Below are 54,537 nucleotides of genomic sequence, written 5' to 3'. Positions count from 1 at the left end.
GTCGTGGCCGCGCAGCAGCACCGTGCTGAAGGCCACGAGGCCGAGCAGCATCGCGATCGTGGTCGAGAGGGTGTACCCGATCCCCGAGCCCACGACGCCCGCGACGCTGCTCTTCGCGTGGCGGTTCATATCTGCCGAGAGCACCGTCCAGGAGATCGCCGTCGCGATGACCATGTCGAGCGTGATGAACGACGTGCCCCCGAGCGAGTCGTCGACGGGGATCGCGGCGAACTCGGCGGGGCTGAACGCCCCGAAGGCCGCGGCGAAGACGAAGCCCATGACCACGAGGATGACGAGCGCGAGCCAGGGCTCGACCCGCGAGATGCCGGTGTGCCCGAAGATCGCCAGCACCACGACGATCGTCTGGCACAGCGCGGAGAAGAGCATCGGGTGGGAGAAGCCGGTCGCCTCGGCCACGAGGGCGTTCACGGTGACGCCGGCGAGCATCGCCTGCACCCAGCTCCACCCCATGAGGATGATGAGATTCGCCGCGGCCGGGAGGAGACTGCCGCGGATCCCGAACGAGCCGCGCGTGAGCGCCATCGTCGGGAGCCCGGTGCGCGTCCCCATGTTGCCGATGAGCACGAGGACGACGACGCCGAGGAGTGTGCCGATGACGATCATGAGCGCGGCGGTGCCGAAGGAGACCGCGGGGGTGAAGAGCGTGCCCGTGAGCAGCGTCGTCACGACGAGGTTCGCCGCGAGCCAGATCATCCCGATACGCAGCAGGGACTGGGTCCCGCGGACCGGGCCGGCGGAGTCGTCCTGCCCGTCGAGGTTGACGGCCATGGTCTCCGGGGTGGTCACGGCTCAGCCCTCCGCGCTCGCGGCCGGGGCCGCGGGGTCGGGGGTCGCGGGATCCGGGGTGGTCGACAGGTGCTCGTGGATCGCGAGGAGCGAGCCGTCCGCATCCGCGCGGAAGACGATGCTCTCGCGCTCGACGTAGGAGTCGGCTCCGCTCGTCGTCTCCACGCTCGTGGCGACCGTGTGGCTGAAGATCGCGCCGCCGGGGAAGCGCTGCACCAGGCGGTCGGACGAGTCGCACGAGACGACGCGCCAGCCGGCAGCGCGCCACTCGGCCCAGAGCGCCTCGTAGGCGGCGCGGGTGTCGAGGCGAGCCGGTTCGGGGTGGAAGACGAAGCTCGCGTCCTCCGCGAAGGCGGCGAAGTAGGCTTCGGTGTCGGTGGCCGCGAATGCGGTGACGATGGCGTCGGCGGCGGCGAGCACCTCCGGCTCGGTAGGGGTGTGCATGGCGGCGTCCTCGGGGTTCCTCGGTGGCGTTCTGTCGGGTTCGGGCGGACCGGCGCGGCCTGGACTCGCGGGATCGGGTCCGCCGGGGGCGGGCCGCGACGAGCGCGGCCCGGCCCGGATCAGTCGCGCGCGGCCATCGCGGTCACGAGCTCGTACACCACGTGGCTCGCGGCCACGGCGGTGATCTGCGCATGATCGTACGCGGGGGCGACCTCGACGACATCGGCGCCGACGATCTGCAGGTCGGCGAGCCCCCGGATGAGGCGCAGCATCTCGCGGCTGGTGAGTCCGCCGGCCTCGGGGGTGCCGGTGCCGGGAGCGTGAGCCGGGTCGAGCACGTCGATGTCGATGGAGATGTAGAGCGGCTTCTCGCCCACGCGTGCGCGGATCCGTTCCAGGGCCGCGGGGATGCCGTGCTCCTCGATGAACTCGCTCGTCACGATCTGGAAGCCGAGGCGCGCATCGTCCTCGAGATCCTCCTTGCCGTAGAGCGGGCCGCGGGTGCCGCCGTGCATCGAGGCGGTGAGGTCGATGAGCCCCTCCTCCGAGGCGCGGCGGAACGGGGTGCCGTGGGTCGTCGGCGCGCCGAAGTAGGTGTCCCAGGTATCGAGGTGGGCGTCGAAGTGGAGCACCGCGACGGGGCCGTGCTTCTTCGTGATCGCGCGCAGGAGCGGCAGCGCGATCGTGTGGTCGCCGCCGACCGTGACGATCTTGTCGACGCGCTCCCCGAGCTCGGTCGCGGCCGTCTCGATCTGCTCGACCGCCTCCGCGAGGCTGAAGGGGTTCGCGACGATGTCGCCGGCGTCGACGACCTGCTTGAGCGCGAACGGCGAGGCGTCCTGCGCGGGGTTGTACGGGCGGAGCAGTCGCGAGGCCTCGCGCACGTGCGACGGGCCGAAGCGGGCTCCCGGGCGGAAGCTCACCCCGGTGTCGAACGGGATGCCGACGACGGCGATGTCGGCCGCGGGCACGTCCTCGATCCGCGGCAGCTTCGCGAAGGTCGCGATGCCGGCGTATCTCGGCGTCAGGCTCGCGTCGACCGGCCCCTGGGGCTCGTGGGAAGTCACGTCGAGCTCCTTTCAAAGTTTCCTGTGAGTAAACAAGTGAGTTCCATCAGTGAACTCGCATTCACTATAGGCTGGATGCCGCGCGGAGGTCAACGCGGGCGCCGCGCCTGCGAGCCCGAGCTCCGGAATGAAAGGGCGGCACCCATGCGACCGATCCATCCGACCGCCGCCGCCGAGCCGATCCGGATCGGTGCGAAGCTGCGCTCGTCCCGGCTCGCCCAGGGCCTCACCCTCGAGCAGCTCGCCCGGGCCTCGGGCCTGACGAAGGGGTTCATCAGCAGGATCGAGCGGGACGACACCATGCCGAGCGTGCCGACGCTCGTGCAGCTCTGCCAGGCCCTCTCGCTGCCCGTCGGGAGCCTGTTCGAAGAGCCCGAGCTGCAGCTGATCCCGTTGGCGGAGGCGCCGGCCATCAACATGGGCGGCACGGGCGCCGACGAGCGCCTCGTGACGCCCCGCTCGGAGGACCGCGTCCAGGTGCTGCGCTCCTCGCTCGCACCGGGGGCGAGCGGCGGTGAGCAGCTCTACACCGTCAACTGCAATCTCGAGTCGCTGCACCTGGTCACCGGCACCCTCGAGATCGCCTTCGCGGACCGCCGAGTGCCGCTCGCGGCCGGCGACACCCTGACCTTCCCCGGCCGCACCCCGCACACCTGGCACGCGGGCCCCGACGGGGCCGAGGCGGTCTGGGTGCTGATCCCCGCGGCGTGGAGCGGATCCGCCTAGATCCCGTCCCCTCGAGCTCAGACGGCGTCGCGGAGCGCGAGCATGCCGTCCGTGTCGCGCGGCGCCCACGCCCGCAGACGCTCCTCGGCCTCGGCGAGCACGGCCGCGAAGCGGGCCCGCCCCTCGTCCGCGCTCGCCCCGCTCGGGTCGCCGAGGACCCCGTTCGACGAGACCGCGCGCACGCCGCGGGCGCGCAGTTCGGGGAGGAGCTCGCGCATCGGCCGCGCGTCCCCCGCCTCCGCGAGCCCCGCCGCGACGCGATCCGGGTGCAGATGGAGCATGAGGGAGGTCTCCGCGCGGCCCGCGTGCGCGTCGCCGGGGATCCTGGCGGAGCCGCAGGGCAGCCAGGCGACGTCGCGTCCCTCGCGGCGCAGCCGGGGCACGGCCGCGGCGAGCGCCTCGACGTTGCCGCCGTGCCCGTTGACGATGCACACGCGCTCGGCCCAGCGCAGCGCCGAGCGGCCGAGCTCAACGAGCAGCTCCGTGAGCACCGCGGTGCCGAGGCTCAGCGTGCCGGGGAAGTCCGCGTGCTCCCCGCTCGCGCCGTACGGGATCGCCGGCGCGAGCAGCCTCGCGGGCGCGGGCGCGGGGTCCTCTCCCGCGGCGAGTGCACGGGCGACGGCCTGCGCGACATCGGCGTCGGTCCCGAGCGGCAGGTGCGGCCCGTGCTGCTCGGTCGCGCCGAGGGGCAGGATGAGGGCGCCGCCGGAGATCGCGGGCCAGCGGCGCTCGGCGAGCGGCGCGCCCTGCCCGGCGCGATCCGCGTCGCCGACGGTCATCGCGGCCGCGGATCCCGCACCGCGTTCCCCGGATCCGGCGTCACCGGCCCGGGGCCGGGTGCCGGTTCCACCGGATCCGGCCGCCCCCGTCCCGGGCCGGGCCTCCCCGGACCGGGCCTCCCCGGCCCCGCCTCCCCCGGCGCGCCCCTCGCTCACTGCGCCGGCGGCTCCGCGCCCGAGGCGTCACGGGTGCGCCGTCGGCGCTCGGGTGCGTTGGGCGGCACGTATCCCGCGAGCGGGCTCTCCGCACAGGCGCTCACGGGCGGGGCCGCGATGTCCTTCCGCTTCGTGAGGGTGAGGCGCACGGGCCCCATTCCCGATCTCGCGGGTGCCCGCGTCGTGCGGTGGGAGTGATCCCCCGTCGGCTTCTGCGGCTTCAGCCGCTCCTTCTCGCGCAGCAGTTCCTCGCCGAAGCCCTGCACGCACTCGGGATCGGGGCCGTCGAGCGGCAGGCCCGTGAAGAACTTGGCGGCCATGCAGCCGCCCTTGCAGGTGTCGAAGAACTGGCAGGACGCGCAGGCCCCGCCCGACTGCGGCTGCCGGAGTCGGGTGAACAGTTCGGAGTCTCGCCAGACCCCCGCGAACCCGCCGGGGTCGCGCACGTTGCCCGCGAGGAACTCGTCGTGGATCGCGAAGGGGCAGGCGTACACCTCGCCGATGGGGTCGATGAGGCAGACGACGCGCCCCGCTCCGCAGAGGTTCAGGCCGGGCAGCGCCTGGCCGTAGGCGGAGAGGTGGAAGAAGGAGTCCCCCGTGAGCACCTGGTCGCCGTTCGCGATCAGCCACTCGTAGAGCTCCCGCTGCTGCTCGGCGGTGGGGTGCAGTTCGTCCCAGATATCCGCCGCACGGCCGGACGGGCGCAGCCGAGTGAGGCGCAGTTGCGCGCCGTAGCGGTCGGCGATCGCCTTGAACTCGTCGAGCTGCGGAATGTTGGTGCGCGTGCACACGACCGAGATCTTGAAGTTCTTCATGCCGGCATCTGCGAGATTCTGCATGGCCTGCAGCGCGATGTCGTAGGAGCGACCGCCGCGGATCGCGTCGTTCACCTCGGCGGTGGCGCCGTCGAGCGAGATCTGCACGTCGACGTAGTCGTTCGCGGCGAGCTGCCGTGCGCGCTCGGGGGTGATCTTCACGCCGTTCGTCGAGAACTTCACCCCGACGTGGTGCGCCGTCGCGTAGTCGAGGATCTCCCAGAAGTCCGCGCGCACCGTGGGTTCGCCACCGCCGATGTTCACGTAGAACACCTGCATGCGCTCGAGTTCATCGATGATCGCCTTGCACTCGGCCGTCGACAGCTCGCGCGGATCGCGCCGCCCCGATGCCGAGAGGCAGTGGATGCAGGAGAGGTTGCAGGCGTAGGTGAGCTCCCAGGTCAGGCAGATGGGCGCGTCCAGCCCGCTCTCGAAGTGGTCGACGAGCCGCTTCGGCTCGGGGTCGCGGACGGCCGACGGCCGCTCCATCGTGAGGGTCATGCGGTCTTCTCCTCGATCATCTGCGAGGCGGCGAGCGTGCCGAGCGCCTGCAGGTAGCGATCCATGCGGGGGCCGTCGACACCGGCGGACGCGCAGGCGGCGCGCACATCGGGGGCCGCGTCGAGCCCCCGGACGATGTCGAGCAGGGTCCGATCCTTCAGGAAGGACAGCTTGCGCGTGCCGAAGTGGTAGAGCAGCGCGCCGAACGGCTCGGGCCTGACGGAGACCTGCGGATGCAGCCGCCAGGCGCTGTCGGGCGTCATGGCCGGCCTAGTAGACGCCGCACATGCCGTCGATCGACACCTCTTCGACGAGGGCGTCGGCCGGGGACTGCGGCTGCGCTGCGGGGGCGGAGGTCTGGGTATCGCGAATATCCATGATGGATCTCCTTCGAGTGTCGTCTTCATCGACGGGGGTTCCCGTAGTCAGATCCTAGTGACACCCGGTGTCAAAACGGAAGGGCCGGGTGCGGTTTTCTCTCCGCACCCGGCCCGTCCGGTTCCGTGGTTGATGCCGATCCCGCTACTCCGCGACGACGACGCCCGCGAGCGTCTTCTTGCCGCGGCGCAGCACCGCGACCGCTCCGTGCAGCAGGTCGGTCGGCGCGAGCACGCGATCGTCCGCCTCGACGGCGACGTTGTTCACGTAGACGCCGCCCTGCGCGATGGCCCGGCGCGCCTCTCCGAGGCTCTTCACGAGCCCGGCGTCGACCATGAGCTGCGCGACGGGCGCCCCCGTCGCCCCGGGCGCCTGCGGCAGCTCCGCCACCGCACCGCGCAGCGAGGCCTCGTCGAGCGCCGTGAGGTCGCCGCGGCCGAAGAGCGCCTCGGAGGCGTCGATCGCGCCCTGCGTCGCGGCGGCGCCGTGGACGAGGGTCGTCACCTCGAGCGCGAGGCGCTTCTGCGCGGCGCGCTTGAACGGCTCCTCGGCGACCTGCGCGGCGTACGACTCGATCTCGGCCCGGGTGAGGAAGGTGAAGACCTTCAGCCGGTCGATCACATCCGCGTCGGCCTGATTCACCCAGAACTGGTAGAAGGCGTAGGGCGAGCACATCTCGGCGTTCAGCCAGATCGCGTTGCCCTCGCTCTTGCCGAACTTCGTGCCGTCGGCGTTCGTGATGAGCGGAGTGCCGATCGCGTGCGCGGACTTCCCCTCGACCTTGCGGATGAGATCGGTGCCGCTCGTGAGGTTGCCCCACTGATCGCTGCCCCCCGACTGCAGCACGCAGTCGTAGCTGCGGAACAGCTCGAGGAAGTCGTAGCCCTGCAGGATCTGGTAGCTGAACTCGGTGTAGCTGATGCCCTCGTCGGAGTTCAGGCGCGCCGCGACGGCGTCCTTCTTCAGCATCGTCCCCACGCGGAAGTGCTTGCCGATCTCGCGCAGGAAGTCGATGGCGGAGAGCGGGGCGGTCCAGTCGAGGTTGTTGACGAGGCGCACCGCGTTCTCGCCATCGCTCGAGAGGAAGCGGGAGACCTGATCCTGGAGGCGGGCGACCCACTCGGCGACCGTGTCGCGGCTGTTGAGCGTGCGCTCCGCGGTGGGGCGCGGATCCCCGATGAGCCCCGTCGAGCCGCCGACGAGTCCGAGCGGCTTGTGCCCCTTTAGCTGGATGCGGCGCAGCAGCAGCAGCTGCACGAGGTTGCCGAGGTGCAGGCTGGGGGCGGTCGGATCGAAGCCGCAGTAATACGTGAACGGCTCGCCCTCGAGGAGCGTCGACAGCGCCTCGGCGTCCGTCGACACGTGGACCAGCCCGCGCCACTGGAGCTCGTCCCACAGGGTGGGGAAGCTGTCGTCGTTGCGCTGGGCGGCCAGGATCTCGCTGCGATCGTTCAGTTCAGACACGCCTGCCATCGTACCCGGTCGCCCGCGCGCCCCGGTCCGCCTCGGTCCGCCTCGGTCCGCTGACGGGCCATCCGCAGCTCCAACGCCGGACGTCGCGTTCGCACGTCACTCGTTGCGGCTCGGAGGCCGCTCAAGCCGCAACGAGTGACGTGCGAACAGGCGCACGTCGGGACCGGGCTCCGGCTCGGGCGCCGACCCCGCACGCCGGGACCGGGGCACCGGCATCCGGATCGGGCGCCGACGCCGGACACCGGTGTCGGACGCCGCACCCGGCGAACTACCCTCGGAATTCGGCGATGCGATCCGCGAGGCGCGCCAGTTGCTCATCGACGCGCACGCGCGCCGTCCCACCCGCTCCGATGCGCGAGTTCACCGATCCCTCGATGGTGAGCACCTCGCGCACCGCGGGAGTGAGATGCGCGGAGACCTGCGCCAGCTCGGCGTCGGTGGGCTCGTGCAGTTCGATCCCGCGCTCCTCGCAGAAGCGCACGAGCTCGCCCGAGATCTCGTGGGCGTCGCGGAAGATCACGCCCTGCTTCACGAGCCACTCGGCCACGTCGGTCGCGAGCGAGAAGCCCTGCGGTGCGAGCTCCGCCATGCGCTCGGTGTTGAACGTCATCGTCGCGACCATGCCGGTGAACGCGGGCAGCAGCACCTCGAGCTGGGCGACGGAGTCGAAGACGGGCTCCTTGTCCTCCTGCAGATCGCGGTTGTACGCCAGCGGCAGCCCCTTGAGCGTCGCGAGCAGGCCGGTGAGGTTGCCGATGAGGCGCCCCGACTTGCCACGCGCGAGCTCGGCGATGTCCGGGTTCTTCTTCTGCGGCATGATCGACGATCCCGTCGAGTAGCCGTCGTGCAGGCGCACGAAGCCGAATTCCTTGGTGTTCCAGAGGATGATCTCCTCGGAGAGCCGGGAGAGATCGATCCCGATCTGCGCGCAGATGAAGGCGAACTCCGCGACCACGTCGCGCGCCGCGGTGCCGTCGATGGAGTTCTCGAGCGGCGCGCCGAGCCCGAGTTCGTTCGCGACGAGCTGCGGATCGAGCCCGAGCGAGGAGCCGGCGAGCGCTCCGCCGCCGTAGGGCGAGAAGCTCGCCCGCGCGGACCAGTCGCGCAGCCGTTCGAGGTCGCGCACCACGGGCCAGGCGTGCGCCGCGATCTGGTGGGCGAGCAGTACCGGCTGCGCGTGCTGCAGGTGGGTGCGGCCGGGCAGGATCGCCTCCGGGTGCCGGCCCGCCTGCTCGGCGAGCGCGTCGAGCAGCTCGAGCAGCATGTCACGGATGACGGCGGCGTGGTCGAGGAGGTAGAGGCGCACGAGCGTCGCGATCTGGTCGTTGCGGCTGCGGCCCGCGCGGAGCTTTCCGCCGAGCTGCACGCCCGTGATCTCGATGAGGAGGCGCTCGAGCGCCGAATGCACGTCCTCGTCGTCCTCGGCCGGCAGCGCCCGGCCGTCGGCGACGCGCGCTGCGAGCTCGTCGAGTCCGGCGTGCATGTCCCGCAGCTCATCGGCGCTGAGGTAGCCGGCCGCGGCGAGCGCGGTCGCGTGCGCCTTCGAGCCGCGGATATCGTAGGGCGCGAGCACCCAGTCGAACTGCGTCGACTTCGAGAGCGCGGCGAGCGCGGGCGACGGGCCGCTCGCGAAACGTCCGCCCCAGAGGGCTCCGGCCTCGGCCGCGCGGTTGGTGTTCTCGGTCATTCGCTCTCCTTCAGCAGCCAGGCCATCAGCGCCTTCTGCGCATGCACTCGGTTTTCGGCCTCGTCCCACACGGCGCTCTGCGGACCGTCGATCACCTCGGCGGCCACCTCGTACTCGCGGTAGGCCGGGAGGCAGTGGAGGAAGATCGCGTCATCCGCCCCCTGCGCCATGAGCTCGGGGGTCACCCGGTAGGCCCCGAAGGTCGCGATGCGCTCGGCCTTCTCGTCCTCCTGCCCCATCGACACCCAGGTGTCGGTGATCACGACGTCGGCCCCCGCCACCGCGGCGGCCGGGTCGGTGAGGATCGTCACGCTGCCGCCGGTCTCGGCTGCGATGCGCTCGGCATCGGCGACGATGTCGGGGCGGGGGTGGAAGCCCGCGGGACCGGCTACGCGGATATGCATGCCGGCGGTGGCGAAGCCGAGCAGGTACGAGTGCCCCATGTTGTTCGCGGCGTCGCCGAGGTAAGCGGCGGTGAGGCCGGCGAGCTCCCCCTTGCGCTCGCGGATCGTCTGCAGATCGGCGAGGATCTGGCACGGGTGGAAGTCGTCGGAGAGCGAGTTGACGACGGGCACCTCGGCGTGCGCGGCCATCTCCTCGAGTCCCGCATGCGCGAAGGTGCGCCAGACGATCATCGACACCATGCGGGAGAGCACGCGCGCCGTATCCGCGATCGACTCCTTGGCGCCGAGCTGCGCCTCCCCCGGGTTGACGATGATCGGGGATCCCCCGAGTTCGGCGACGCCCGCGGCGAAGCTGAAGCGGGTGCGGGTCGAGGTCTTGTCGAAGAACACGGCGACCGATCGCGGTCCTTCCAGCGGACGCTCCGAGAACGGCTCCCGCTTGAGTCGTGCGGCAAGATCGAGCACCTCGCGCTGCTCGGCCGGCGTCAGATCGTCATCGCGGAGGAAATGTCTGGTCACCGCACCAGTCTAGCCGCGGCCGCGGACGCGGGGATCGCGGCCGCCGCGGCTCGGGCGGCTCGGGCGGCGCTCCCGTCAGCGCGGCGGGGTGGGGATCCCGGCGGCGTCCGTGCCGAGGCGCACGGCGGGATCGGAGCCGCGCATGGCAGAGTAGGAGGCCACGGATCTCTCGGGGAGGCTCACATGCGGGTGGCGGCGGCGTTTCTGGCGGATGCGGCGAACGTGCGCGAGGGCACGCTCGGCGTCCTCTCGGGATTCATCAACACGATCAATCGCGACGAGTACCCGGCTCCGCTCGGGGCGACCCTCGTCGTGGTCGTCGAGTACGACGAGAACGAGGCGCGCCGGGGCGATCCCGAGCGGAGCTTCCGCGCCCGCTGCGAGCCGACGGTCGGCGGCGGGGAGGTGTTCGGCCTCGAGGGGAACTTCAGCCTCGGCGGGGGCAACGACAGCTTCGGCTACATCCCGATGGTGTTCCAGCTCTCCGAGGCCCAGATCCCCATGCCGGGCAGCTACCGCATCGTCTTCGAGGGCACCGGGCTCGAGCGCGTCGACGTGCGCTTCTACGCGAACGCCAACTCGCTGCCGAGCCTCGACGACGAGGAGTAGCGCGCCGCCCGCCGGGATGCCGAGCGCGCGGCGCCGCTGTGGAAGAATCGTCGGATGCCCCCGATCCCGCAGCTCGTCGCCTTCGATCTCGACGACACCCTCGCCCCCTCGAAGTCCCCGCTCGAACCGCGCATGCGCGCCGTCTTCGCGCGGCTGCTCGACCGCACCACGGTCGCGGTCATCTCGGGGGGCAACTTCGAGCAGTTCGAGTCGCAGCTGCTCCGCTCGCTCGGCCGGCTCCCCGAAGCGGCGCTCGAACGGCTGCACCTGCTGCCGACGTGCGGCACCCGCTACGAGCGGCGCTCGGGCGGCGCCTGGCGCACCGTGTACCGCGAGGAGCTCGCGCCGGAGGAGCGCGATGCGGCGCTCGCGGCGCTCCGCGAGGAGGCCCGGCGGCTCGGTCTCTGGGAGGCGGATCCCTGGGGCGAGATCCTCGAGGATCGCGGATCGCAGGTGACCTTCTCCGCGCTGGGCCAGCGCGCCCCGGTCGCCGTGAAGCAGGGCTGGGATCCTGACGGGGCGAAGAAGAACGCGCTGCGCGCCGCGGTGCAGGATCGGCTGCCCGCGCTCGAGGTCCGCAGCGGCGGATCGACGTCGGTCGACATCACGCGCCGCGGCATCGACAAGGCGTACGGCATGCGCAAGCTGGAGACACACACGGGGATCGCGCTGTCCGAGATGCTCTTCGTCGGGGATCGGCTCGATCCCGACGGCAACGACTATCCCGTGCGCGCGCTCGGGGTGCCGTGCCGAGCGGTCACGGGTTGGGAGGATACGGCCGACTTCCTCGAGGAGCTCCTCGCGCCGTAGGCCCGGAGCGCCCTCGAGCCCGTTCCCCGGGGCGTCCTCTCCCTACTTTGCCCACCCCGCCAGTACTCCCCGCCCGCTCTTCCCGCCCGCTCTCCCCGCGACCGCGATCGATCCGGGTCACTCCGGCAGGGTCGAACTCCTGAGCACCGTGCCTCAGCGACCCGGATCCGGGGTTCGGGAGGGGACGAGGCGCGGGAGAGGGCGGAGTGCGAGGAGCGCAGGCGAGGTGAGGCGCGGAGCAGCGCAGCGCAGCGCGGGGCGGCGCAGCGCAGCGCAGCGCAGCGCAGGGAAGGGAACACCGGGACGGTCGTTCCGCCCCCGAGCCCAGCTGCGGTGCCGAGCCCTCCCCCACCCTCTCCGGACGCAAATGGTCCGGGTCGCTCCGGCAGGGTGCGGGAGTCCCGCACCCTGCCGGAGCGACCCGGATCGAGGCGAAGTACGGGAAGTAGGCGAAGTACGGGAAGTACGCGACGTACGGAGGGGTGAGCGCGGCTCAGGCCTCGAGCGCTGCGGGCTCCTCGCTCGGGATCAGCCCGAGCACGCGAGAGGTCTCCGCGAGTGAGGCGGCGGCCGCCTCCGGATCTCCGTTCAGCCCGCCCGTCGCGAGCGCCGGGATCTGCGCGGTGAACGCCGACTCCCAGGACGACGCGAACTGCTCGGGGAAGCACTTGCGGAGCACGCCGAGCATCGCGTGCACGGCGGTCGACGCGCCCGGGGACGCGCCGAGCAGACCGGCGATGGAGCCGTCGGCGCCCGTGATGACCTCCGTGCCGAACTGCAGGATGCCGCCCTTCTCCGGGTCCTTCTTCATGACCTGGACGCGCTGGCCCGCGGTGATCATCTCCCAGTCCGAGGTGCGCGCCGTCGGCATGTACTCGCGCAGCGTCTGCATCTGCTGCTCGCGGCTCGCCATGAGCTCGCCGAGCAGGTACTTCTCAAGCGACCACTGCGTCAGACCGACCTTCAGCATGGGCCCGAGGTTGTGCAGCCGGATCGACCCGGGCAGGTCCCACCAGGAGCCCTTCTTCAGGAAGTTCGGGCTGAATCCCGCGTACGGGCCGAAGAGCAGGCTCTCCTGCCCGTCGACGATGCGGGTGTCGAGGTGCGGCACGGACATCGGCGGGGCGCCGACCGCGGCCTTCCCGTAGACCTTCGCGCGGTGCTGCGCGACGATCTCGGGATTCGAGGTCTTCAGGAACTTGCCGCTGATCGGGAACCCGCCGAAGCCCTTGATCTCGGGGATCTTCGAGGACTGCAGCAGCTGCAGGGCTCCGCCTCCGCCGCCGACGAACACGAACTTCGCGTTGACGGTGGACTTCCCGTAGCCCGCGCGGTTGCGCGTGACGACGTCCCAGGTGCCGTCCGCGCGTCGCTTGAGCTTCGTCACCTCGGTGCCGAGGTGCAGCGTCGCCCCGTGGTCGACGAGGTGGGAGATGAGCTGCCGGGTGACGGAGCCGAAGTCGACGTCCGTGCCGCTCTCGGAGCGGGTCGCCGCGAAGACCTCGTCCTTGGCACGGCGGTCGACGAGGAGCGGCGCCCACTCCGCGATCTGCTCGGGGTCGTCGCTGAACTCCATGTCGGAGAAGAGCGGCTCCTGCTTGAGGATCTCGTAGCGGCGGCGCAGATAGTCGACATTCGCCTCGCCGCGCACGAAGGTCATGTGCGGTGTCGGGTTGATGAAGGAGGACGGCTCGCCGAGGATCCCCTGCTGCACGAGCGCGGACCACCACTGCCGGGAGAGCTGGAACTGCTCGTTGATGTCGATCGCCTTCGCGGCGGAGAGGCTGCCGTCTTTGCCCTCGGGCATGTAGTTCAGCTCGCAGAGCGCGGCGTGGCCGGTCCCCGCGTTGTTCCAGGCGTTGCTGCTCTCGATCGCGACGCTCTCGCGCGCCTCGAAGATCTGCATCGTCCAGTCGGGCTGCACCTGCTTGATCAGGGTGCCCAGGGTGGCGCTCATCACGCCACCGCCGATGAGGACGACGTCTACCGTGTTCTTACTCACGGTCTCCGAGTCTACCCCGCCTGCCGGAGTGCTCGGTCCGCGGACGCCGGGGGCCGGGCAGCGCCGCGGGTGCCATGTCACATGGCTCGTCCCTCGCCCTGCTCAGCGCGCGAGTCCGGCGTCGATGCGCGCCTGCTCCAGCGTCGCGGACGACGACCCCAGCAGCCGCGTGTAGCCGAGTCTCGATGCCTCGCCGCTGCGCTGCGCACCGCCGGCCACGGGGCGGACCTCCCCGGCGAGGCTGATCTCCCCGAATGCCGCGAGCCTGAGGGGCAGCGGTCGGTCCATGCTCGCCGAGATCACGGCGAGCGCGATCGCGAGATCGGCGGCCGGCTCGGTGAGCTTGACGCCGCCGACCGTCGAGACGTAGACGTCCTGATCGTGCAGCGTGACCTTCAGCCGACGCTCGATCACCGCGAGGATCATGGCGACGCGCGAGGGATCGACCCCGCTCGTGACGCGCCGCGGGTTCGGGGTGGAGCTCTTGGCGACGAGCGCCTGCACCTCCACGGGGAGGGCGCGTCGCCCCTCGAGGGCGACCGTGGCGCAGGTGCCGCTGACGGGCGACTCGGATCGGCTGAGGAACAGGCCGCTCGGATCGGGCACCTCGCGGATGCCGCCGTCGCCCATCTCGAAGCAGCCGACCTCATCGGTCGGCCCGTAGCGGTTCTTCAGGGTGCGCAGGAAGCGGAGGGAGGTCTGCCGGTCGCCCTCGAAGTGGCAGACGACGTCGACGAGGTGCTCGAGGAGGCGCGGCCCGGCGACCGAGCCGTCCTTCGTCACGTGCCCCACGAGGATCACGGGCGTACCCCGTTCCTTCGCGACGCGGATGAGCGCCGCGGCGACCTCGCGCACCTGCGCGGGTCCGCCGGTGCCGCCGTCGATCTGATCGCTCGCGAGGGTCTGTACGGAGTCGACGACCACGAGGGCGGGATCGACCTGCTCGATGTGCCCGAGCACCGTCGCGAGATCCGTCTCGCTCGCGAGGTAGAGCGTCTCGTGCAGCGCGCCGGTGCGCTCCGCGCGCATCCGGATCTGGCCCGTCGACTCCTCGCCGCTCGCGTAGAGCACCCGCGCGCCCGCGGCGGCGGCGCGAGCGGCCGCGTCGAGGAGCAGCGTCGACTTGCCGACGCCCGGTTCGCCCGAGAACAGGATCGCGGCTCCGGGCACGACGCCGCCGCCGAGCACGCGGTCGAGCTCGCCGATGCCCGTCGGACGGTGGGCCACCGCGTCGCCGCTCAGCTCGGTGATCGGGCGCGCCGCCCGACCGACGACGGCGGCCACCGTCGTGCGCGCGAGCGACGCCCCCGCACGGGCGCGCTCCTCGACCGTGCCCCACTGCTGGCACTCGCCGCAGCGGCCGACCCACTTCGAGGTCTGCCACCCGCACTCGGTGCACGCATACGCGCTCAAGGTCTTCGCCATGCAGGCGAGCCTACTGGCGACCTCCGACACGGCGCCGCAGCACCCGCGGCTGCACCGCATCGGCGACGACGGCGGCGTCATCGACAGCGACGGTGTCGACAGCGTCGACGGCGGCGGTGTCGACAGCGGCGGCGGTGTCGGCGGCGCGCAGTAGCGTGGTGCCATGAGCTCCGCGTCGTCCGATCCCGCCGTGCGCTGGCGCGTCGTCGGCGACGCCCCGGCTCCCGGGACCGCCGCGGGCCCGCCGAGCGCGGACCGGCTCGTGATCGTCGAGCTCGGGGCCGACGGCGCCATCCTCGCGCGCCGCGAGCTCCCCGCCTCCGAACTGCCGGCGTTCGTCGCCACGCAGGAGGCTGATCGCGCCGGGGACGGGACTCCCGGAAGCGCCGCCCCGGCTCGCTGGGTGTGGCACGACACGGCGAGCCGCGCCCCCGCGCTCCTCGCAGCCGGTGTCAGGGTCGCGCGCTGCCACGACCTCCGACTGTGCCGGGCGATCCTGCGGCACTCCGCCCTCGTGACCGATCGGGCGGTCTTCGCCGCCGCTCCCGAATGGGACGCCCTCGCGCCCGAACCGCCCGCTCCCGCACCCGCCGCTCCCCCGGTCCCGTCCGAGCCGACCCTCTTCGACGACTTCCTGGGCGCCGCGGCGTTCGGCGGCACCGCATCCGGCGAGACCGCATCCGCCGGCACTGCATCCGCCGGCACTGCATCCGGCGTCCCGGTACCCGGCGCCGCCGCGCCGGGCGACCCGGGGGCCGGCGTTCGCGCGGCGCCCGGAACGGCCGAGGGGGCCGAACCGGCCACGGAGCCGGAAGCGCCCTCGGCGTCCGCGGCCCCCGGAGCGCCGGGAGCCCCCGCAGCGCCGGGAGCTCCCGCAGCGCACCGCGCACTCCCGGCTTCCGAGGCGGGCGAAACCGCAGGCGTCACCGGTATCGCGGCCGCCCTCGACGAGTTCGCGCGGCAGCGCGCCGTGCTCGCCGCGGCGAGCGATCCCGCGCGGCTGTCCTTGCTCCTCGCCGCGGAGTCGGCCGGAGCGCTCATCGCCGCCGAGCTGACGGCGGCCGGGGTGCCGTGGGACGCCGCCGAGCACGACCGGATCCTCGAGGCGGCGCTCGGCCCGCGCCCGGCTCCGGGCGAACGACCGGCGAAGCTCGTGGAGCTCGCCACGACTGTCCGCCGCGAACTCGGCGACCCCGCCGCGAGCCTCGACTCCCCGCCGAAGCTGCTGCGCGCCCTCCGCGCCGCGGGTATCGAGGCCGCCTCGACCTCGCGCTGGGAGCTCGAGGAGGTCGAGCATCCCGCGATCGGTCCGCTGCTGCACTACAAGAAGCTCATGCGGCTGCTCACCGCCAACGGCTGGAGCTGGCTGGACGACTGGGTGCACGAGGGGCGCTATCGTCCCGTCTATCTCCCCGGCGGGGTCGTGACCGGCCGCTGGGCGTCGAGCGGGGGCGGGGCGCTGCAGATCCCCCGCACCCTCCGCCCCGCGCTCCGGGCCGACCCCGGCTGGCTGCTCGTCTCGGCCGACGTGGCGCAGTTGGAGCCGCGCGTTCTCGCCGCCATGGCCGGGGACCGCGCGATGGCGGCCGCGGGCACCGGACGGGATCTCTACGCGGGCATCGTGGAGAGCGGGGCCGTGGCCACCCGGCAGGAGGCGAAGATCGCGGTGCTCGGGGCGATGTACGGCGCCACGACCGGGGACAGCGGCCGTCTCGTGCCCCGGCTGCGCCGCGCCTTCCCCGCCGCGATGCGCCTCGTCGACGAGGCCGCGGAGACCGGCGAGCGCGGCGGCGTGGTCTCCACGCTGCTCGGGCGCAGCTCGCCGCCGCCGGACGAGGCCTGGCGGGCGGTGCAGGCGGCGGCCAGCCTCCCCGGGGCGAGTCGGCGCGACGAGGAGCGCGCGCGGCGCGCGGCCAGGGATCGCGGACGGTTCACGCGCAACTTCGTGGTCCAGGGCACCGCCGCCGAGTGGGCGCTCGCCTGGCTCGCCGAGCTCCGGCTGCGGCTCTCGGGCTTCGCACCGGTCACCGGGGATCGCTCCGCCCCGGCCTCAGGCCCGGTGTTCGCGCATGCCCCGCACCTCGCGTTCTTCCTCCACGACGAAGTCATCGTGCACGCCCCGGCCGCGGACGCGGAGGCGGTCGCCGGGGTGGTCCGAGCGTCCGCTGCTGCTGCGGGGCGTCTCCTCTTCGGAGACGCCCCGGTCGAGTTCCCCCTCGACATCGCGATCTCGGAGCGCGCCGAGAAGCACTGAGCGACCGCGCTCGGCCGCGCGGAGCGGCGCACGGCCAGCGCCGCGCGCCGCCCGGCCGGGGGCCGGTACTAGGGTTCGCGGACCGGCTCGGCGCCCCGAGCATCGGTGCCCCGAGCTTCGGTGCCCCCTGCGTCGGCGCCCCGCACTCCGGTGCCCCGCTGCGCGGCCTCGAGGCGCTCGGCCTCCTCCCCGGAGATCGCCTCGCCGCGCGCCACGAGGCCGGCCTGGTCGGAGAGCGGGATCTGCTTGAGGAAGAGCGAGAGGAGCAGGGCGACCGCGATGAACGGGATGAGATACCAGAACACGGGGGCGAGCGCATCGGCGTACGCGGTGACGATCCCCTCCCGGAGCTCGTCGGGCAGCGCGTTGAGCGTCGCCGGGTCGATCGTCGCGGTCGAGGCTGCGGCGTCCTCCGCGCTCGCCCCCGCGCCGGTGAACACGCCCATGAGGTTCTCGGAGAGCCGAGTCGTGAAGATGGTGCCGAACACCGCCGTGCCGAGCGATGCGCCCACTTCGCGGAAGTAGTTGTTCGTGCTGGTCGCGGTGCCGAGCTGTGCCGCGGGCACCGCGTTCTGCACGACGAGCACGACGACCTGCATGATGAGGCCGAGGCCGGCCCCGAAGACGAACAGGTAGACGCAGATGAGCCAGATCGGCGTCGACGCGGCGAGGGTCGTCATCGCGGTCATCGCGATCCCGGTGACGATGGTGCCGAGGATCGGGTAGATCTTGTACTTGCCCGTCTTCGAGATCGCGATCCCGGAGCCGATCGAGGTCCCCATGAGGCCGACCATCATCGGGATCATGAGGAGGCCCGAGGCCGCCGCCGAGGTACCGGAGGACATCTGGAGGAACGTCGGCACGAAGCCGATCGCGGCGAACATGCCGATGCCGAGCACGAGGCCGATCGCGGTGGCATTGATGAAGATCGGGTTGCGGAAGAGTCCGAGCGGGATGATCGGATCCTTCGCCCGAGCCTCGGTGATGACGAAGGCGGTGGCCGCGACGATGAGGCCGGCGCCCCAGGCCCAGGTCGCGCCCGAGCTCCAGCCGAACTCCGTGTCTCCCCCGAAGTCGGTGAAGAAGATGAGGCAGGTCGTGGCGAGCGAGAGGAAGAGCACGCCGAGCACGTCGATCGGCTGGCTGGCCTTCTTCTTGGGGAGCTTGAGCGCGACGAGGCCGATGATGAAGGCGGCGATGCCGACGGGGATGTTGATGTAGAAGGCCCACTGCCAGGTGAGGTGGTCGACGAAGTAGCCGCCGAGGAGCGGTCCGGCCACCGCCGAGAGCCCGAAGACGGCGCCGAGCGGACCCATGTACTTGCCGCGCTCGTTGGCCGGCACGATGTCGGCGATGATCGCCTGCGAGAGGATCATGAGGCCGCCGCCGCCGAGCCCCTGCAGGGCGCGGAAGACCACGAACGTCCAGAAGTCGCCCGCGAAGGCGCAGCCGACGGAGGCGAGCGTGAAGAGCGCGATCGCGATGAGGAAGAGCCCGCGGCGCCCGAGCACGTCCCCGAACTTGCCGTAGATCGGCATCACGATGGTCGTCGCGAGCAGATAGGCCGTCGTGATCCAGACCTGATGCTCGACGCCGCCGAGCTCGCCGACGATCGTCGGCATCGCGGTGGAGACGATCGTCTGGTCGAGGCTCGAGAGCAGCATCCCGGCGATGAGCGCGCCGAAGATGATCCAGATCCTGCGCTTCGTGAGCAGGAAGGGCGTGTCGGTGGAGGTCATGGTTCCGTTTCTGGGAGGGGTCGGGATCGGATGCCGCGGCGCGATCGGCGCAGGCGCCGCGGTGGGGTCGGGCGACTGCGATTCAGCGCAGGAGCGAGCGAGCGATCTCGATGCGCTCGCGGAGGAGCTCCGTGTAGGTGTCGACGCCGACCGGGCCGTGCTCGTGGGCGACGAAATACTCCTCGGCGACGATCCGGTTCATCGCGCCCACGAGATGCACGAGGGTGGAGGCGCGGCGATCGCCCGGCGGGAGGCCCTCGCGCCGCTCGACGAGGGCGATGTCGGCGAGCTCGCTCTCCCGCAGGTGCTCGAGCACGCGACGGTGGAGTCGCGGCTCCCGATCGAGGGCCGCGAAGAGCGCCCGGGCGTCCTCGAGCGTGAAGCCCATGGACCTCCACCGCCCTTCGAACAGCGCCACGAGGTCGTCCACGAGCGAATCGGTGAGGCCTCCGTCGCCCCGCCCGCTGCCCGCTGCACCGTCGAGGAAGCGCTCGACGAAGTGGGCGTCGTCACGCTCCGCGGGCACGCCGAGCACGGCGTCCTCCTTGGAGGCGAAGTAGTTGAAGAAGGTGCGCCGAGACACGCCGGCGTCCTCGCACAGCTCCTCGACGGTGTACGCCGTGATCCCGCGCTCGGCCGTGCGTCGGCGCGCGAGGTCCGTGATCCGCCGCGCCGTCTCGGCGCGGCGCTGGGCGCGCACTCCCGTTGCACTTTCACTCATAGAGTGCATTTTTGCACTTTAGCGCTGTGAGTGCACTGAATGCGCCGACCCCGGTCCGGAGAACCCGATCCCGGTCCGGAGAGCCCGATCCCGGGCCGGCGAGCCCGAGGATGGGACGACGAAGGCCCCGCGCTCCTCGCTCATGCGAGAGGCGCGGGGCCCGCGATTACTGGCGGTGACGGTGGGATTTGAACCCACGGTAGGGGGTTACCCTACACAACTTTTCGAGAGTTGCACCTTCGGCCGCTCGGACACGTCACCGCGGACCAGTGTAGGGGAACGGTGCGGAATACGCGAATCCCCGGGTTCCCATATCTGACACATGTCCGATATTATTGGAGGCATGGACGCCCGCTCGCTCCGCACCCGGAACCGCCTGCGCGCCGCGGTCCTCGAGCTGTCGACCGCGACGCCGATCGTCGATCTCACGGTGTCCGAGATCTGCCGCACCGCACGAGTGACCCGCGACACCTTCTACCGCCACGCGAACGGCCCCGTCGAGCTCCTCGCGGATGCACTCTCCGCCGAGATCGCCGAGGCGATGACGGAGCTGTCGACCGCGGATTCCATCGGGGTCGGCGAGCGCGCGCTTCTCGACCACGTGCAGCGCCGCACCGCCGTCTACCGCGGGGCGATGCATCCGGTTCTGGCGGCGCCGGTGCGCGCCGGTCTCGAGCACGCGATCCGCGACGGCCTGCTGCTCTGGCTGGAGCTGCATCCGCGGATCGTGCCCGAGGCGCTCGCCGGCGATGCCACGGCGCTCCGGATGGCCATCGCCTATGCGACTGCGGGAACCGTGGGAGCGATCGAGGCCTGGCTCGACTCCGGCGAGGAGGAGCCCGAACGCGCCGCGAGGATCATCCTCGCGGCCTCACCGGAATGGTGGCTGCGCTGAGGCGCGGCGGACAAGAGAAGGAGAACACCCATGCAGGCAGCACAGTTCCACGGCAAGGAAGACCTCCGCGTCGTCGAGGTCGAGGAGCCCACCCCGGGCCCCGGGCAGGTGAAGATCCGGAACGCCTTCGCCGGCATCTGCGGCTCCGACCTGCACGTCTACTACTCCCCCGAGGCGGCGGGCCTCGATCTCGACCACCCGCATCCGGTCACCGGCGCCACGCTGCCGCAGATCCTCGGACACGAGTTCTCGGGCACCATCGTCGAGCTCGGGGAGGGCGTGACGAGCGTCGCCGTCGGCGACCGAGTGGCCGTCTGGCCCGTCTACTCCTGCGGCGCCTGCCCGGCGTGCGCCAAGGGCCTGTACAACGCCTGCGCGAAGATCGGCTTCCACGGGCTGAGCTCCGACGGCGGCGGCATGGCGGAGTTCACCACCGTGCCGGCCGAGAAGGTCCACGTGCTCCCCGAGAGCGTCGATCTGCGGATGGGCGCCCTCGTCGAGCCGATGTCGGTGTCGTGGCACGCGGTGAGCCGCAGCCGCGTCGAGGCCGGCCAGACCGCGCTGATCGCGGGCGCCGGCCCGATCGGCATCGGCGTGTGGTTCGCGCTCAAGGCGCGCGGGATCGATCGCGTGCTCGTGTCGGAGCCGAGCGCGGAGCGTCGGGCCACGATCGCGGCCCTCGGCGCGACCGTGATCGATCCGGTGCACGAGGATCTCGCGGCCGCCGTCTCGGCGCTCAGCGACGGCAGCGGCGTCGACGTCGCCTTCGACGCGGCCGGAGCGGGCCCGGCGATCACCTCGGCGCTCGCGAGCCTCGTCCCCGGGGGCCGCGTCGTCGTCGTCGCGATCCATGAGCGTCCGATGGAGTTCCTGCCCACGCAGCTCGTCATGGCCGAGACGGAGATCGCCGGCGCACTGGCCTATCTCCCGGCCGACTTCGACGCCGTCATCGACGCGATGTCCCGCGGCGTCTACGACACGAGCGGCTGGGTCGAGGAGGTGCCGCTCGACGGCGTCGTCGACGCGATCCACCGCCTGCGCGGCGGTGCCGGGGCGAAGATCCTCGTGCAGTCCGCCTGAGTCCGCGCCCGGGTGCGGCCCCGCGGGCCGCACCCGCCGCTCAGGGACGGACGGGCGGGCGCGACCGGCGCGACGGCGCTACTGCGCGGCCCAGACGCCGAGCTCGTTGCCGCTCGGATCGGTGAAGTGCAGGCGGCGACCGCCGGGAAAGGCGTAGGGCCCCTGCACGACGGCGCCGCCCGCGGCGGCGATCGCGGCCGCCGAGGCCTCGAGGTCTTCCGAATAGAGGATCACGAACGGACCGCCCACCGGGCGCGCCTCTGCGGCGAGGAACAGCCCGCCGGCTTCCCCCGCGGAACCGGGAGCGACGAAGCCGGCGTACTCCGGCCCGTAGTCCGTGAAGGTCCATCCGAATGCCGTGGCGTAGAAGGCCTGCGCCGCGGCGAGATCGGTCACCGCGAGTTCGACGTAGTTGATGGAGTGGTGTGCCGGCTGTGTGCTCATGGAGCGACGCTAGCACCCGCCTCCGACACGACCGGGCCCGCGAACGGACCGAGAGCCGCTGCTGGCTCCGCCCGAGCACGATGCAAGACCCGCGCTCCTCGTTCGCACGACACGGCACGACCGTTGATGTCGAGATCCATGTCCCCACTCGGCCCGTGGGTTGAATACGGGTCTGGTGCGCATTGAGGTGACAACTGATTCAGGCAGCGAGTGCGACCTGCTTGTTCATGACGGCCCCGTACTCGACCGGCGTCAATCCGCCCAACCGGGCCTGTCTGCGACGTCGGTGATAGGTTCGCTCGATCCAGCTCACGATCGCGAACCGCAGCTCGTCACGCGTGGCCCAGCTGCGGCGGTGTAGGACGTCCTTCTGGAGCAGGCTGAAGAACGATTCCATGGCCGCGTTATCCCCGGCAGCCCCGACTCTGCCCATCGATCCGAGCATGCCGCGATACTCGAGAAGACGGCGGAGCTTCCGGCTTCGAAACCGCGATCCGCGATCCATATGCGGCACGCAGCCCGCAACCCTCCCGCGCCGCATGTCTGCATGGTTCAGTGCTCTGATCGCGAGTGACGACTGCGTCCGCGCGTCGATCGAGTACCCCACGATCCGGTTCGAGAACACGTCTTTCGCCGCGCACAGGTAGAGCTTGACTTCCCGCCCAGTGTCCCGTGATGTCCGAGAGCCACACCTCGTTCGGAGCAGCCGCAACGAACTCGCGCCTCCCAAGATCATCTTGCACCGGCGGGCTCGGCCTGCGCTCTATGACCGCGCACTTCCTTCTTCCCGAATACAGGCCTCGGCAGAGTTTCCAAGCGGTCCGATCAGCCGTGGGTTCCCCGAAGTGCTTCGCTTCATCGGCGAGGAACCGGTGCCCGAACTCCGGATTCTCAAGGCGGGCGTCATCGAGAGCGTTCGCGCGATACGCCTGTACGAGGTCTCGTGCAGTGACGGGGAGCGCAGCCACCGAGAACACGGCCGGCGGGAGAGCCCCAATACCCGGCACGACACCACCACGTGAACCCCGGCGATGGCGAGCTCTCTCACGAGCGGGTAGCGCCTTGTCCCGGGAGACACGCCTGGGAAAGATACGAGGCAGCGCGGCGCAGCACCTCGACTTCGTGCTCGAGGAGCTTGTCCAGGGGCGCAACATGCTCCCACGCCAGCAGAAACCGGCCAGCTCGGCTATCACCTCAACGTGCACCAGACCCTCGAATTCTCACACTCCTTGGACAATGCAACTGTCTGGAGGTTGCATCAGCGCAGGAACAATCTCACACGGGACGGAAGCGAAGAGCATTCGCCCCCCGCTTCCGCCGATACGGACAGATTGCTGCTGTCGATGTTGCGAATGACTTACTCGGCCTGCTGTGCTGTGGGGTCCTGCGCTCTCCAGACGGCATCCGGGCCGATCGTTTCCGCGATCTTCCGTGTGATCACCCCGAGGGCTTTTGCCTGAGCGGGGGAGAGAGCGTCGAAGATGAGACGACGGATCAGAGCGTGGTGCGCCGGTGTCGATTCGAGAACCTTGGAGCGGCCCGCATCGGTGAGGATTCCGAAGGTGAACCGGCCGTCGGTGGGATCGGCCTCGCGACGTACCCAACCTTTTGCCTCGAGCCGCGAGATGGCTCGCGACAATCGGGACAGCGTGCAGCTGGCGTAGTTGGCCAGCACGCTGAGTCTGAGCGTGGAGCGAGGAGCGGAGAACAGGGCGAACAGGATGCCGTGTTCGAAGTTGGTGAGCCCGCTGTCGCGCTGCAGTTGCGCATCGAGGGCGACCGGCAGCCGCTCGAGCAACGTCGCAACCCCGGCCCAGACGTCGAGCTCTTCGGCGGTCAATGAGGCACTCTCGAGATCGTCAGGCATACCTTCATCCTAACGACCACCTACCCCATTAACTTGCTTGAGCAACTAAAATCAACTATCGTGAGTTTCTCAAGCAAGTCATTGACGTCGTTTCGACGTCCGTCACGGGAGATACTTTATGGATCTGCAGTTGCAGGAGAAGAAGGCGTTCATCAGCGGCTCGACGCAGGGAATCGGATACGCGATCGCCGCCGGGCTGGCCGCCGAGGGGGCATCTGTCGTACTCAATGGACGCGACGCCACCCGGCTGGACGCCGCCGTCGACCGCCTACGGACCGAGCATCCGAATGCGGAGATCTCGGGCGTCGCCGCCGATTTCTCGAACGCAGAGGATGTGGCACGCCTCATCGATTCCCTGGGAGAGGTCGACATCCTGGTGAACAACGTCGGACTGTTCGGGCTCGCGAATTTCGCGTCCGTGACGGATGAGGACTGGGCCCGCTACTTCGAGGTGAATGTCATGAGCGGTGTGCGGCTGTCTCGTGGCCTGCTCGGCGGGATGCTCGAGCGGGGCTGGGGTCGCGTGGTGTTCATCAGCAGCGAATCCGGGGTGAATGTCCCGGCCAACATGGTCCATTACGGCATGACGAAAGCGGCGATGCTCGCTGTCGGAAATGGGCTGGCGAAGCTCACCCGCGGCACGTCGGTCACGGTCAACACCGTCCTCGGCGGCCCCACGTTCTCGGATGGAGTCGCCGCATCCGTGGCGGCGGTGGCGGATGCGCAGTCACTCCCGGTGGACACGATGAAGAACGCGATCATTGCAGAGAATCACACCACCCTCCTGGAGCGGTTCATCGATCCCGCGGAAATCGCGCACCTCGTGACTTACCTTGCGAGCCCGCTCTCGTCGGCGACGAACGGGGCGGCCCTGCGAGCAGACGGAGGAGTCCTCACGGCGATGCTGTGACCCCACCGCCCTGCGTGGCTGTGATGATGCCTTCGGAGCCGACTCCCTCGTCTCCGAGGGCATCATGCGTTTCGCAGCATCCCTTCGACCGCGGAGACGACCGCGCGTCGATGTGCCACGGTGCGGCCAGGGCCGTCATTCGCGCCGTCGAATGCCGTGAGGCCGGTCGGAGAAAGCTGCCAGGCTTGCGCGATCGCATAAATGAAGATGAGGACGTCGACCGGGGTCAGCGCACTCGGGCTCGCCCCCCTCACGGCCTCGAGTTTGAGGGAATAGACGTCGAGCGGCTCTGACAGCGCGGATGGTCGCTCGAGGCGCGCCCACATACTCAGGCGGAGGATGTCCGGACGCTCTTGATGGTGGTCGAACACCCTCCCGGCCCACCCTGCCAGATCCTCGGGGTCAGGGGGCGCGTCCATCGCGAGCGTCCGCAACGCCGTCTCGAGCGCGGCATCGAAGACGCCACTCTTGCCCCCGAAGTACGCATAGATCATCCGCACATTGCTCCCTGCGGACCGCGCGATCCGATCGACCCGCCCACCCGCGAAGCCATGCTCGGCGAACTCCTCGATGGCCGCGGCCAGAATTCGCGACCGCGTGGCTTCTGCGTCTCTCATGCCCGGCTCCTCCGACTTGACGACATTTCGATACACGCCTATCTTACAAGTAAGTAGATATTTACTTATATAGGAGACTCCATGAACCATCCAGAGATCGCCCTTGTCACCGGCGCGGGCCGGGGCCTCGGGAGGGCGACTGCACTGGCCCTCGCAGCGAGCGGCTACCGCGTCGTCGTCGCCACCCGCACAGCTGAGTCAGCCAATGCCTCGGTGAAACACATCGAAGAAGCAGGCGGCGAGGCGCTCCCGCTTGAGTTGGACATCGCCGATCCGGACTCCATCGACACCGCCACGACAGCGCTACTCACCGCGATCTCCGAGGACTGGCCCGGATCCCGACTCTCGGTTCTCGTCAACAACGCCGGCGTCGGACACTTCGCCCCCCTGGGCGGCGTGAGTGTCGCCGACTTCGACGACACCTTCGCCGTCAACGTGCGCGGGCCGTTCCTCATTGTCCAGGCGCTTGCACCACACCTCGCGGACGGCGGGCGGGTGGTCAATCTGTCCAGTTCGCTGAGCCGACACGTCAGTCCCGCCACCGCCGTCTACGCAGCATCGAAAGCCGCCATCGAAGCGCTGTCACGGAGTCTCGCGCTGGAACTCGGACAACGCGGCATCCGCATCAACACAATCGCGCCGGGCCCGACTGCCACCGACTTCAACGGCGGCGCGATGCGTGACAATGCCGAGCTGCGTCAGGGGCTGGGGCGGCAGACCGCTCTGGGCAGGGTCGGCGAGCCGACCGAGATCGCCGATGCTGTTGTCGCGCTCGTCTCGCCGGGACTGCGATGGATGACAGGCGAACGCATCGAGGTCTCCGGCGGAGTCCTCCTATGAGCACGATCGCTGTCTTCGGATCCACCGGGCAGACCGGTCACCGTATCGTGGATCGCCTTGCCCACGACGGTCATGACGTCCTCGCGATCAGCCGCCGACCAACCGGGGGCGACTCGCCCCGCATCCGGACGGCTGCGGCTGACCTGACCCACACGAGCGTGGACGAACTGTGCGAGATCCTGAGCGGAATCGACGCCGTGGTCTTCGCGGCCGCAGGCGATCCGATCCGCGTGGATCGTGATGGTGCGCTGCGGGTGATCGACGCCGCAGAACGGGCAGGCGTCACCCGGTTCGTGCTGATCACCGGCATGGGGGTCGGACGCCCCCGGCCTTCGGAGTACTACGGCGGGTTCTGGGACACGTATTTCGGGGCGAAAGAGGCCTCCGAACGCGCGCTTCGAACGAGCACGCTGGCGTGGACGATCCTGCAGCCCGGAGAGCTGCTCAACGAACGCGGCCGGGGGCACGTTGAGCTGGCACCCACAGGATCTCTTCCGATCAGCGCGGTTACTCGCGACGACGTCGCGGCAGTGGTCGGGGCAGTAGTGGACCGTGCCGATACGGCTGGTCACGGATGGGAGCTGGTGCACGGCGACAGGACCATAGAGGGAGCGATCGAGAGGGCAGTTCGACGCTGACTCCACGGCATCCGGAAGGCACACCGGGATCGGATGAGACCGGGTTTGCGGCTCATCGGTGCGGCGGATGGGGGTTTACCGATCAGGGTCGTCCTGGCCCGGGGAGAGCGAAAGAGAGAAGAGCCCGGAAGAACTGGGACGATCTGGGTCTCGCCATCGGACCCCACGTTCGCGACCGCGCTGGCGTTGAGGTCCGCGGTGAAGAGGATAGAGGTGGCGGTGAGGATCAATTGCACCGAATCTGCACCACAAGGCATCCCCAGACGAAGAAAACCCCTGTTTTACCAGGGGTTTTCTGTGGCGGTGACGGTGGGATTTGAACCCACGGTAGGGGGTTACCCTACACAACTTTTCGAGAGTTGCACCTTCGGCCGCTCGGACACGTCACCGCCGACCAGCGTAGGGGATGGGTCCGCGGCGACGCGAATCCGACGCGCCGCGGCTACGCGAGGCGCGCATCCCAGAACGCGCGCAGCTGCGCGCTCTTGCGGAAGACGATCTCGTCCCACTCGGCGTCCGTGGTCGCACTGTCCGCGAAATCCGAGGGGATCTTGAAGAGCTGCAGCGGCACCCCGAAGCGCTCGCATACGCTCGCATAGGCGTACGCCTCCATGTCGACGAGGTGCGCGCCCAGCCCGGCGATGCGGGCCCGCTGCTCGTCGTCCTGCACAAAGACGTCCCCCGTCGCGATCACCGTGCGGTGCTCGTCGAGGAGCGTTTCGCCGGCGGGCCGCAGCTCCGGTGACGGCAGCGAGAAGTCGTGCTGCACGACCCCGGAGATCTGGTACACCTCGTCGAGGCTCGGGCGGCCCGGATCGTCGCCGACGACGCCCGCCGTGCCGAGCACGACCACGCGGTCGACGCCGGCGCCGCCGTCGGCGAGCGCCGCGGCGAGGGACACCGCGGCGTTCACCTTGCCGACCCCGGTCACGAGGTGGGGGACGTCGGCGAAGGCCGAGGCCTCGTCGCGGTGCGCGAACACGAGCAGCGTGTTTTCTGCGCTCATCGTGCGGTTCCTCCCAGCGGCGCCTCCGCGCCCGTCGTCGACTGATCCGGACCCACCCTATCGTCGCGCGGCATCCGCTCCGCCCCGCCCGTCGCGGCGGCCGCCGCGACGGGCGGGAACGGTGTCCTCGTGCGAACACTTGACACACTTCGAATGGATGTTCTATAGTTGTGTGTTGAGCACGTCGCAGACGTCGCGCGATCGCCGCCCAAAGCGGCCGGATCGCCACCAACTCCGTACGACCTCGACGGCTCGCTCTCCGGCAGGCGATCCTCCGCCGCCGGGACCGGCGCAGACGCGCCGGCTCGTCCGCGCCCCAGCGCGGACCACCCGATGGATCGGTGTCGCGGCGGGACCCGCCGCGCACGGGACATCGACGAGGGATCCGGGGTGTCCCGATCCGCCGCGCATGGACCGCGGGCGGACGCCGCCGCCGCATCCCGGGCCCACCGGGCCCCGCATCGCGAGAAGCGCTCGCGATGCCGCGCACCACGACGGTGCGCACGAGAAAGGACCACACCATGACCACCACGAAGCACCGCACGCCGCAGGCGTCCGCGCGGTCGCGTCGGGGCACCGATCCCGCGCCCGCGATGCCGCTGCGCACCCCCTACCACTCGCTCGGCGACGCCGACGCGATGCGCGTCCCCGCATGGGCGCAGCACCGCTCGGTGTACCGCAGCTCCGGCCGCACGCTCTACCTCGTCGAGACCGACCGGCTTCCCGAGGCGCAGCGCGACCTCGCCCGCCTCGACCGCGCCGGATGGGACGTGCGCGTCTCCGAGGATCCCGCGGGGTCCTCGGCCCGCATCGCGCTCACCCGCCGGGACCTGGCCCGCGCGGCCTGACCATCCGGCCGCACCGTCGACGCCGCGTGATCCCCCGGGGTCACGCGGCGTCACGCGTCTGCGGCGCCGCACCGCCGTCGCTACACTGGCGGGCATGAGCGACGTCGAACTTGCCGAGGTGGAGAGCTTCTCACTGGATCACACGAAGGTGCTGGCCCCCTACGTGCGCCTCATCGGCGTCGAGCGCGGGCCGAAGGGCGACGCGATCTCGAACTTCGATGTGCGCCTCGTGCAGCCCAACGAGGGCGAGATCCCCACCGCCGGCCTGCACACGATCGAGCACACGCTCGCCGCGCTGCTGCGCACCCGCTTCGACGGACTCATCGACATCTCCCCCTTCGGCTGCCGCACCGGGTTCCACCTCATCGCCTGGGGCGAACCCGGCGTCGAGGTCGTGGCCGCCGCGATCAAGTCCTCGCTCGAGGATCTCGCCGAGCGGATCGCCTGGGAGGACGTGCCGGGCACCGAGGCCGTCAGCTGCGGCAACTACCGGGACCACAGCCTGCACTCCGCGCGCGAGTGGTCCAGGCGCGTCCTGGCGCAGGGGATCAGCCTCGACGCCTTCGATCGCTCCCGCATCGCCTGACGCCGGCGAGCGGGCATCCGCTCAGGCGGGATCCCGAACCGGTCTGCCGTCGTCGACGAGCCCGGGGAGCTGCGCCATGTCCGTGAACACGCGCGAGGCGCCGGCGGCGACGAGCTCGGCCGGCGGCGTGCTCGTCGGGGAGCCCGAGGAGTATCCGAAGACGGTCGCGCCTGCGGCGACGCCGGCCGTGACGCCGGCCACGGTGTCCTCGACGACGAGCGCCTCGGCCGCGTCGATGCCGAGCAGCTCCGCCGCCGCGAGATAGACGTCCGGGGCCGGCTTGCTCCGCGGCTGCTCCATGCCGCTGAGGATGCGCCCGGCGAACCAGTGCGCGAGTCCCGTGAGCCCCAGCTGCATCTCGATCTTGCCGCGGTCCGCGCCCGAGGCGCAGGCGATGCGCTCCCCGAAGCGCCCGGCGACGGCGGCGAGCGCGTCGCCGACCCCGGGGATCGGCGCGATGCGCTCGCGCAGCGCGGCGTCGCGCCTGGCGCGGAAGGCCCCGATCCAGGCGTCGTCGATCCGAACGCCCGTGCGCTCGAGGATCACCGCCCACTCGTCGCGCAGGGCCTTGCCGATGAAGCGCGCGATGCACTCCTCCTCGGAGATCGGCCAGCCGAGCTCGTGGAGCATCTCGCGCAGCACCCCGTTGGTGATCGCCTCGGAATCGACGAGCACGCCGTCGCAGTCGAAGAGCACGCCGGCGAACGGCGCCGGTCGCGCCGCGGCGCGCTCCGCTGCGGCGCACCCCGGCGCGGTGCCGGAGCTCCCCCCGGCATCCCCGGCACCCCCGGCATCCGCGGCGCGGTACTCGTCGTTCCTCACGCCGCCGCCTGCGCACGCAGGCGCGCGGCCGCCGCGGCCGCGCGCTCGCGGATCGCCGCCGCGTCGAGGGTGAGGTGCGCGCCGTCGGCGTAGACGTGGCGGCCGCCGATGAAGACATGGCGCACGTCCGCGCCCCGCGCCGCGAATCCGAGATGGGAGACGAGGGCCGCCGGGTCGAACGGCGTCGCCGCCGATCCGGTCACGTCGAGCGCGATGACGTCGGCCAGGCGCCCGACTTCGAGCGCCCCGGTCTCGGCGAAGCCGATGGCGGCGGCGCCCCCGCGGGTCGCGATGTCGAGCACGTCCGCGGCGCGCACGATCGCGGCGTCCTGCCGCGCGCCGCGATGCAGGATCGTCGCGGTCTTGATCTCCTCGAACAGGTCGAGCGAGTTGTTGCTCGCGACCGAGTCCGTGCCGAGCGAGACGCGCAGACCCGCGCGCTGCCACTCCGGCAGCGGCGCGATGCCGCAGCCGAGCTTGAGATTGGAGACCGGGTTGTGGCTCACGGCCGTGCCGGTGCGGGCGAAGAGCGAGATCTCGCCGGGGGTGAGGTGGACGCAGTGCGCCGCGAGCACCTCGGCCGCGAAGAGCCCGAGGGCGTCGAGGTGCTCGCCCGGGGTGGCCCCGTAGCGCTCCCGGATCTGCTCGACCTCCGCCGCCGATTCGGAGACGTGGGTGTGGATCGGGATGCCCCGCTCCACCGCGCGCGCCGCGAGCTCCCGGAGGAACTCGGGCGGGCAGGTGTAGGGCGCGTGGGGCCCGTAGGCCACGCGGATCTGCGGATCCCCGCGGAAGCGCTCCGCGAGCCGCTCGGTCTCGGCCGTCGCATCGGCGCCGGTCCACGGGGAGACCCCGGGGAAGCCGACCGTCTCGGGCGCGAATGACGCCGGCGCGACGAGCGCGCGCATCCCCGAGGCCCGCACGCGCTCGATGAGCGTCTCGTCCCAGTGGTACATGTCGGCGAAGGCCGTCGTGCCCGTCTCGATCATCTCCACGAGCGCGAGCTCGAGCCCCGCCACGACGTCCTCGTGCCCGAGGTGCTGCTCGAGCGCCTGCACGGCGGCGAGCCACGGCATGAACCCCTCGTCGTCGGACACGCCGCGCAGCAGCGTCATCGCCGAGTGGGTGTGCCCGTTCACGAGCCCCGGCATCAGCACGTGGCCGGTGAGCTCGTGACTCGCGGAGACGCCGGGCCGCGCCTTCCCGGCGTAGCTGATCCGTCCCCGCGCGTCGAAGGCGAGCTCCGCATTCGCGACGGGCCCCTCGGGGGTCAGCATCGCGTCGGCGCGCAGGACGGTCTCCGTGGGCTGTTCTCTGCTCATGCTCGACACTGTAGCGCCCCGGCCGCCTACCACCCGGGGGTCGCGAGCATGCCGCCGTCGACCGCGAGATCCTGACCGGTGATGAAGGACGCCGCGGGCGAGGCGAGCAGCACGCAGGCGTCGCCGACGTCCTCGGCGGTCGCGAGGCGGCGGAGCGGCGCGCGGGCGAGCCAGCTCGCGACGCCCTCCGGCCAGGCCTCGGCGAGCCCGGGCCGATCGACGAGCCCGGGCGACACCGTGTTCACGCGGATGCCGAGCGGGCCGAGCTCGAGCGCCGCCGCGCGCGCGTGCATGACGACCCCGGCCTTCGCCGCGGCGTAGTGCGCGTGCGCCGGCGCCGGCCGGCTCGCCTCGATCGACGCGATGTGGGTGATCCAGCGATCCGCGTGCGCGCCGGCCTCGGTGCCCACGGCGCCGGCACGCACGGCGCCGGCACGCACGGCGCCGGCGGCATCGGCATCGGCATCGGGATCCGCGGCGGGATCCGCCATCAGCGCCGCGGCCTCGCGCGACAGCTCGAAGACGGCGCCGAGGTTCGTCGCGAGAACCTCGTCCCATGCGGCCCGACTCGTCTCGGCGATCTTGGCGAGCGGCTGGATGCCGGCGTTGTTGACGAGGCCGTCGAGACCGCCGAGCGCCTCGGCCGCCTCCGCGACGAGCTCCGCGGCGGCTCCCGGACGCGCCAGATCCGCCCCGACCGCCACGGCGGCGCCGCGATCCGCGCCTCCCGCCGCGGCGTCGCCCCCCGTCGCGGCGTCGCCCCCCGTCGCGGCGTCGCGGCGCGCCGCAGCGCGCTCCCGGAGCTCGTCGACGAGCGCGAGCGCGCGAGCCTCGGAGGCCGCCGACGTTCCACTGTAGTGCACGGCGACGCGCGCTCCCGCGGCGACGAAGCGGCGCGCGATGCCGCCGCCGATGCCGCCCGAGGCGCCGGTCACGAGCACCCGCATGCCGCCGAGATCAGGCAGAGCCGCGTTCCGCATGGGGATCATCCTCCGAGTCTCCGGTGCCGGGACGAGTAGTCGCGCAGCGCGCGCAGGAAGTCGACCTCCCGCAGGTCCGGGTAGAGGGCCTCCACGAAGTAGAACTCCGAGTGCGCCGACTGCCAGATCATGAAGTCCGAGAGGCGCTGCTCCCCCGAGGTGCGGATGACGAGGTCGGGGTCGGCCTGCCCGCGCGTCCAGAGGTGCTCGCCGATCATCTCCGGGGTGAGCCGCTCGGCCAGCGTCTCGATGCCGCCGCCGGCCGCCTGATGCTCGGCGATGACGCTGCGCACGGCCTCGGTGATCTCGCTGCGCCCGCCGTAGCCGACCGCGAGGTTAATGTGCAGGCCGTCGCGCCCCGCGGTGCTCGCCTCGGCCTCGGCGAGCGCGGTCGCGAGCTCCTCGGGGAGACCGTCGCAGCTGCCGACGTGCTTCACCCGCCACCCGGGGTGCTCGGCGAGCTGGGCGGCGAGCACCGCGATGATCCCGGTGAGGTCCTCGAGCTCCTGCCGATCCCGAGCCCGCAGATTGTCGGCCGAGAGCAGGTACAGCGTCACCGTTCCGACCCCCGCGGCCTCGCACCAGCCGAGGAACTCCGGCACCTTCAGCGCGCCGGCGCGGTGGCCGAAGGCCGCGCGCTCCTGGAGCCGCTGCTTCGCCCAGCGGCGGTTGCCGTCGACGATGATCGCGATGTGGTGCGGCACCCGCGCGGGATCGATCTCGCGGCGCAGCCGGCGCTGGTACAGCCGGTAGAGCAGACCGGTGCGCGGGGGCGCGGGCTCCCGCGGCGAGGGCTGGGCGTTCACGCCCCCGAGTCTAGCGCTCGCGCCTCCGCGCACCCCCGGACGAACCGCGCTCGGGAGGGTCGCACGGCCTGGGGATCCCCCACATATATGCCGCTGCAGAACTGTCGGGACCATACACTCGAGGCATGACTGCCAGCGGCGCACCCGGTCCCGTCGACGACGCCGGCGACGAGCGCGCCGAGCGCCCTCTTCCGGAGCCCGATCGGCTCTCGATCCCGCTCCTCGCCGACGCGCTCGACCACCCGCACGATCAGCCGCGACCGTCCGGGTCGGAGGCGGCCGAGGCGAAACCGCGCTGGCGCGGCTGGATCCACGCCGGCACGTTCCCCGTCGCGGTCGCCGCGGGCATCGTGCTCATCTGCCTCGCGCACGGCCCGATCGCGAAATGGGCGTCGGCCGTCTACATGCTCTCGAGCATGCTGCTCTTCGGCGTGTCCGCGCTCTACCACCGCTTCAACTGGAAGCCGAGCACCAAGCAGGTGTTCCGCCGCCTGGACCACGCGAACATCTTCCTGCTCATCGCGGGCACGTACACGCCGATCGCGCTGCTCGCGCTGCCGCTCGAGAAGGGCGTGCTGCTGCTCGTGCTGGTGTGGGCGGGGGCGCTGCTCGGGATCGGGTTCCGGGTGTTCTGGATCGGGGCGCCGCGCTGGTTGTACGTGCCGCTGTACGTGCTGCTCGGCTGGGCGGCCATCATGTTCATCGTCGACATCTTCCGCGCCAACCCCGCGACGATGATCCTTGTCGTCGTCGGCGGCCTGCTCTACACGCTGGGATCGGTCGTGTACGGCATCAAGCGCCCGAATCCCGTTCCCGGCGTGTTCGGCTTCCACGAGATCTTCCACGCGCTGACCGTGCTGGCGTTCCTCTGCCACTGGGCCGCCGCGCTGCTCATCGCGCTCGACCCCGTGTATCTGCGGTAGCGCCCGCACGCGCGCCGACCCTGATCACCGGAGCCCGAACCGCTGCGCGGTCGACGCGATCCTGTCCTTCAGGATGCGGGACGGCGCGGAGCGCCCCTGACGCGCCCCGGCGGGCGCGCCGCCCGCATCCGGCCCGTCACCCGGCCGCGAGCACCTCGAGCACGGCGGCGCCGTATCGCTCGAGCTTCACCTGGCCGATCCCGGAGATCGCGAGCAGCTCCTCGTCGTTTGCCGGACGGTGCACCGCGAGCGCGGCGAGCGTCGCATCGCCGAACACGACGTAGCCGGGCACCCCCTGCGTGCGGGCCTCCCCCGCCCGCCAGGCGCGCAGGCGCTCGAAGACCTCGGCCTGCTCAGGCGCGAGCTCCGCCGCGGCCGCGGAGCGCTTCTCCCCCGCGGCTCCCCGCACGGCCCGCCCGCCGCGGGTCCCCGCGGCCCTGACGACGACCTCCTCGCGCATCTGCACCGCTTCCTCGCCGCGCAGCACGGGCTTCGCCGCCTCCGTCGGCGCGAGCACGCCCCACTCCCCCCGGGCCTCCAGGATGCCGGCGGCGAGCAGATGCCGCACGACGCCCCGCCACTGCGCCACGGACCACTCCGTGCCGATGCCCCAGGTCGAGAGCTCGTCGAGGCGCATCTGCGTCGCGCGCTCCGACGGCACGCCCCGCAGCACGTCGATGTGCTGACCGGCCGCGTAGGTGCGGCGCCGCTCCCGCTCCGTGCGGATGACGGTGGAGAGCAGCATCTGCGCCGGGATCGTGGCGTCCCACAGCTTCGGCGGATCGAGGCAGACGTCGCAGTTGCCGCACGCCTCGGCCCGCTCCTCGCCGAAGTACTTCAGCAGGAACACCCGCCGGCACGTCGCGCCCTCGCAGAGCGCGAGCATCGCGTTCAGGTGCCGCGTCTGGTTCTGGCGGGTCGCCTGATCGCCGTCGCCCGACTCGATCATCTGGCGCTGCTGCACCACGTCCTGCAAGCCGTAGGCGAGCCAGGCCTCCGCGGGGAGGCCGTCGCGCCCCGCGCGACCGGTCTCCTGGTAGTACCCCTCGATCGACTTCGGCAGGTCGATGTGCGCGACGAAGCGCACGTCGGGCTTGTCGATCCCCATGCCGAAGGCGATCGTGGCCACGACCACGACCCCGTCCTCCCGGAGGAACCGCGTCTGCGCGTCCAGCCGCTCCGCGGCCGGCAGTCCCGCGTGGTACGCGACCGCGTCGACGCCCGCGTCGCGCAGGGCCTTCGCCGTCTGCTCGACGCGCTTGCGGCTGAGGGCGTAGACGATGCCGGCCTCCTCCGCGTGCTCGCCGCGGATGAACGCCGTGAGCTGCGCACGCGCGCTCTGCTTCGGCTCGATGCGGTAGCGGATGTTCGGGCGATCGAAGCTCGAGACGAAGTGGCGGGCGCGCTGCAGGTGCAGCCGCTCCGTGATCTCACGGTGCGTCTCGGGCGTCGCCGTCGCCGTGAGCGCGATCCGCGGCACGTCGGGCCAGCGCTCCGCGAGCGCGCCGAGGCGGAGGTAGTCGGGGCGGAAGTCGTGGCCCCACTGCGAGACGCAGTGCGCCTCATCGATCGCGAAGAGGGCGATGCGGCCCTGCGCCAGCAGTTCCACGGTTCCCGGGGCGGAGAGCCGCTCGGGGGCCAGGTACAGCACGTCGAGCCGGCCCTCGCGGTAGGCCTGCTCGACGTCCCGGCGCTCCTCGAGCGACATCGCCGAGTTCAGCGCCGCGGCGCGCACGCCCGCGAGGCGGAGCGCAGCCACCTGGTCGTGCATGAGCGCGACGAGCGGCGAGAGCACGATGCCCGTGCCCTCGCGCACGAGCGCCGGGATCTGGTAGCAGATCGATTTGCCGCCGCCCGTGGGCATGAGCACGACGGCGTCGCCCCCGCCGATCACGTGGCGGACGATCGCCTCCTGATCGCCGCGGAACGCGTCGTAGCCGAACACCTCCGCGAGCACCTCGCGGGGATCCGCCCCGACCTGGGGGTCGCGACTCGATGACGCGACGGGTGCGGGATCCGCTGGCGGCGGGACCGACGCCACGCCCGCGGCGCCGGTCGGCACGGCGGCGACGCTGCCCCGCGGCTCGGCGGGATCACCGGGCCGCGGCGCTGCGGGGCCACCGGGCCGCGGCGCGGGGAAGCCCTCGGGCGGCGGCGCCCCCCAGGCCTCGCCCGGCCAGCGCTCCGCATCCGCGGAGCCGGGCTCCTCCCAGTCGCGCGGCACGGATCAGTCCCGCTTCGCCGGCTCCGCGCCGGCACCCGGCTCGTCGTCACGGCCCCGGCCGTCTTCGGCGTCGCCGCCGGGGCGCGCCTCGGTTCCTGCCCCGCCGTCCGTCCCGGATACGGCGGCGTCCGCGGCACCGGCCGCCTCCTGCTCCGCGAGCTCCCGATCGATCTGCTCCCGGACCTCCGCCCGGTACGCGCTCTTGCGCAGGCGGCTCACGAGCAGGAAGCCGAGGAGAATGACCGCGGCGGCGAGCAGACCGGTGACGATGAAGCCCGGCGCACCCGGTGAGACGATCGTCGGATCGAACTCGGTGTCGGTCTCCGCCTCCGCGAGTCGCACGGCGACCCCGCCGGCCATCGCAACAGTCGCCAGCAGCGCGGTCATGCGTCCTCCTCGATCCCCTGGAACAGATCCGCCTCGAACTCGCTCGTCGCGACCCGCGACGCCGCGAGCCGGTAGTCCTCGAAGGGCCACGCCTCGCGCTGCAGCTCGTTCGGCCAGAAGAAGAACGAGCTGTCGGGCGCGACCTGACTCGCGTGGGCGCGCAGCGCCTCGTCGCGGCGATCGAAGAAGCGGCCCACGTCGATCCGCGCCGTGCCGCGGTACGCGCGACGGGTCATCCACTCGCGCAGCTCCGCGAACTGCGCGATGAGCGGCGAGTCGGGATCCCGCGCGAGCAGATGCTCGTAGACGGTCTCCACGCGCTTCGCATTGAAGATCTCCTCGTAGTAGAGCTTCTTGATCGCCCAGGGCTCGCCGGCCTCGGGGTACGCCTCGGAGTCGCCGGAGGTCTGCCAGGCGATGCGGCTGATCTCGTGGCAGCGGATGTGATCCGGGTGCGGGTAGCCGCCCTGCTCGTTGTACGTGATCATGACGTGCGGACGGAACTCCCGCACGATCCGCACGAGCGCCTCCGCGGAGACCTCGGCCGGGATCCCGGCGAAGGAGCTGGGCGTCACCGAGCCGCCCTCCTCGGGCAGCCCGGAGTCCTGGTAGCCGAGCCAGCGGTGCTCGAATCCGATGATCTCCTGCGCCCGCGCCATCTCGTCGCGACGGAGCCCCGGCAGGTCGCGCCGGCTCTTCGGGTCGCGGGCGACGAGCTCGTTGAGCAGATCCCCCCGCTCGCCGCCGGTGCAGCTGACGATGAGCACCTCGGCGCCCGCATCGAGGTAGTGCGCGTACGTCGCGGCACCCTTGCTGGACTCGTCGTCGGGGTGGGCATGCACCGCGATCAGCCTGAGCGTCATGCGCGTCCTTTCACAACTGCCTCCCGGGGGTTCCCGGTACGCTGGCAACAGTCCCCCAGTCTACCCAGCGCGCATCGGAGGTTCCCGTGACGCAGTCGCCCGTCGGGAGCGCCGTCCCTGCCGCAGCGGGCGCGGACGCCGATCCGCACCCGGAGCCCAGCACCCGGCCCGCCGCGTCGCAGTCCCTCGAGGACCGCTACGGCGCCGGCCGGAGACGGCGCGTCGACCGCCGCGTCGCGTGGGGCGCGGCCGGCGCGCTGGTCGTCGCCGGCGTCGGCTTCCTCCTCTTCAGCGGCTGGCACGAGCAGAACGTGGTCGCGGTGCAGGACATCGGCTACACCGAAGTGAACGACTACAGCCTCGACGTGAAGTTCACGGTGAGCGCTCCGCCGAACACCCCCGTCGCCTGCGCCGTGGAGGCGCTGAACACCTCCAAGGCCACCGTCGGCTGGAAGGTCGTGGAGGTGCCGGTGACCGAGGACCAGGATCACACGGTCACCACGCGCCTCGTCGTCACGAACCCCGCGACGGCCGCGACCGCCCGCGAGTGCTGGGTGATCGAATAGCGGCGAGCGCCGCACCGGGTTCCCCGGAATCGCGCGCGTCCGGGCTGCCGATCGAGGCGGTCGCTGCTATCCTGCCTGTGCGCCCTGATCCGTATCAGGGCGTTGCGTTTACGTCCGCGCATCCGCGCTCACACTGAAACGAGGATCGACCATGGCCGAGCCCACCCAGACCTGGCTGACCCAGGAGGCTTACCACCGGCTCAAGACGGAGCTGGATGAGCTGACGGGTCCCGGCCGCAAGGAGATCGCCGCGCGCATCGAGGCCGCTCGCGAGGAGGGCGACCTCAAGGAGAACGGCGGCTACCACGCCGCGAAGGACGAGCAGGGCAAGATGGAGGCGCGCATCCGCGACCTCGAGGAGCTGCTCAAGCACGCGGTCGTCGGCGAGGCGCCCGAAGCCAACGGCGTCGTCGAGATCGGCACGGTCGTCACGGCCGAGGTGTTCGGCGACGAGGAGCGCTTCCTGCTCGGCAGCCGTGAGCTCGCCGACGGCTCGGGACTCGACGTCTACAGCGCCCAGAGCCCGCTCGGCGTCGCGATCCTCGGGCTCGGCGTGGGCGATGAGACCAGCTACGCCGCGCCGAACGGCAACCAGATCTCCGTGAAGATCCTCGCCGTCGACACCTACGCCGGCTGATCCCGGGGCTTCCGCCCGTTCGGGCTGCCCGTGCGGGCTGCACCTGCGGGGCGACTGACCGGGTCGCCCGCCGAGTCCGCTGACGAATGGTCCGAGCACCTGCGACCCGCGAGACCCTGTGGAGTCCGCGAGACCCTACATAGTCCGCGAGACCCTGTGATATCCGCGAGACTCTGTGTTCCTGACCGGATATTTCGTAGGGTCTCGGGAGTTTCATAGGGGCTCGGGGTCAGGGGCCGGGTCGGACCAAGGCCGGCCCGGGCCGGAACGGGCGAGGCCCCGACCGGGTCCGGAACGAGCCGGGCCAGGCCCTGAACGGGCCCGGAACGAGCCGGGCCCGGACCGGGACCCGCCCCGGACGGGCCGAGCGACGGCGGACTAGTACTTCTCGCCGATGCGCACGACGTACCCGGCATCGCGGAGCGCCTGGGCGACGGCTTCGCCGTGCTCGTGCCCGCGCGTCTCGACGTGCAGCTCGAGCTCGACCTCGCTGATGGGCAGCTCGGTGGCGTGGCGCGTGTGGATGACCTCGACGACGTTCGCGTTCTGCTCGGCCACGATGGACGCCGTGCGCACGAGCTGCCCCGGCACGTCGGGCAGCAGGATCCGGAGCTTCATGTAGCGGGCGGAGGCCGCGAGACCGTGACCGATGACGCGCTGCAGCAGCAGCGGGTCGATGTTGCCGCCGGAGAGGATCGTCGCCGTCGGTCCGCTCACGTGGGCCTTGCCGGCGAGCATGGCGGCGACGCCCGCGGCGCCGGCGGGCTCCACGACGAGCTTCGCGCGCTCGAGCAGCATGACGATCGCGCGGGCGATGTCGTCGTCGCTCACCGTGACGACCTCGTCCACGAAGTCGCGCACGAGCTCGAAGGTGCGCTGCCCCGGGCGCGCGACGGCGATGCCGTCGGCGATCGTCGGCCGCGTCTGCACCGTCACGGGGTGCCCCGCGACGATGGACGGCACGAAGGGCGCCGCGTTCTCGGACTGCACGCCGACGATCCGCATCGGACGGCCCTCGCGCTCGGCCCGGAGCTTCGCGGCGACCGCAACGCCCGAGATGAGCCCGCCGCCGCCGATGGGCACCACGATCGTCTCGATGTCGGGCGCCACGTCGAGCATCTCGAGGGCGACGGTCCCCTGGCCCTCGATCACGGCGTCGTGGTCGAACGGCGGGATGAACATCGCCCCGGTCTCCGCGACGAAGGCCTGCGCCGCGGCGTTCGTCTCGTCGAAGGTCGCGCCCTCGAGCACGACGTCCGCGCCGTAGTTGCGGGTCGCCTGCAGCTTCGGCAGCGCCACGCCGAGGGGGGTGAAGATGGTCGCCTTGATCCCGAGCTCGCGCGCGGCGAAGGCGACGCCCTGCGCGTGGTTGCCGGCCGAGGCCGCGACGACGCCGCGCTCGCGCTCCTCCTCGCTGAGCTGCGAGAGGCGGTGGTACGCCCCGCGCAGCTTGTAGGCGCCCGTGCGCTGCAGATTCTCGCACTTCAGATAGACCGTGGGCACGCCGAGGATCTCGGCGAGGTAGCGGGACGTCTCGAGCGGGGTGCGCTGCGTGACGCGGTGCACGTTCGCGAGCGCGCGCTCGAAGTCCTCGAGCGTGGGAGCCGGGGCGGGCTCGGTCATGGGGCTATCCTTCCTTGCGCCGCAGGCGTGCGAGCGCACGGGCCCGGCGGCGGGCCCGATGATGTACCTGGTCGCGCTGGTGGTAGTCCGCGACGGGATCCGTGCCCGGCTCCCATTCCTTCTTGACCAGGGTGTTGACGATCGCGTTCGCCGAGGCCGCGAGCGGCACCGCGAACAGGGCTCCCGGGATGCCCGCGAGGAGTGCGCCGGTGGAGACCGCGAGCACGACGCCCAGCGGGTGCACGCGGACGGCGCTGCCCATCACGAGCGGCTGCAGCACGTGCCCCTCGATCTGATTGACGAGGATCACGACGCCGAGCATCACGAGCGCGTTGACCGGCCCGTTGTAGACGAGCGCGACGAACGCGGCGAGGGCGCCGGTGGTGATGGCGCCGAGGAAGGGGATGAAGGATCCCAGGAACACGAGGATGGCGATGGGGATGGCGAGCGGCACGCCGAGGATCGCGGCGCCGGCGCCGATGCCGACGGCGTCGACGAACGCGACGAAGATCTGCACGCGCACGTACTGCCCGACCGACACCCAGCCGGCGCGACCGGCCGCGTCGAGCGGCGCGTGCGCGCGAGCCGGGAGGAAGCCGAGCACCCAGTTCCAGATCCTCCTGCCGTCGATGAGCAGGAAGATGAGCGAGAACAGGGTGAGCAGCAGCCCGGTGACGAGCTGGCCGGCCGTCGTGGCGACGCCGAGCGCGCCGCTCCAGAGCTCGTTCTGGTGGTTGTTGACGGTGGTGAGCAGCTGGTCGACGAAGCCCCCGAGCTCCTTCGCGGAGAAGCCGAAGTTCGCCTCGGCCCACTTCAGCAATTCCCACCACACCTCCTCGGAGCGGCGGGCGACGTCGTCGAAGCCGTTGCGCAGCTGCGTGACGATGAGGGTGACCAGCACCCACACGGCCGCGGCGAACAGCGCGAGCGCGGTGACGACGCCGAGCCAGCGCGGCGCCCCGCGGCGCTCGAACCAGTGCACGACCGGGGCGAGCAGGGCCGTGAGCAGGATCGCGACGAGGAGCGGGATCACGATGATCCGCACCTGCACGATGAGCCAGAGCACGCCGGCCACCGCGATGCCGATGAGGATCAGGCGCCACGACCACGCCGCGGCCACGCGCACGCCGAGCGGGAGCTCCTGCGCGGCGTTCGCGGTCGCGGGCGGAACCCCGTCGCCTGGTTTCTGCTCATCCACGGTGCAATCCTATCCAGGGGCCGATGACCGTTACCCCATATGCCGGAACGCTCACAGGAGCCTCCGGAGAACGCGACGCGCAAGCGCGTCCTTCGCGGGCGTGAACGGCGGCATGATGGTCGCGGCGAGGGTGTCGGGCGCGAGGGGCTTCGCCAGCACGGGCTTCTCGTGGCTGAACCTCGCGAAGGATCGCTCGCCGTGGTACGCGCCGGTGCCGCTCGGGCCGACGCCACCGAAGGGCAGCTCGGGGGCGGCGAGATGGAGCGAGGGCACTCCGAAGTTCAGCGCGCCCGAGCTCGTCTCCCGCTCCCACCGCCGCCGCACGGCCGCGTCCTCGCTGAAGACGTAGGCGGCGAGCGGGCGGTCGCGGCCGGCCACGAAGGCGAGGGCCGCATCGAGCCCCGCGATGGGGACGAGGGGCAGGATCGGCCCGAAGATCTCCTCCTGCATCACGGGCGCCCCGGGGTCCACCCCGCCCAGCACGGTGGGCTCGAGGAACCGGCTCGCCGCGTCGTGCGCACCGCCCGCGAGGATCTCGCCGTCGGCGAGGTAGCTGGTGAGGCGCGCGAAGTGGGCGTCGTTCACGATGCGACCGTAGTCGGGGTTGCGCGCGATCGCGCTGCCGTAGAGCTCGTGGATCGCATCCGCGAGCCTCGGCGCGAGCCGCTCGAGGACCTCGGGCTCGCCGAGCACGTAGTCGGGGGCGACGCAGGTCTGCCCCGCGTTCATGAACTTGCCCCACGCGATCCGCCTGGCGGTCTCGGCGAGCGGCGTCGTGGCGTCGACGTAGACCGGCGACTTGCCGCCGAGCTCGAGGGTCACGGGGGTGAGGTGCTCGGCGGCCGCCCGCGCGACGATCCGCCCGACGCGGCCGTTGCCCGTGTAGAAGATGTGATCGAAGGGCTCGGCGAGCAGCGCGCTCGTCTCGGGCACGCCGCCCGTGACGACGGTGACCGCGCGGCGGTCCAGCGCGTCCGGGAGCAGCAGCGCGAGGAGCGCGGAGGTCGCCGGGGCGAGTTCGCTGGGCTTCACGACCGCCGCGTTGCCCGCCGCGATCGCGCCGACGAGCGGCGACAGCGCGAGCATGAGCGGGTAGTTCCAGGGCGCGATCACGAGCACCACGCCGAGGGGCTCGGGCACGATGCGGGCGGACGCCGGCTGGAGCGCGAGCGGGAGCGGCGCGCGCCGCGGACGCATCCAGGAGCGCAGCCGCGCGAGGGCGTGATCGATCTCGGCGACGAGGAAGCCGATCTCGGTGAGCTGCGACTCGGTACCCGACTTCCCGAGGTCGATGCGCAGCGCCGCCTCGAAGTCGGCTCCGCGATCGAGGAGGAGGGCGCGGAGGCGCTCGAGCTGCGCGCGTCGCCACGCCTCGGGGCGCGTGACGCCCGCGGTGTAGCCGTGCCGCAGCCCGGCGACGATCCCGGGGATCCGGTCGGTCGAGGTGGCGGTCATGCGCCCACCCTACCCCCGGGGTTCGGGATCGGGGTCCGGACTCCGGGTTCGGGATCGGGGCCCGTTCAGGGTTCAGGATCGGGGCCCGCTCAGGGCCGGGGTCCCGGGCCGCTCACCAGAAGTGCAGCGCCGGGACGATGAGGAAGATGCCGAGCAGCACGACCACGACCGAGAGGCCGAAGCACGCGTTGGCGGCGACCGTCGCCCAGCGCGGGCGCCCGATGTCATCGACGTCGTCGTCCTCGTCGTCGCGCGAGGGGCCGTCGGGCTCGAAGGTGCCGTCGGCGCGGCGCACGCGCGGCGCGGGCGTCGCGAGGAAGCGGATGCCGAGCGAGTACAGCGCGACGACGAAGACGGACGCGCCGAGCGCGGTGGCGAAGACGATGACGAAGGCCATCCAGTCGATGTTCATCGGGTCTCCTCCTCGGACGCGGCGGCCTTCTCCGCCTCGCGCGCGGCCTTCTCGGCCTCCTTCGCCGCGACATCGTCGCGGACCGCGGACTGCGCGACCGGGGTGAGCGGCGGGATCGTGCCCGTCTTCGTCTTCAGGGGCTTCACCTTCGCCTTGCGGATGCGCACGGCGTAGCCGGACTCGGCGACGTCGGGCACCGGCACGGCGTTCGAGTGGTCGACCTTGTTGCGGCGGGAGCGCCAGAAGATGAAGAGGATGAAGGCGAGGCCGATGACGGCGTCGATGATGACGCCGACGAAGCCGATGTGCGCGATGGCCGCGGCGATCGCGCCGACGGCGCCCGCCGCGGGGAGCGTGAAGAGCCAGCCCGAGGCGATCCTGCCCACGGTGCGCCAGCGCACGCTCGAGCCGCGGCGACCGAGACCGGAGCCGATGACGGAGCCCGAGGCCACCTGCGTCGTGGAGAGTGCGAAGCCGAGGTGGCTCGAGGCGAGGATGGTGGCGGCCGTGCTCGTCTCGGCCGCGAAGCCCTGCGCGGGCTTCACCTGGGTGAGGCCGGCGCCGAGGGTGCGGATGATGCGCCAGCCGCCCGAGTAGGTGCCGAGCGCGATCGCGAGCGCGCAGGCGACGACGACCCAGAGGTGCGGGCCGGTGCCGGGATCCTGCAGGTTCGCGGCGACGAGCGTGAGCGTGATGACGCCCATGGTCTTCTGCGCGTCGTTCGTGCCGTGCGCGAGCGCGATGAGGGAGGAGGAGGCGATCTGCGCGTAGCGGAAGCGGCCGCGGCCGTCCTTCCGGCCGTCGTGGCGGCGTGTGATCGCGTAGGCGACCTTCGTGGCCGTGAAGGCCACGATGCCTGCGGTGAGGGGGGCGGCGACCATGGGGATCAGGATCTTGGAGATGAAGACGCCGCCGTTGATGGCGGCGATGCCCGCGCCCACGATCGCGGCGCCGATGAGGCCGCCGAAGAGCGCATGGGAGGAGCTCGACGGCAGCCCGTAGAGCCAGGTGACGAGGTTCCAGACGATCGCGCCGATGAGCCCGGCGAAGATGAGCTCCGGCGTGATGAGGACCCCGCCGTCGCCCTCGTTGATGAGGCCGCCCGAGATCGTCTTGGCGACCTCGGTCGACAGGAACGCGCCCACGAGGTTGAGGATCGCCGCGAGGAGCACGGCGGTCTTGGGCTTCAGCGCGCCGGTCGCGATGGGCGTGGCCATCGCGTTCGCCGTGTCGTGGAAGCCGTTCGTGAAATCGAAGAAGAGGGCCAGTACGATGACCAGCAGCACGATGAGGGTGAGTTCCACCGGCGTCTTTCGTTCGGGATCGGAGTCCTGTGCGGACACCCGCGAAGTCACCTGCCGTTCACCGTCATGGAGACCGCCGCGGGCCGACGCGCGTGCGCCGTATTCATGCTGACACCTCGATTCCGGGAGGTCAAGCTGAGGGTTTCGCGTTCACTTCCCGTTCACCCGCGGCGCGCCGGGTAGGCTGAGGGCGTCGATCCTAGGGAGCATCCATGACCACTGCGAGCCTCAGCGAGTACACCCCCGAAGCGGGCGCGATCACCATGTTCTCCACCGTCTGGTGCGGGTACTGCAAGCGCCTCAAGCTCATGCTCGACAAGACGGGGATCGCCTACACGGTCGTGGACATCGAGGAGACGCCGGGCACGGAGGAGCTCGTGAAGTCGGTGAACGGCGGCAACGCGGTCGTGCCGACGCTCGTCTTCCCCGACGGCACGACCGCGACGAACCCCTCGCTCCCCGAGGTACGGGCGCGCCTCGGCGCCTGACGCTGGCGCTCAGCCGAAGGTGAGGCGGACCTCCTCGTAGCGGTCAGCGGGGACGGTCTTCAGCCGTCCGACGGCCTCGGCGAGCGGCACCATCTCCACCCGGTCGCCGCGCAGCCCCGCCATGGTGCCCCACTGCCCCGCGCGCGCGGCGTCGGCCGCGGCGATGCCGGTGCGCGTCGCGAGCACCCGGTCGAACGCCGTGGGCGAGCCGCCGCGCTGGAGATGCCCGAGCACGGTCGCGCGCGTCTCGATGCCGGTGCGCTCCTCGATGAGCGGTGCGAGCAGTTCGACCACGCCGCCGAGGCGCTTCCGCCCGAAGCCGTCGAGGCCGTCCCGGGTGACCTGTTCGTCGGAGCCCACGAGGCGGAACCCCTCGGCGACGATCACGAGCGAGGACCGGCCGCGATCGCGCACGCTCAGCACCCACTCGGAGATCTGCTCGATCGACTCGGGGAACTCGGGGATGAGCATGACCTGCGCACCGCCGGCCATGCCGGCGTGCAGCGCGATCCACCCGGCGTCGCGCCCCATGACCTCGAGGACCATGCAGCGGCGATGCGACTCGCCGGTGGTGCGGAGCCGGTCGATCGCCTCGGCCGCGATCGAGACCGCGGTGTCGAACCCGAAGGTGTAGTCGGTGCCGCCGAGGTCGTTGTCAATCGTCTTCGGCAGCCCGATCGCGGGGATCCCCGCGGCGGTGAGCAGCTGGGCGACGGTCTGCGTGCCGTTGCCCCCGATCAGCAGGAAGCCGTCGATGCCGTACTCCGCTGCGCGGTCGCGGATCGCCTGCAGGTCGCCCGCATCCCCGCGGCCGGCGAGGAACGGCTGCACCCGGCTCGTGCCGAGGATCACGCCGCCGAGGGGCGAGATGCCGCGGACCGCGCGGCGGTCGAGCGGCACGGAGTCGCCCGCGAAGAAGCCCCGCCAGCCGTCCATGAAGCCGATCATCTCGAAGCCGTGGACCTCCACGGCGCGGAGCACGGCCCCGCGGATGGCGGCGTTCATTCCGGGGCTGTCGCCCCCCGAGCACAGGACTCCGATGCGCATTCCACTCCCTCGTTCGACGGCGCACGACCCGGGGCCCACAGGCCCCGCCCCATCGTAGCGATGGCACGATCCTCTCGGCCAGTCCGTATGCTGCCAATCTCCGCGCGAGGGCGGACAGTCCGGGAGCGCCCCGGAGTTCAGTCCCCCGACTGCTCGACGGCCCGCTGCAGCACGCCGACGAGGGCGAGCAGCTGCACGGAATCCGCCTCCTCCACCGGCGCGGCGGCGCCGTCGAGGGCCCGGGCCGCGAGCCCGGCCTTGCCGTCGATGAGCTCGGCGATCTTCGCGTCGATCGTCTGCGCGGCCACGATGCGCCACGCCGTGACGGGCTCCTCCTGGCCGATGCGGTGCACGCGGTCGATGGCCTGCGTCTGCTCCGCATCCGTCCAGCTGAGCTCGGCGAGCACGACGTTCGAGGCCGCCTGCAGGTTCACGCCGACGCCGGCGGCCGTGAGCGAGCACACCGCCACCGAGACCTCGGGATCCTTGTTGAACGCGTCGATCTGCTCCTGGCGGAACGTCGTGGTCTGGTCGCCGCGGATCGACACCGTCTTCAGGCCGGCCTCGGCGAGCTGCGCCTCCACCCGGTCCATCACGTCGATGTGCTTGGCGAAGAACACGACCTTGCCGACCGAACGGGCGAGCTGCGCGGCGTAGTCCGCCGCGAGGGCGGCCTTGGCCTGGCCGATCTGGCGCACCATCGTGAAGACGTTGAGACCGTCGGCCGAGGCGTGGGACTCCTCGAGCTCCTGAGCGCACACCATGCGGATGATCGCCTCGTCGGAGAGCTTCGCGCCGAGCTTGCCGACCTTGACGGCGCGGAAGCGCTCCAGCAGCTTCTTCGCGAGCTGCGCCTCGGCGTCCCTGATGCTCCGCCCGAGCTCGTCGTCGAGCTCGACGGGCAGGTCGACCACGCGCTTCGCCGGGAGGTCGGCCGCGACGTCGAGCTTGCGGCGGCGCACGATGCCCATCTCGATGACGCTCTGGCGCGCCTCCGGGTAGAACGACGCGTCGGCCGGGGTCCAGCCGTTGCTCTCGAGCCTCGCCATCAGCTCCGGTCCGGGACGGTCGGATTCGGTCCAGCCCAGGAAGCGCCAGATGGCGCGGAAGTCGTCGATGTCGTTGATGAGGGGGGTGCCCGTGAGCGCGATGAGGAGCGGCGAGACGCCCGGTGTCCGCTCGCGGATGCTGCCGGCGATGGCGAGCACGTTGCGCGAGCGCTGCGACTGGACGTTCTTGATCATGTGGGCCTCGTCGACGACCATGCCCTTGAAGCCGAAGCGCGAGATCCAGCTCAGATGCCGGTCGAGGATCTCGTAGTTGACGACGAAGATGTCGGCGAAGGCGTCCACATCGCGCCCGTCGCCGTGGATCACGGTGACCCGGCGCTGCGGCGTCCACCGCTGCGCCTCGCGGGCCCAGTTCATCTTCACGACGTTCGGCACGACCACGAGCAGCGGGTAGGCGTCCGCCACGGAGGCCGCGAGCACGGACTGCGCCGTCTTGCCGAGACCGGGTTCGTCGGCCAGCAGGAAGCTGCGGTGGCCGTCGGCGACGCTCGCGAGGAAGCGCGCCTGATGCGGCATGAGCTCGAGCCCGGCGGGCGAGAGGCGATCCGGCACCGGCGGCTCCGGCAGCTCCATGCACGCCGAGCCGCCGCCGCCCTGCTCGAAGGACTTCAGCAGCGGGCCGAGCAGCTCCCAGTTCGCGAGACGGACGACCGGGGCCGGCTGCTTCGGCGGCGTGAGATCGGGGGTGAGGAAGGGGTTCGCGAGCCTGCGGGCCTCGACGCCCGCCGGCTCCACCTGGCGCTCGGCGAGCTCCGGCGGCACGTAGCGCTGCACGGGCTCGGCGACCGCCTTCTCCTCCTCGGGCAGCTCGATCCCGGCCTGGCCGAGCATCTTGCGCTTGAGGAGGCGCGTGGCCTCGGTGATGGGCGCCGTCGGTTCGAGCAGCGTGATCAGGCTGGTGTCACGCGCCGCGGTCTTCGCGAGGATCGCCGCGACCCCGTCGAGCCGCTTCAGGGTCTCGGCGCGCTCGGATTCGCTCACGCCCTCCTCCGTCTTCACCCGCGCGCGCTCCTCGCGCATGAGCAGGGCGATGACGTGGAACTTGGTGCGGTTCGCCGGGGTCGCCTTGCCGCGCTGCGCGGACGCCTCGACCTCGCGCACCGCACGCGCGAGGAGCGGGATGATGCCCTCGTTGTGGGTGTGCTTGCGGCGCCCGTTCGCGCGGCCCGCGTTCTTCGCGCGCTGCCCCGACGCGGCGGCGCGCTGGCTTCCATTCGTCGCGTTCGACTGACGCGTCGCAGTGGTGCTGGCCAAAGGATCTCCTGATCGGCGTGTTCGGTCCCGGCATGCGTACCGGGGCGCGGGTCGCACACGAGTACCGAGCCTGACCTCATGCGCGGCATGGGGCTCGAGAAACGCTCGCGGGCGATGACCCTGCGGTCAGTCTACCATCACGGTCCGCGCGACGGGTGGGAGCCGCGGCGGGGATCAGCCGAGGAGCGCGCGGGTGCGCTCGACGTCGGCCCGCATCTGCGCGACGAGCGCCTCCATGCTGTCGAACGCCGACATGCCGCGCAGCCGCGCGACGAAGCGCACCTCCATGGCGCGGCCGTAGAGGTCGCCGTCGAAGTCGAGCAGGAAGGCCTCGACGCGGGAGACGCCCTCGGGCGTGAAGGTGGGGTTGTTGCCCACCGAGACGGCGGCGACGTGCTCGGCGCCGTCGATGACCGCGATCCCCGCGTAGACCCCGTCGGCCGGCACGAGGCCCTCGATCTCGCCGCCGAGATTCGCGGTGGGGAAGCCGAGCTCCCGGCCGCGGGCGTCGCCGTGGACGACCTCCCCGCGCACCGCCACGGGGTGCCCGAGCATCTGCGCGGCCTCCGCGACGTCGCCGGCGAGCACCGCGGCGCGCACGCGGGAGGACGAGACGCGACCGAGCTCGGGATCCTCGACCCACTCCACCACCTCGGCGCCGAAGCCCAGCCGCTCGCCGAGCGCGCGCAGGAGCGCTCCGTCCCCGGCGCCCCGATGGCCGAAGCGGAAGTCGGCGCCCATGATGACGTGCCGCGCGCGGAGCGCGTCCACGAGGATGTCGGAGACGAAGGCCTCGGCGGGGATGGAGGCGAAGGCCGCGTCGAACTCGACCATCACGCAGACGTCGATGCCCGCGGCGGCGAACGCCTCGAGCCGCTGTTCCCGGCTCATGAGCGGCTGCGGGCAGCGCCGGGGGTCGAGGTAGCTCAACGGGTGGTTGGCGAAGGTGAGCACGATGCTCAGGAGGTCCTCGTCGCGCGCCGCGCGCGCGAGCGCCCCGAGCACGGCCTCGTGGCCGCGGTGCAGGCCGTCGAACTTGCCGATCGCGACGCAGCTGCCGCGGGAGACGAGCTCGGGCGGCACCTCCCCGATCGTTCCGAACACGTGCATCAGGCGCGCCCGCCCGTTCCGCCGCTCCGGCCCAGCCAGACGAGCCCCAGGACGGGCAGCACGAGCGGGATGAACACGTAGCCGCGGCCGAAGTACGACCACACGGAGTCGTGGCCGAAGAGCTCGGGCACCGCGATGCTCAGCGCGCCGACGACGAGCACGCCGAGGAGCTCGAAGCTGAGCGCGACCCACGCCACCGCGCGCCAGGCGCCGCGGCGCTTGATGAGCGCGATCGTCGCCACGATGTACACGACGCCCGAGACGGCGGAGAGCGTATATGCGAGCGGCGCCTCGTCGAACTTGGCGATGATCTGGTAGACGGAGCGGAAGGTGGCCGCCAGCGCGAGCACGATGTAGACGGCGATCAGCACGCGGCCGAGGCCGCCGAGGCGATCGCTCCGGCCGGCCGCCGCCTCCGGATGCGCGGCGTCGCGGCGGGCGCGGTCACGGATCTCGGGGTTCGGCACGGGGTTCAGTGTACTCGTCCCCGGAGGCGCCGGCGTACCCGTCGCCGACCGTCGCGAGGAAGACGTCGCCGTGCCCGCTGAGCCGGATCGGCTCCCCCGCAGACACGTAGAGCGACTGGCCGCGGCGGGCGGTCGCGACCTCCGCGAGACCCGTCGCGTCGCCGCCGACGCGCTCGACGCGCACCCGCCCCTCGGACACCACGAGGACGACGGGATGCTCGGCCGCGAGCTCGACCTCGGCGGCGGCCTCGGCGGCGCCGTGCGCGGCGCGCGGCGCCGGATCCTCGCGCTCCGGATCGCACAGGCGCGCCCGCAGCAGCTGGAAGTCGGGGACGTCCGGCCGCCAGGCCACGAGCCCGGGCCCGAGTCGTTCGGCGGGGAGCCTCGGCTCCACGAGATCGCCGGCGTCGACGATGCGGCACAGCTCGGCGATGTCGACGTGCTTGCGGGTGAGACCGGCGCGCAGCACGTTGTCCGAGGAGGCCATCACCTCCACGGCGATGCCGCCCAGGTAGGCGTGCAGCTGCCTGGCGCGGAGGAACACGGCCTCGCCCGGGGCGAGACGCACGTGGTGGAGGAGGAGCGCGACGAGGATGCCGGGGTCGCCCGGGTGCGCGGCGACGAGGGCGGCGAGCGCGGCGAGGCGATCGGACGGGGCGGCGTCTTCGGGCGGCCCCGCGCCCGCGGGCTCGGCGCCGGTCGCGATCCGCGCGAGGGCGGCGAGCGCCAGACCCACTGCGTGGTCGTCGCCGAACGCCCAGTCGAGGAAGGCGCGGCGCACCGCCTCCGCATCCTCGCCGGCCAGGCGCGCCGCGACCGCGACGAGCTCCGCCGCGCCGGCTCCGTCGCCCGAGACGCGCGCCGCCTCGGCGAGCCGGCGCAGATCCTCACGCACCTCGGGCAGGGGACGGAAGCCACTGAGCGCCGTGACCTCGCTCAGCGCGACGAGCAGTTCGGGCTTGTGGTTGGCGTCGCCGTAGTTCCGCTCCGGCGCGTCGCGCGGGATCCCCGCGGCCTCCTCCGCCGCGAAGCCCGCCGCGGCCTGCGCGCGATCCGGGTGCACCTGCAGGGAGAGCGGCGCGCCGATCCCGAGCACCTTGAGCAGGAAGGGCAGCGGGCCGCCGTCGACGCCGTAGCGCTCCGGATCCCCCGCGACGAGGTCGAGCAGCGTCCGCGGTCGGGCGCTCGCCTTCGCGAGCTGCGCGGGCGCCGCGGGGTGCGTGCCGAGCCAGAGCTCCGCCTGCGGTTCGCCGGTCGGCGCGCGTCCCAGGAGCTCGGGGATCGCGTCCGTCGAGCCCCACGCATAGACGCGCGGAGTGTTCTCGATGAAGATCAGCACGTCGCTCCTTGTCGCTGCGGTCCGAGCGGCATGCTCTACCATACCGACTATGGCGGAGAGCAGGACCAGACTCGGAGTGAGCGCGTTCGCGATCTGCGTCTTCGCCCTCACCCTCGGCAGCAACGGCGTGCGCAACATCATCGGCTGGTGGGGGTTCCTCGCGGCCGCGCTCGCGCTCGTCGTCTGGGGCGTCGTCATCTTCGCGCGCGAGCGGCCCGAGCGCTTCCGCTGGTACCGCCTCCCCTCGCCGATCTACTGGTTCCTGACGCTCGCGGTGCTCTCGATCGCGTGGTCCCAGTACCGCCTCGAGAGCGTGCTGGGCGTGCTCGCGCAGCTGGCGACGACGCTCCTCGCCGTCGTCCTCGCGTTCGTCCTCACCTGGCACGAGGTGCTGCGCACCCTCGGCACCGCGCTGCGCTACCTCATCGGCCTCTCCTTCCTCTTCGAGCTCGGGGTGTCGCTCCTGATCCGCGAGCCGGTCTTCCAGAACTTCATCGGCCCGATCCCCGAGGAGAAGCCGTCGAAGCTCCTCATGTGGAGCCGCGACCTGCTCTTCGCTGGCGGGCCGATCCAGGGTCTCGTGGCGAGCTCCGTGCTCTTCGGCTTCATCGGTCTGCTCGGGCTCATCGTCTTCGGCATCCAGCTGCGCGCGGGCCTCGTGCGGCGCTTCGCCGGCTGGTTCTGGGTGGCCGCGGCCGCGGCGACGATCCTGCTCACGCGCGGCGCGACCGTCTGGGTCGCGCTCGCCGCGGTGCTCGTCGGGCTCGCCCTCGCGCTCTGGGCGCGGCGTCTCGGCCCCGAGCGGCGCGTGCCGCTCTACGCCACCGGCGGCGCGATCCTCGCGGCCGCGCTGGGGCTCGTGCTCTTCGCCCGCGACGTCGTCTTCGGCCTGCTCGGCAAGAGCGGCGACATGACGGGGCGGCTCGAGACCTGGCAGAAGGTCATCGAGCTCGCCGAGCAGCGCCCGTGGTTCGGCTGGGGCTGGGTGAGCTACTGGGCGCCCTGGGCCGAGCCCTTCGCCTCGCTCGATCGGAAGGCCGGCATCGCCGTGATGAGCGCGCACAACGCGTGGCTCGATGTGTGGCTGCAGCTCGGCATCGTCGGCGTGCTCGCCTTCGCGCCGATCGTCGTGCTCGGCATGTGGCGCGCGTGGTTCCGCGCGGTCGACCCGCCGCGGCGGGGCTTCGGCCCCCCGCTCCCCTACGCCACGAGCGCGCTGTGGCCGTTCCTCGTGCTCGTCGCGCTCGTCGTGCAGTCGTTCACGGAGAGCCGCCTGCTCATCGAGGGGAACTGGCTCCTGCTGATCCTGCTGGCCGTGAAGACGCGCTTCGACTTCGCGCTCCCGCACCGCGACACCGAGCCGACGAAGCTCCCGTGGCGGCGCGTGCCGATCGCGTCCGAGACCGGGCCCGTCGGGCTCACGAGGTGACGCGGTGCTGATGACGACGGAGCGGCTGCTGCGGCTGCGGGCCGAAGCCAGACTCGAGCGCGAGACGCTCCTCGAGCACCGGGTGCGCGGCGGCGAGGATCCCGCGATCGCCTACGCGGAGGCCCCGGAGGTCGACGACTTCGTGGTGCGGGCGCTGCGCGACGAGATGCTCGAGGATCGCGGTCAGCTCGCCGAGTTCGGCCTCGCCCGCCTCGCGGCGCGCGCCGGCGGCCCGGAGGCGGCGGGGCACCGCCGCGACGCCGATCGCGTCGAGTTCGCGCTGCTGCGCGAGATCGCCGAGGCGGTCCCGCAGCTCACGGTGGCCGTGTGGCGCGCCGCCGAGGAGCTCGAGGTGCACTGAGCGGCTCCCCGCGTCCGATCCGGATCGCCTCGGTAGACTGGTGCGGTACTCTGCCCGACGCCCGTCAAGAGAGGCGCGCCTTCGATGCCGACCACCCTCCAGAACGTCGTTTTCCCGATCGCGAAGGATCCCGACGTCCTCCCCCTGTACGCGGACGCCGAGACGTGGACCACCGTCCGGGGCCGGCCCGTGCGACTCACGCAGAACGCACACATCGACAACGTGCTCTCCCGCAGCAGCTCCCGGGTCCGCGCGGGGCACCGGGTCTCTTACGCGAGCTACTTCAACGCCTTCCCCGCCGCCTACTGGCAGCGCTGGACCGTCGTCGACCGCGTGCGCCTCACCCTCCGCACCGAGGGCCCCGGCACCATCATCGTCTACCGCTCGAACGCCTCCGGCGTGCAGCAGCGCGTCGACTCCCGGCCGGTGAGCGGCAGCGAGGAGAGCGTCTTCGAGCTGCCGCTCGCCTCCTTCAACGACGGCGGCTGGTACTGGTTCGACCTCATCGCGGGCGACGGGGACCTCGTGCTCGAGCACGGCGCGTGGACCACCGACGCCGAATTCGTGAGCCCGGGCAAGCTCAGCCTGGGCCTCACCACCTACAACAAGCCGGACTACTGCGTCGCGACGCTCGCGAACATCGCCGACGACGACGCGCTCCTCGAGGGCATCGATCGCATCTTCCTGGTCGATCAGGGCACGCGGAAGGTCCGCGACGAACCCGGGTTCGACGCGGTCGCGGCGCGGCTCGGCGAACGGCTGCGGGTCATCGAGCAGCCGAACATCGGAGGCTCGGGCGGATTCTCCCGGTCCATGGCGGAGACGCTCGAGCGCGAGGAGACGGACTTCCTCCTCCTCATCGACGACGACATCGCATTCGAGACCGAGAGCGCGCTGCGCGCGCTGCAGTTCGGCCGTCTCAGCCGCACGCCGGTGATCGTCGGCGGGCACATGTTCGACCTGCTCGACAAGCCGGTCCTCCACGCCTGGGCCGAGGTCGTGCGCCCCGAGCCCTTCATGTGGGGGCCGTCCTTCGAGGAGCAGCACCGCCACGACTTCCGCAAGCGCAATCTGCGGCAGACGCCGTGGATGCACGCGCGGCTCGACGCGGACTACAACGGCTGGTGGATGTGCATGATCCCGAAGCGGGTCATCGCCGAGATCGGGCTCTCCCTCCCCGTCTTCATCAAGTGGGACGACGCGGAGTACGGGCTGCGGGCCCAGGCCGCGGGGTACCGCACGGTGTCGATGCCCGGCGTCGCGCTCTGGCACGTCTCCTGGCTCGACAAGGACGACTCGCAGGACTGGCAGGCGTTCTTCCACACGCGCAACCGGATCATCGCCGGCCTGCTGCACTCCGACCGCCCCCGCAGCGGGAAGCTGCTGCAGAACAGCGGCAGGCA

The 54,537-nt window shown here is 71.7% G+C and carries 55 protein-coding genes and 2 tRNA genes (2 of these 57 only partly in view); 19 read left to right on the top strand and 38 right to left on the bottom strand.

Annotated features, from left to right (window positions below; genetic code table 11):
• The 3 genes from MUN78_RS02695 to speB all read right to left on the bottom strand — a co-directional run.
• Window positions 1-789: the 5' portion of a purine-cytosine permease family protein gene (locus MUN78_RS02695; RefSeq protein WP_244729992.1), read on the bottom strand. Its footprint begins 618 nt before the window's first position; the window shows 789 of its 1,407 coding nt (coding positions 1-789); the start codon lies at window positions 787-789; its stop codon lies beyond the left edge, outside the window.
• 21 nt (window positions 790-810) lie between these two features.
• Complete coding sequence (locus MUN78_RS02690) at window positions 811-1,251, bottom strand: YybH family protein (protein WP_244728635.1); 441 nt, start codon at window positions 1,249-1,251, stop codon at window positions 811-813.
• 119 nt (window positions 1,252-1,370) lie between these two features.
• On the bottom strand, window positions 1,371-2,318 hold the full coding sequence (gene speB, locus MUN78_RS02685; protein WP_244692894.1) for an agmatinase: 948 nt from the start codon (window positions 2,316-2,318) through the stop codon (window positions 1,371-1,373).
• A gap of 144 nt (window positions 2,319-2,462) precedes the next feature.
• On the opposite strand from speB, the gene MUN78_RS02680 reads away from it, so the two are divergent.
• The gene (locus MUN78_RS02680; protein WP_244692893.1) at window positions 2,463-3,044 is read left to right on the top strand and encodes a helix-turn-helix domain-containing protein; all 582 of its coding nucleotides are present in this window, start codon (window positions 2,463-2,465) and stop codon (window positions 3,042-3,044) included.
• Between the two features lie 17 nt (window positions 3,045-3,061).
• Here MUN78_RS02680 and mftE read toward each other — a convergent pair whose 3' ends face one another.
• The 7 genes from mftE to argF form a co-directional block, all read right to left on the bottom strand.
• Window positions 3,062-3,823, bottom strand: a complete 762-nt coding sequence (gene mftE / locus MUN78_RS02675; RefSeq protein ID WP_244728633.1) for a mycofactocin biosynthesis peptidyl-dipeptidase MftE — start codon at window positions 3,821-3,823, stop codon at window positions 3,062-3,064.
• A 152-nt stretch (window positions 3,824-3,975) separates the two neighbouring features.
• Window positions 3,976-5,295, bottom strand: a complete 1,320-nt coding sequence (gene mftC, locus MUN78_RS02670) for a mycofactocin radical SAM maturase (RefSeq protein ID WP_244728631.1) — start codon at window positions 5,293-5,295, stop codon at window positions 3,976-3,978.
• On the bottom strand, window positions 5,292-5,558 hold the full coding sequence (gene mftB / locus MUN78_RS02665; RefSeq protein ID WP_244692890.1) for a mycofactocin biosynthesis chaperone MftB: 267 nt from the start codon (window positions 5,556-5,558) through the stop codon (window positions 5,292-5,294). Before mftB ends, mftC begins: the two co-directional genes overlap by 4 nt.
• 7 nt (window positions 5,559-5,565) lie before the next feature.
• Entirely contained in the window at window positions 5,566-5,673 is a 108-nt protein-coding gene (mftA, locus tag MUN78_RS02660; protein WP_244728629.1) for a mycofactocin precursor MftA, read from the bottom strand.
• A 144-nt stretch (window positions 5,674-5,817) separates the two neighbouring features.
• Window positions 5,818-7,146 carry a tyrosine--tRNA ligase gene (tyrS, locus tag MUN78_RS02655; protein WP_429952300.1) on the bottom strand — a complete coding sequence of 443 codons (1,329 nt, stop codon included), beginning with the start codon at window positions 7,144-7,146 and terminating at the stop codon, window positions 5,818-5,820.
• Window positions 7,147-7,414: 268 nt separating this feature from the next.
• A complete protein-coding gene (gene argH, locus MUN78_RS02650; protein ID WP_244728627.1) occupies window positions 7,415-8,833 on the bottom strand; it encodes an argininosuccinate lyase in 1,419 nt (472 codons plus the stop codon).
• The gene (gene argF / locus MUN78_RS02645) at window positions 8,830-9,756 is read right to left on the bottom strand and encodes an ornithine carbamoyltransferase (protein WP_244728626.1); all 927 of its coding nucleotides are present in this window, start codon (window positions 9,754-9,756) and stop codon (window positions 8,830-8,832) included. Before argF ends, argH begins: the two co-directional genes overlap by 4 nt.
• A gap of 183 nt (window positions 9,757-9,939) precedes the next feature.
• On the opposite strand from argF, the gene MUN78_RS02640 reads away from it, so the two are divergent.
• Window positions 9,940-10,365 (top strand): DUF6941 family protein, encoded by a 426-nt coding sequence (locus tag MUN78_RS02640; protein ID WP_244692886.1) that lies wholly within the window; start codon window positions 9,940-9,942, stop codon window positions 10,363-10,365.
• Window positions 10,366-10,419: 54 nt separating this feature from the next.
• Window positions 10,420-11,175, top strand: coding sequence for an HAD-IIB family hydrolase (locus MUN78_RS02635; RefSeq protein ID WP_244728624.1), 756 nt, complete (start codon window positions 10,420-10,422; stop codon window positions 11,173-11,175).
• A 493-nt stretch (window positions 11,176-11,668) separates the two neighbouring features.
• Here the strand turns inward: MUN78_RS02635 and MUN78_RS02630 are convergent, their stop codons facing one another.
• Window positions 11,669-13,177, bottom strand: a complete 1,509-nt coding sequence (locus tag MUN78_RS02630; RefSeq protein ID WP_255821011.1) for a malate:quinone oxidoreductase — start codon at window positions 13,175-13,177, stop codon at window positions 11,669-11,671.
• A gap of 102 nt (window positions 13,178-13,279) precedes the next feature.
• Window positions 13,280-14,602 carry a DNA repair protein RadA gene (gene radA / locus MUN78_RS02625; protein WP_244728622.1) on the bottom strand — a complete coding sequence of 441 codons (1,323 nt, stop codon included), beginning with the start codon at window positions 14,600-14,602 and terminating at the stop codon, window positions 13,280-13,282.
• On the opposite strand from radA, the gene MUN78_RS02620 reads away from it, so the two are divergent.
• Both MUN78_RS02620 and MUN78_RS02615 read left to right on the top strand, forming a co-directional pair.
• Complete coding sequence (locus tag MUN78_RS02620) at window positions 14,601-14,756, top strand: hypothetical protein (protein WP_244728620.1); 156 nt, start codon at window positions 14,601-14,603, stop codon at window positions 14,754-14,756. The genes radA and MUN78_RS02620 overlap by 2 nt on opposite strands.
• Before the next feature lie 9 nt (window positions 14,757-14,765).
• Window positions 14,766-16,856 carry a bifunctional 3'-5' exonuclease/DNA polymerase gene (locus tag MUN78_RS02615; protein WP_244728619.1) on the top strand — a complete coding sequence of 697 codons (2,091 nt, stop codon included), beginning with the start codon at window positions 14,766-14,768 and terminating at the stop codon, window positions 16,854-16,856.
• 68 nt (window positions 16,857-16,924) lie between these two features.
• On the opposite strand, the gene MUN78_RS02610 is transcribed toward MUN78_RS02615, so the two are convergent.
• The 3 genes from MUN78_RS02610 to MUN78_RS02600 all read right to left on the bottom strand — a co-directional run bounded on the left by MUN78_RS02610 (window position 16,925) and on the right by MUN78_RS02600 (window position 19,577).
• Complete coding sequence (locus MUN78_RS02610; RefSeq protein ID WP_244728617.1) at window positions 16,925-18,595, bottom strand: MDR family MFS transporter; 1,671 nt, start codon at window positions 18,593-18,595, stop codon at window positions 16,925-16,927.
• Window positions 18,596-18,677: 82 nt separating this feature from the next.
• Window positions 18,678-19,316 (bottom strand): TetR/AcrR family transcriptional regulator, encoded by a 639-nt coding sequence (locus MUN78_RS02605; protein ID WP_244728615.1) that lies wholly within the window; start codon window positions 19,314-19,316, stop codon window positions 18,678-18,680.
• Window positions 19,317-19,486: 170 nt separating this feature from the next.
• Window positions 19,487-19,577, bottom strand: a tRNA-Ser gene (locus MUN78_RS02600).
• An 82-nt stretch (window positions 19,578-19,659) separates the two neighbouring features.
• Here MUN78_RS02600 and MUN78_RS02595 point away from each other — a divergent pair.
• Window positions 19,660-20,211, top strand: a complete 552-nt coding sequence (locus tag MUN78_RS02595) for a TetR/AcrR family transcriptional regulator (RefSeq protein ID WP_244728613.1) — start codon at window positions 19,660-19,662, stop codon at window positions 20,209-20,211.
• Between the two features lie 30 nt (window positions 20,212-20,241).
• On the top strand, window positions 20,242-21,291 hold the full coding sequence (locus tag MUN78_RS02590; protein WP_244728611.1) for a 2,3-butanediol dehydrogenase: 1,050 nt from the start codon (window positions 20,242-20,244) through the stop codon (window positions 21,289-21,291).
• A 78-nt stretch (window positions 21,292-21,369) separates the two neighbouring features.
• On the opposite strand, the gene MUN78_RS02585 is transcribed toward MUN78_RS02590, so the two are convergent.
• The 3 genes from MUN78_RS02585 to MUN78_RS02575 all read right to left on the bottom strand — a co-directional run bounded on the left by MUN78_RS02585 (window position 21,370) and on the right by MUN78_RS02575 (window position 23,602).
• Entirely contained in the window at window positions 21,370-21,735 is a 366-nt protein-coding gene (locus MUN78_RS02585; protein ID WP_244728609.1) for a VOC family protein, read from the bottom strand.
• 199 nt (window positions 21,736-21,934) lie between these two features.
• Window positions 21,935-22,471, bottom strand: a complete 537-nt coding sequence (locus MUN78_RS16790) for a DDE-type integrase/transposase/recombinase (RefSeq protein WP_429952299.1) — start codon at window positions 22,469-22,471, stop codon at window positions 21,935-21,937.
• A gap of 621 nt (window positions 22,472-23,092) precedes the next feature.
• A complete protein-coding gene (locus MUN78_RS02575; protein ID WP_244728607.1) occupies window positions 23,093-23,602 on the bottom strand; it encodes a MarR family winged helix-turn-helix transcriptional regulator in 510 nt (169 codons plus the stop codon).
• 118 nt (window positions 23,603-23,720) lie between these two features.
• Here MUN78_RS02575 and MUN78_RS02570 point away from each other — a divergent pair, with 118 nt between their 5' ends.
• On the top strand, window positions 23,721-24,512 hold the full coding sequence (locus tag MUN78_RS02570) for an SDR family NAD(P)-dependent oxidoreductase (RefSeq protein ID WP_244728606.1): 792 nt from the start codon (window positions 23,721-23,723) through the stop codon (window positions 24,510-24,512).
• Window positions 24,513-24,574: 62 nt separating this feature from the next.
• Here the strand turns inward: MUN78_RS02570 and MUN78_RS02565 are convergent, their stop codons facing one another.
• Window positions 24,575-25,129 (bottom strand): TetR/AcrR family transcriptional regulator, encoded by a 555-nt coding sequence (locus tag MUN78_RS02565; protein ID WP_244728604.1) that lies wholly within the window; start codon window positions 25,127-25,129, stop codon window positions 24,575-24,577.
• 81 nt (window positions 25,130-25,210) lie between these two features.
• Here MUN78_RS02565 and MUN78_RS02560 point away from each other — a divergent pair, with 81 nt between their 5' ends.
• Window positions 25,211-25,969, top strand: a complete 759-nt coding sequence (locus MUN78_RS02560; protein WP_244728602.1) for an SDR family NAD(P)-dependent oxidoreductase — start codon at window positions 25,211-25,213, stop codon at window positions 25,967-25,969.
• On the top strand, window positions 25,966-26,607 hold the full coding sequence (locus tag MUN78_RS02555) for an NAD(P)-dependent oxidoreductase (protein WP_244728601.1): 642 nt from the start codon (window positions 25,966-25,968) through the stop codon (window positions 26,605-26,607). The genes MUN78_RS02560 and MUN78_RS02555 overlap by 4 nt, the downstream gene beginning before the upstream one ends.
• A gap of 298 nt (window positions 26,608-26,905) precedes the next feature.
• Here MUN78_RS02555 and MUN78_RS02550 read toward each other — a convergent pair.
• Together MUN78_RS02550 and MUN78_RS02545 are read right to left on the bottom strand one after the other, a co-directional pair.
• Window positions 26,906-26,996, bottom strand: a tRNA-Ser gene (locus MUN78_RS02550).
• A 53-nt stretch (window positions 26,997-27,049) separates the two neighbouring features.
• Complete coding sequence (locus tag MUN78_RS02545; protein WP_244728599.1) at window positions 27,050-27,613, bottom strand: nucleosidase; 564 nt, start codon at window positions 27,611-27,613, stop codon at window positions 27,050-27,052.
• A gap of 521 nt (window positions 27,614-28,134) precedes the next feature.
• Between MUN78_RS02545 and MUN78_RS02540 the strand changes: the two genes are divergently transcribed.
• On the top strand, window positions 28,135-28,461 hold the full coding sequence (locus MUN78_RS02540; protein WP_244728597.1) for a hypothetical protein: 327 nt from the start codon (window positions 28,135-28,137) through the stop codon (window positions 28,459-28,461).
• Between the two features lie 94 nt (window positions 28,462-28,555).
• On the top strand, window positions 28,556-29,047 hold the full coding sequence (locus tag MUN78_RS02535; RefSeq protein WP_244728595.1) for an S-ribosylhomocysteine lyase: 492 nt from the start codon (window positions 28,556-28,558) through the stop codon (window positions 29,045-29,047).
• A gap of 21 nt (window positions 29,048-29,068) precedes the next feature.
• Here the strand turns inward: MUN78_RS02535 and MUN78_RS02530 are convergent, their stop codons facing one another.
• The 4 genes from MUN78_RS02530 to MUN78_RS02515 are packed head-to-tail and all read right to left on the bottom strand — an operon-like array spanning window position 29,069 to window position 32,977.
• Window positions 29,069-29,869, bottom strand: a complete 801-nt coding sequence (locus tag MUN78_RS02530) for an HAD family hydrolase (protein ID WP_244728593.1) — start codon at window positions 29,867-29,869, stop codon at window positions 29,069-29,071.
• Complete coding sequence (locus MUN78_RS02525) at window positions 29,866-31,191, bottom strand: amidohydrolase (RefSeq protein ID WP_244728591.1); 1,326 nt, start codon at window positions 31,189-31,191, stop codon at window positions 29,866-29,868. The genes MUN78_RS02530 and MUN78_RS02525 overlap by 4 nt, the downstream gene beginning before the upstream one ends.
• A 26-nt stretch (window positions 31,192-31,217) precedes the next feature.
• A complete protein-coding gene (locus MUN78_RS02520; protein ID WP_244728589.1) occupies window positions 31,218-32,171 on the bottom strand; it encodes an SDR family NAD(P)-dependent oxidoreductase in 954 nt (317 codons plus the stop codon).
• Window positions 32,172-32,176: 5 nt separating this feature from the next.
• Entirely contained in the window at window positions 32,177-32,977 is an 801-nt protein-coding gene (locus MUN78_RS02515) for an isoprenyl transferase (protein WP_244728587.1), read from the bottom strand.
• A gap of 125 nt (window positions 32,978-33,102) precedes the next feature.
• Here MUN78_RS02515 and trhA point away from each other — a divergent pair, with 125 nt between their 5' ends.
• Window positions 33,103-33,900: a PAQR family membrane homeostasis protein TrhA gene (gene trhA, locus MUN78_RS02510; RefSeq protein WP_244728585.1), complete on the top strand. Its 798-nt coding sequence runs from the start codon at window positions 33,103-33,105 to the stop codon at window positions 33,898-33,900.
• 136 nt (window positions 33,901-34,036) lie between these two features.
• Here the strand turns inward: trhA and recQ are convergent, their stop codons facing one another.
• The 3 genes from recQ to mca are packed head-to-tail and all read right to left on the bottom strand — an operon-like array spanning window position 34,037 to window position 37,374.
• Entirely contained in the window at window positions 34,037-36,124 is a 2,088-nt protein-coding gene (gene recQ / locus MUN78_RS02505; RefSeq protein ID WP_244728584.1) for a DNA helicase RecQ, read from the bottom strand.
• A gap of 3 nt (window positions 36,125-36,127) precedes the next feature.
• Window positions 36,128-36,511, bottom strand: coding sequence for a hypothetical protein (locus tag MUN78_RS02500; RefSeq protein WP_244728582.1), 384 nt, complete (start codon window positions 36,509-36,511; stop codon window positions 36,128-36,130).
• Window positions 36,508-37,374: a mycothiol conjugate amidase Mca gene (gene mca / locus MUN78_RS02495; RefSeq protein ID WP_244728581.1), complete on the bottom strand. Its 867-nt coding sequence runs from the start codon at window positions 37,372-37,374 to the stop codon at window positions 36,508-36,510. The genes MUN78_RS02500 and mca overlap by 4 nt, the downstream gene beginning before the upstream one ends.
• Before the next feature lie 86 nt (window positions 37,375-37,460).
• Between mca and MUN78_RS02490 the strand changes: the two genes are divergently transcribed.
• Together MUN78_RS02490 and greA are read left to right on the top strand one after the other, a co-directional pair.
• Window positions 37,461-37,940, top strand: a complete 480-nt coding sequence (locus MUN78_RS02490; protein WP_244728579.1) for a DUF4307 domain-containing protein — start codon at window positions 37,461-37,463, stop codon at window positions 37,938-37,940.
• A 151-nt stretch (window positions 37,941-38,091) separates the two neighbouring features.
• Entirely contained in the window at window positions 38,092-38,577 is a 486-nt protein-coding gene (greA, locus tag MUN78_RS02485; protein ID WP_244728577.1) for a transcription elongation factor GreA, read from the top strand.
• Window positions 38,578-38,955: 378 nt separating this feature from the next.
• On the opposite strand, the gene ilvA is transcribed toward greA, so the two are convergent.
• From ilvA to MUN78_RS02460, 5 genes are all read right to left on the bottom strand, one after another.
• Window positions 38,956-40,200, bottom strand: coding sequence for a threonine ammonia-lyase (gene ilvA / locus MUN78_RS02480; RefSeq protein ID WP_244728575.1), 1,245 nt, complete (start codon window positions 40,198-40,200; stop codon window positions 38,956-38,958).
• Window positions 40,201-40,204: 4 nt separating this feature from the next.
• The gene (locus tag MUN78_RS02475; protein ID WP_244692858.1) at window positions 40,205-41,398 is read right to left on the bottom strand and encodes an AI-2E family transporter; all 1,194 of its coding nucleotides are present in this window, start codon (window positions 41,396-41,398) and stop codon (window positions 40,205-40,207) included.
• Window positions 41,399-41,449: 51 nt separating this feature from the next.
• The gene (locus tag MUN78_RS02470; protein ID WP_244728573.1) at window positions 41,450-42,853 is read right to left on the bottom strand and encodes an aldehyde dehydrogenase family protein; all 1,404 of its coding nucleotides are present in this window, start codon (window positions 42,851-42,853) and stop codon (window positions 41,450-41,452) included.
• 112 nt (window positions 42,854-42,965) lie between these two features.
• The gene (locus tag MUN78_RS02465) at window positions 42,966-43,265 is read right to left on the bottom strand and encodes a hypothetical protein (protein ID WP_244692856.1); all 300 of its coding nucleotides are present in this window, start codon (window positions 43,263-43,265) and stop codon (window positions 42,966-42,968) included.
• Complete coding sequence (locus MUN78_RS02460; RefSeq protein ID WP_244694113.1) at window positions 43,262-44,569, bottom strand: inorganic phosphate transporter; 1,308 nt, start codon at window positions 44,567-44,569, stop codon at window positions 43,262-43,264. The genes MUN78_RS02465 and MUN78_RS02460 overlap by 4 nt, the downstream gene beginning before the upstream one ends.
• 212 nt (window positions 44,570-44,781) lie before the next feature.
• Between MUN78_RS02460 and MUN78_RS02455 the strand changes: the two genes are divergently transcribed.
• Entirely contained in the window at window positions 44,782-45,057 is a 276-nt protein-coding gene (locus MUN78_RS02455) for a mycoredoxin (RefSeq protein ID WP_244692855.1), read from the top strand.
• Window positions 45,058-45,066: 9 nt separating this feature from the next.
• Here the strand turns inward: MUN78_RS02455 and MUN78_RS02450 are convergent, their stop codons facing one another.
• From MUN78_RS02450 to manA, 5 genes are all read right to left on the bottom strand, one after another.
• Entirely contained in the window at window positions 45,067-46,104 is a 1,038-nt protein-coding gene (locus tag MUN78_RS02450; RefSeq protein WP_244728571.1) for a 6-phosphofructokinase, read from the bottom strand.
• A gap of 137 nt (window positions 46,105-46,241) precedes the next feature.
• The gene (locus tag MUN78_RS02445) at window positions 46,242-48,428 is read right to left on the bottom strand and encodes a DEAD/DEAH box helicase (protein WP_244728570.1); all 2,187 of its coding nucleotides are present in this window, start codon (window positions 48,426-48,428) and stop codon (window positions 46,242-46,244) included.
• A gap of 174 nt (window positions 48,429-48,602) precedes the next feature.
• On the bottom strand, window positions 48,603-49,538 hold the full coding sequence (locus MUN78_RS02440; protein ID WP_244728568.1) for a bifunctional riboflavin kinase/FAD synthetase: 936 nt from the start codon (window positions 49,536-49,538) through the stop codon (window positions 48,603-48,605).
• On the bottom strand, window positions 49,538-50,005 hold the full coding sequence (locus MUN78_RS02435; RefSeq protein WP_429952298.1) for a hypothetical protein: 468 nt from the start codon (window positions 50,003-50,005) through the stop codon (window positions 49,538-49,540). The genes MUN78_RS02440 and MUN78_RS02435 overlap by 1 nt, the downstream gene beginning before the upstream one ends.
• Complete coding sequence (manA, locus tag MUN78_RS02430; RefSeq protein WP_244728567.1) at window positions 49,983-51,344, bottom strand: mannose-6-phosphate isomerase, class I; 1,362 nt, start codon at window positions 51,342-51,344, stop codon at window positions 49,983-49,985. The genes MUN78_RS02435 and manA overlap by 23 nt, the downstream gene beginning before the upstream one ends.
• Window positions 51,345-51,393: 49 nt before the next feature.
• Between manA and MUN78_RS02425 the strand changes: the two genes are divergently transcribed.
• The 3 genes from MUN78_RS02425 to MUN78_RS02415 all read left to right on the top strand — a co-directional run.
• Window positions 51,394-52,773, top strand: coding sequence for an O-antigen ligase family protein (locus MUN78_RS02425; RefSeq protein WP_244728565.1), 1,380 nt, complete (start codon window positions 51,394-51,396; stop codon window positions 52,771-52,773).
• A gap of 10 nt (window positions 52,774-52,783) precedes the next feature.
• Window positions 52,784-53,134, top strand: coding sequence for a hypothetical protein (locus MUN78_RS02420; RefSeq protein ID WP_244694111.1), 351 nt, complete (start codon window positions 52,784-52,786; stop codon window positions 53,132-53,134).
• Window positions 53,135-53,218: 84 nt separating this feature from the next.
• Window positions 53,219-54,537 carry the 5' portion of a glycosyltransferase gene (locus MUN78_RS02415; RefSeq protein WP_244728563.1) on the top strand. It continues 586 nt past the right edge of the window, so 1,319 of the gene's 1,905 nt are visible here — the first part of the coding sequence; its start codon is at window positions 53,219-53,221; the stop codon falls past the right edge of the window.

Origin of the sequence: Leucobacter allii (assembly GCF_022919155.1) — a bacterium.
In the GTDB taxonomy this organism is placed as follows: domain Bacteria; phylum Actinomycetota; class Actinomycetes; order Actinomycetales; family Microbacteriaceae; genus Leucobacter; species Leucobacter allii.
Note: the sequence above shows the minus strand (reverse complement) of the source record. Positions and strands in the feature narration are given on the sequence as shown.

Excerpts from the sequence above, each read along its gene's own strand:
- MUN78_RS02690 (WP_244728635.1), bottom strand. The coding sequence starts at position 1,251 with ATGCACACCCCTACCGAGCCGGAGGTGCTCGCCGCCGCCGACGCCATC.
- MUN78_RS02680 (WP_244692893.1), top strand. The coding sequence starts at position 2,463 with ATGCGACCGATCCATCCGACCGCCGCCGCCGAGCCGATCCGGATCGGT.
- mftE (WP_244728633.1), bottom strand. The coding sequence starts at position 3,823 with ATGACCGTCGGCGACGCGGATCGCGCCGGGCAGGGCGCGCCGCTCGCC.
- mftC (WP_244728631.1), bottom strand. The coding sequence starts at position 5,295 with ATGACCCTCACGATGGAGCGGCCGTCGGCCGTCCGCGACCCCGAGCCG.
- mftB (WP_244692890.1), bottom strand. The coding sequence starts at position 5,558 with ATGACGCCCGACAGCGCCTGGCGGCTGCATCCGCAGGTCTCCGTCAGG.
- mftA (WP_244728629.1), bottom strand. The coding sequence starts at position 5,673 with ATGGATATTCGCGATACCCAGACCTCCGCCCCCGCAGCGCAGCCGCAG.
- tyrS (WP_429952300.1), bottom strand. The coding sequence starts at position 7,146 with ATGGCAGGCGTGTCTGAACTGAACGATCGCAGCGAGATCCTGGCCGCC.
- argH (WP_244728627.1), bottom strand. The coding sequence starts at position 8,833 with ATGACCGAGAACACCAACCGCGCGGCCGAGGCCGGAGCCCTCTGGGGC.
- MUN78_RS02640 (WP_244692886.1), top strand. The coding sequence starts at position 9,940 with ATGCGGGTGGCGGCGGCGTTTCTGGCGGATGCGGCGAACGTGCGCGAG.
- MUN78_RS02635 (WP_244728624.1), top strand. The coding sequence starts at position 10,420 with ATGCCCCCGATCCCGCAGCTCGTCGCCTTCGATCTCGACGACACCCTC.
- MUN78_RS02620 (WP_244728620.1), top strand. The coding sequence starts at position 14,601 with ATGCAGGCGAGCCTACTGGCGACCTCCGACACGGCGCCGCAGCACCCG.
- radA (WP_244728622.1), bottom strand. The coding sequence starts at position 14,602 with ATGGCGAAGACCTTGAGCGCGTATGCGTGCACCGAGTGCGGGTGGCAG.
- MUN78_RS02615 (WP_244728619.1), top strand. The coding sequence starts at position 14,766 with ATGAGCTCCGCGTCGTCCGATCCCGCCGTGCGCTGGCGCGTCGTCGGC.
- MUN78_RS02610 (WP_244728617.1), bottom strand. The coding sequence starts at position 18,595 with ATGACCTCCACCGACACGCCCTTCCTGCTCACGAAGCGCAGGATCTGG.
- MUN78_RS02605 (WP_244728615.1), bottom strand. The coding sequence starts at position 19,316 with ATGAGTGAAAGTGCAACGGGAGTGCGCGCCCAGCGCCGCGCCGAGACG.
- MUN78_RS02595 (WP_244728613.1), top strand. The coding sequence starts at position 19,660 with ATGGACGCCCGCTCGCTCCGCACCCGGAACCGCCTGCGCGCCGCGGTC.
- MUN78_RS02590 (WP_244728611.1), top strand. The coding sequence starts at position 20,242 with ATGCAGGCAGCACAGTTCCACGGCAAGGAAGACCTCCGCGTCGTCGAG.
- MUN78_RS02585 (WP_244728609.1), bottom strand. The coding sequence starts at position 21,735 with ATGAGCACACAGCCGGCACACCACTCCATCAACTACGTCGAACTCGCG.
- MUN78_RS16790 (WP_429952299.1), bottom strand. The coding sequence starts at position 22,471 with ATGATCTTGGGAGGCGCGAGTTCGTTGCGGCTGCTCCGAACGAGGTGT.
- MUN78_RS02575 (WP_244728607.1), bottom strand. The coding sequence starts at position 23,602 with ATGCCTGACGATCTCGAGAGTGCCTCATTGACCGCCGAAGAGCTCGAC.
- MUN78_RS02570 (WP_244728606.1), top strand. The coding sequence starts at position 23,721 with ATGGATCTGCAGTTGCAGGAGAAGAAGGCGTTCATCAGCGGCTCGACG.
- MUN78_RS02565 (WP_244728604.1), bottom strand. The coding sequence starts at position 25,129 with ATGAGAGACGCAGAAGCCACGCGGTCGCGAATTCTGGCCGCGGCCATC.
- MUN78_RS02560 (WP_244728602.1), top strand. The coding sequence starts at position 25,211 with ATGAACCATCCAGAGATCGCCCTTGTCACCGGCGCGGGCCGGGGCCTC.
- MUN78_RS02555 (WP_244728601.1), top strand. The coding sequence starts at position 25,966 with ATGAGCACGATCGCTGTCTTCGGATCCACCGGGCAGACCGGTCACCGT.
- MUN78_RS02545 (WP_244728599.1), bottom strand. The coding sequence starts at position 27,613 with ATGAGCGCAGAAAACACGCTGCTCGTGTTCGCGCACCGCGACGAGGCC.
- MUN78_RS02540 (WP_244728597.1), top strand. The coding sequence starts at position 28,135 with ATGACCACCACGAAGCACCGCACGCCGCAGGCGTCCGCGCGGTCGCGT.
- MUN78_RS02535 (WP_244728595.1), top strand. The coding sequence starts at position 28,556 with ATGAGCGACGTCGAACTTGCCGAGGTGGAGAGCTTCTCACTGGATCAC.
- MUN78_RS02525 (WP_244728591.1), bottom strand. The coding sequence starts at position 31,191 with ATGAGCAGAGAACAGCCCACGGAGACCGTCCTGCGCGCCGACGCGATG.
- MUN78_RS02520 (WP_244728589.1), bottom strand. The coding sequence starts at position 32,171 with ATGCGGAACGCGGCTCTGCCTGATCTCGGCGGCATGCGGGTGCTCGTG.
- trhA (WP_244728585.1), top strand. The coding sequence starts at position 33,103 with ATGACTGCCAGCGGCGCACCCGGTCCCGTCGACGACGCCGGCGACGAG.
- MUN78_RS02500 (WP_244728582.1), bottom strand. The coding sequence starts at position 36,511 with ATGACCGCGCTGCTGGCGACTGTTGCGATGGCCGGCGGGGTCGCCGTG.
- mca (WP_244728581.1), bottom strand. The coding sequence starts at position 37,374 with ATGACGCTCAGGCTGATCGCGGTGCATGCCCACCCCGACGACGAGTCC.
- greA (WP_244728577.1), top strand. The coding sequence starts at position 38,092 with ATGGCCGAGCCCACCCAGACCTGGCTGACCCAGGAGGCTTACCACCGG.
- ilvA (WP_244728575.1), bottom strand. The coding sequence starts at position 40,200 with ATGACCGAGCCCGCCCCGGCTCCCACGCTCGAGGACTTCGAGCGCGCG.
- MUN78_RS02470 (WP_244728573.1), bottom strand. The coding sequence starts at position 42,853 with ATGACCGCCACCTCGACCGACCGGATCCCCGGGATCGTCGCCGGGCTG.
- MUN78_RS02465 (WP_244692856.1), bottom strand. The coding sequence starts at position 43,265 with ATGAACATCGACTGGATGGCCTTCGTCATCGTCTTCGCCACCGCGCTC.
- MUN78_RS02455 (WP_244692855.1), top strand. The coding sequence starts at position 44,782 with ATGACCACTGCGAGCCTCAGCGAGTACACCCCCGAAGCGGGCGCGATC.
- MUN78_RS02450 (WP_244728571.1), bottom strand. The coding sequence starts at position 46,104 with ATGCGCATCGGAGTCCTGTGCTCGGGGGGCGACAGCCCCGGAATGAAC.
- MUN78_RS02440 (WP_244728568.1), bottom strand. The coding sequence starts at position 49,538 with ATGCACGTGTTCGGAACGATCGGGGAGGTGCCGCCCGAGCTCGTCTCC.
- MUN78_RS02425 (WP_244728565.1), top strand. The coding sequence starts at position 51,394 with ATGGCGGAGAGCAGGACCAGACTCGGAGTGAGCGCGTTCGCGATCTGC.
- MUN78_RS02420 (WP_244694111.1), top strand. The coding sequence starts at position 52,784 with ATGACGACGGAGCGGCTGCTGCGGCTGCGGGCCGAAGCCAGACTCGAG.